At 62.8% G+C, this 47,988-nt stretch carries 35 protein-coding genes; 9 read left to right on the top strand and 26 right to left on the bottom strand.

Features of this window, described 5'->3' with window-relative positions:
* Positions 1-74: 74 nt before the first annotated feature.
* Positions 75-1,343 (bottom strand): Hsp70 family protein, encoded by a 1,269-nt coding sequence (locus ACW9IN_RS25430; RefSeq protein ID WP_457368424.1) that lies wholly within the window; start codon positions 1,341-1,343, stop codon positions 75-77.
* 238 nt (positions 1,344-1,581) lie between these two features.
* On the opposite strand from ACW9IN_RS25430, the gene ACW9IN_RS25425 reads away from it, so the two are divergent.
* A complete protein-coding gene (locus tag ACW9IN_RS25425) occupies positions 1,582-2,517 on the top strand; it encodes a DnaJ C-terminal domain-containing protein (protein WP_457368423.1) in 936 nt (311 codons plus the stop codon).
* Between the two features lie 81 nt (positions 2,518-2,598).
* The gene (locus tag ACW9IN_RS25420; RefSeq protein ID WP_457368422.1) at positions 2,599-9,531 is read left to right on the top strand and encodes an NEL-type E3 ubiquitin ligase domain-containing protein; all 6,933 of its coding nucleotides are present in this window, start codon (positions 2,599-2,601) and stop codon (positions 9,529-9,531) included.
* A gap of 138 nt (positions 9,532-9,669) precedes the next feature.
* Here the strand turns inward: ACW9IN_RS25420 and ureC are convergent, their stop codons facing one another.
* From ureC to urtA, 11 genes are all read right to left on the bottom strand, one after another.
* Positions 9,670-11,370, bottom strand: a complete 1,701-nt coding sequence (gene ureC, locus ACW9IN_RS25415; RefSeq protein ID WP_457368421.1) for an urease subunit alpha — start codon at positions 11,368-11,370, stop codon at positions 9,670-9,672.
* Between the two features lie 133 nt (positions 11,371-11,503).
* A complete protein-coding gene (locus ACW9IN_RS25410; protein WP_457368420.1) occupies positions 11,504-11,809 on the bottom strand; it encodes an urease subunit beta in 306 nt (101 codons plus the stop codon).
* Complete coding sequence (locus tag ACW9IN_RS25405; protein ID WP_457368419.1) at positions 11,806-12,339, bottom strand: GNAT family N-acetyltransferase; 534 nt, start codon at positions 12,337-12,339, stop codon at positions 11,806-11,808. Before ACW9IN_RS25405 ends, ACW9IN_RS25410 begins: the two co-directional genes overlap by 4 nt.
* A gap of 5 nt (positions 12,340-12,344) precedes the next feature.
* Entirely contained in the window at positions 12,345-12,857 is a 513-nt protein-coding gene (locus tag ACW9IN_RS25400; protein WP_457368418.1) for an N-acetyltransferase family protein, read from the bottom strand.
* 9 nt (positions 12,858-12,866) lie between these two features.
* A complete protein-coding gene (gene ureA, locus ACW9IN_RS25395) occupies positions 12,867-13,169 on the bottom strand; it encodes an urease subunit gamma (RefSeq protein WP_003171437.1) in 303 nt (100 codons plus the stop codon).
* 180 nt (positions 13,170-13,349) lie between these two features.
* Positions 13,350-14,189 carry an urease accessory protein UreD gene (locus tag ACW9IN_RS25390; protein ID WP_457368417.1) on the bottom strand — a complete coding sequence of 280 codons (840 nt, stop codon included), beginning with the start codon at positions 14,187-14,189 and terminating at the stop codon, positions 13,350-13,352.
* Between the two features lie 31 nt (positions 14,190-14,220).
* Positions 14,221-14,919, bottom strand: a complete 699-nt coding sequence (urtE, locus tag ACW9IN_RS25385) for an urea ABC transporter ATP-binding subunit UrtE (protein WP_457368416.1) — start codon at positions 14,917-14,919, stop codon at positions 14,221-14,223.
* Positions 14,920-14,983: 64 nt separating this feature from the next.
* Positions 14,984-15,805, bottom strand: coding sequence for an urea ABC transporter ATP-binding protein UrtD (urtD, locus tag ACW9IN_RS25380; RefSeq protein WP_457368415.1), 822 nt, complete (start codon positions 15,803-15,805; stop codon positions 14,984-14,986).
* An 8-nt stretch (positions 15,806-15,813) separates the two neighbouring features.
* Positions 15,814-16,827 (bottom strand): urea ABC transporter permease subunit UrtC, encoded by a 1,014-nt coding sequence (urtC, locus tag ACW9IN_RS25375; RefSeq protein ID WP_457368425.1) that lies wholly within the window; start codon positions 16,825-16,827, stop codon positions 15,814-15,816.
* A gap of 53 nt (positions 16,828-16,880) precedes the next feature.
* The gene (gene urtB, locus ACW9IN_RS25370) at positions 16,881-18,383 is read right to left on the bottom strand and encodes an urea ABC transporter permease subunit UrtB (protein WP_457368414.1); all 1,503 of its coding nucleotides are present in this window, start codon (positions 18,381-18,383) and stop codon (positions 16,881-16,883) included.
* 140 nt (positions 18,384-18,523) lie between these two features.
* Positions 18,524-19,789 carry an urea ABC transporter substrate-binding protein gene (gene urtA, locus ACW9IN_RS25365; protein ID WP_457368413.1) on the bottom strand — a complete coding sequence of 422 codons (1,266 nt, stop codon included), beginning with the start codon at positions 19,787-19,789 and terminating at the stop codon, positions 18,524-18,526.
* Positions 19,790-20,051: 262 nt separating this feature from the next.
* On the opposite strand from urtA, the gene ACW9IN_RS25360 reads away from it, so the two are divergent.
* Positions 20,052-24,581 carry a hypothetical protein gene (locus ACW9IN_RS25360; protein WP_457368412.1) on the top strand — a complete coding sequence of 1,510 codons (4,530 nt, stop codon included), beginning with the start codon at positions 20,052-20,054 and terminating at the stop codon, positions 24,579-24,581.
* Between the two features lie 10 nt (positions 24,582-24,591).
* On the opposite strand, the gene ACW9IN_RS25355 is transcribed toward ACW9IN_RS25360, so the two are convergent.
* The 9 genes from ACW9IN_RS25355 to ACW9IN_RS25315 all read right to left on the bottom strand — a co-directional run bounded on the left by ACW9IN_RS25355 (position 24,592) and on the right by ACW9IN_RS25315 (position 34,668).
* A complete protein-coding gene (locus ACW9IN_RS25355) occupies positions 24,592-25,602 on the bottom strand; it encodes a FecCD family ABC transporter permease (protein WP_457368411.1) in 1,011 nt (336 codons plus the stop codon).
* Positions 25,599-26,546, bottom strand: coding sequence for an ABC transporter substrate-binding protein (locus ACW9IN_RS25350; RefSeq protein WP_457368410.1), 948 nt, complete (start codon positions 26,544-26,546; stop codon positions 25,599-25,601). Before ACW9IN_RS25350 ends, ACW9IN_RS25355 begins: the two co-directional genes overlap by 4 nt.
* Positions 26,543-27,331, bottom strand: a complete 789-nt coding sequence (locus ACW9IN_RS25345; protein ID WP_457368409.1) for an ABC transporter ATP-binding protein — start codon at positions 27,329-27,331, stop codon at positions 26,543-26,545. The genes ACW9IN_RS25350 and ACW9IN_RS25345 overlap by 4 nt, the downstream gene beginning before the upstream one ends.
* A 78-nt stretch (positions 27,332-27,409) precedes the next feature.
* Positions 27,410-29,518: a TonB-dependent receptor gene (locus tag ACW9IN_RS25340; RefSeq protein ID WP_457368408.1), complete on the bottom strand. Its 2,109-nt coding sequence runs from the start codon at positions 29,516-29,518 to the stop codon at positions 27,410-27,412.
* A gap of 149 nt (positions 29,519-29,667) precedes the next feature.
* Positions 29,668-31,050, bottom strand: a complete 1,383-nt coding sequence (locus tag ACW9IN_RS25335) for a PepSY-associated TM helix domain-containing protein (RefSeq protein WP_457368407.1) — start codon at positions 31,048-31,050, stop codon at positions 29,668-29,670.
* A gap of 117 nt (positions 31,051-31,167) precedes the next feature.
* Positions 31,168-33,237: a TonB-dependent copper receptor gene (locus ACW9IN_RS25330; RefSeq protein WP_457368406.1), complete on the bottom strand. Its 2,070-nt coding sequence runs from the start codon at positions 33,235-33,237 to the stop codon at positions 31,168-31,170.
* A 93-nt stretch (positions 33,238-33,330) separates the two neighbouring features.
* Positions 33,331-33,732: a DUF2946 domain-containing protein gene (locus ACW9IN_RS25325; protein WP_457368405.1), complete on the bottom strand. Its 402-nt coding sequence runs from the start codon at positions 33,730-33,732 to the stop codon at positions 33,331-33,333.
* An 11-nt stretch (positions 33,733-33,743) separates the two neighbouring features.
* On the bottom strand, positions 33,744-34,226 hold the full coding sequence (locus ACW9IN_RS25320; protein ID WP_457368404.1) for a copper chaperone PCu(A)C: 483 nt from the start codon (positions 34,224-34,226) through the stop codon (positions 33,744-33,746).
* A 46-nt stretch (positions 34,227-34,272) separates the two neighbouring features.
* On the bottom strand, positions 34,273-34,668 hold the full coding sequence (locus ACW9IN_RS25315; RefSeq protein ID WP_457368403.1) for a DUF2946 domain-containing protein: 396 nt from the start codon (positions 34,666-34,668) through the stop codon (positions 34,273-34,275).
* A gap of 588 nt (positions 34,669-35,256) precedes the next feature.
* On the opposite strand from ACW9IN_RS25315, the gene ACW9IN_RS25310 reads away from it, so the two are divergent.
* Positions 35,257-35,505, top strand: coding sequence for a DUF6124 family protein (locus tag ACW9IN_RS25310; RefSeq protein ID WP_457368402.1), 249 nt, complete (start codon positions 35,257-35,259; stop codon positions 35,503-35,505).
* A gap of 133 nt (positions 35,506-35,638) precedes the next feature.
* Here the strand turns inward: ACW9IN_RS25310 and ACW9IN_RS25305 are convergent, their stop codons facing one another.
* Both ACW9IN_RS25305 and cbiE read right to left on the bottom strand, forming a co-directional pair.
* Positions 35,639-36,358, bottom strand: coding sequence for a cobalt-precorrin-6A reductase (locus ACW9IN_RS25305; protein WP_457368401.1), 720 nt, complete (start codon positions 36,356-36,358; stop codon positions 35,639-35,641).
* Complete coding sequence (cbiE, locus tag ACW9IN_RS25300) at positions 36,355-37,560, bottom strand: precorrin-6y C5,15-methyltransferase (decarboxylating) subunit CbiE (protein WP_457368400.1); 1,206 nt, start codon at positions 37,558-37,560, stop codon at positions 36,355-36,357. The genes ACW9IN_RS25305 and cbiE overlap by 4 nt, the downstream gene beginning before the upstream one ends.
* A gap of 38 nt (positions 37,561-37,598) precedes the next feature.
* Between cbiE and cobG the strand changes: the two genes are divergently transcribed.
* The 5 genes from cobG to ACW9IN_RS25275 all read left to right on the top strand — a co-directional run bounded on the left by cobG (position 37,599) and on the right by ACW9IN_RS25275 (position 42,944).
* Positions 37,599-38,945: a precorrin-3B synthase gene (gene cobG / locus ACW9IN_RS25295; RefSeq protein WP_457368399.1), complete on the top strand. Its 1,347-nt coding sequence runs from the start codon at positions 37,599-37,601 to the stop codon at positions 38,943-38,945.
* Positions 38,938-39,564 carry a precorrin-8X methylmutase gene (locus ACW9IN_RS25290; RefSeq protein WP_034126410.1) on the top strand — a complete coding sequence of 209 codons (627 nt, stop codon included), beginning with the start codon at positions 38,938-38,940 and terminating at the stop codon, positions 39,562-39,564. Before cobG ends, ACW9IN_RS25290 begins: the two co-directional genes overlap by 8 nt.
* Positions 39,561-40,295, top strand: a complete 735-nt coding sequence (locus ACW9IN_RS25285; RefSeq protein ID WP_457368398.1) for a precorrin-2 C(20)-methyltransferase — start codon at positions 39,561-39,563, stop codon at positions 40,293-40,295. The genes ACW9IN_RS25290 and ACW9IN_RS25285 overlap by 4 nt, the downstream gene beginning before the upstream one ends.
* Positions 40,295-41,932, top strand: a complete 1,638-nt coding sequence (gene cobJ, locus ACW9IN_RS25280; RefSeq protein WP_457368397.1) for a precorrin-3B C(17)-methyltransferase — start codon at positions 40,295-40,297, stop codon at positions 41,930-41,932. Before ACW9IN_RS25285 ends, cobJ begins: the two co-directional genes overlap by 1 nt.
* A gap of 235 nt (positions 41,933-42,167) precedes the next feature.
* On the top strand, positions 42,168-42,944 hold the full coding sequence (locus ACW9IN_RS25275) for a hypothetical protein (protein WP_457368396.1): 777 nt from the start codon (positions 42,168-42,170) through the stop codon (positions 42,942-42,944).
* Here the strand turns inward: ACW9IN_RS25275 and ACW9IN_RS25270 are convergent.
* The 3 genes from ACW9IN_RS25270 to purD all read right to left on the bottom strand — a co-directional run bounded on the left by ACW9IN_RS25270 (position 42,941) and on the right by purD (position 47,889).
* Positions 42,941-43,537, bottom strand: coding sequence for a MarC family protein (locus ACW9IN_RS25270; RefSeq protein ID WP_457368395.1), 597 nt, complete (start codon positions 43,535-43,537; stop codon positions 42,941-42,943). The two genes, ACW9IN_RS25275 and ACW9IN_RS25270, sit on opposite strands and share 4 nt — an antisense overlap.
* Positions 43,538-43,723: 186 nt before the next feature.
* Complete coding sequence (locus tag ACW9IN_RS25265) at positions 43,724-46,495, bottom strand: response regulator (protein WP_457368394.1); 2,772 nt, start codon at positions 46,493-46,495, stop codon at positions 43,724-43,726.
* A gap of 101 nt (positions 46,496-46,596) precedes the next feature.
* Complete coding sequence (purD, locus tag ACW9IN_RS25260) at positions 46,597-47,889, bottom strand: phosphoribosylamine--glycine ligase (RefSeq protein WP_457368393.1); 1,293 nt, start codon at positions 47,887-47,889, stop codon at positions 46,597-46,599.
* Positions 47,890-47,988 lie beyond the last annotated feature (99 nt).

The raw sequence follows: 47,988 nt of genomic DNA, 5'->3' as shown, positions 1-47,988 counted from the left end.
GATCAGATGTGGGAGCGGCGGTGCGACGATTCGACTTGCCCGCGATAGGGGCGCACCCGTTTTTCAGATAAAACTCAGTAGCCATACCGCTTACTGGCTTCGATCGCCAACCCGCTGCCGATACTGCCAAAGATATTGCCTTCCACATGCCGCGCCTGCGGCAGCATCGCCGCCACGCTCTGGCGCAGCGCCGGGATCCCGCTGGAACCGCCGGTAAAGAACACCGTGTCCACCTGCTCCACGCCGACCGAAGCGTCGGTGAGCAACTGCGCCACGCTGCCGCGCACACGCTCCAGCAAGCTGTCGATGGACGACTCGAACAGTGCCCGGCTCAGGTCCACGCTCAGGCCGGCTTCGATACGATCCAGCGCCACATGGCGGCTGTCTGCGTGGGTCAACTGGATCTTGGTTTCTTCCACTTCCATGGCCAGCCAGTGGCCGGCACGCTGCTCGATGAGCTTGAACAGCCGGTCGATACCGCCGGTGTCCTCGATGTCGTAGCGCATGCTGCCCAGGGCCAGCTGGGATTTCTGCGAGTACACCGAGTTGATGGTGTGCCAGGTGGCCAGGTTCATGTGGTGGCTAGTGGGCATGTAGGCGCCGCTTTTCATGCGGCTGCCGTAACCGAACAGCGGCATCAGGCCCGACAGCGACAGCTGTTTGTCGAAGTCGGTCCCGCCGATGTGCACGCCGCCGGTGGCGAGGATGTCTTCGTGGCGGTTGTCGTGCTGGCGACGCTCCGGAGACAGGCGTACCAGGGAGAAGTCGGAGGTGCCCCCGCCGATGTCGACGATCAGTACCAGTTCCTCCTTGTCGATGGTGGACTCGTAGTCGAACGCCGCAGCAATCGGCTCGTACTGGAACGACACTTCCTTGAAGCCCAGTTTGCGTGCGACCTGGGCCAGGGTGTCTTCGGCTTCCTGGTCGGCCAAAGGGTCGTCGTCGACGAAAAATACCGGGCGGCCCAGCACCACTTCTTCGAACTCACGGCCGGCGGTGGCCTCGGCGCGGCTCTTGAGCTGGCCGATGAACAAGCCCAGCAAGTCCTTGAACGGCATCGCGGTGCCCAGCACGCTGGTGTCGTGCTTGATCAACTTGGAACCCAGCAGGCTCTTGAGCGAGCGCATCAGCCGGCCTTCGTAGCCTTCGAGGTATTCGTGCAGCGCCAGGCGACCGTACACCGGACGGCGCTCCTCGATATTGAAGAACACCACCGACGGCAGGGTGATCTTGTCGTCCTCCAACGCGATCAGCGTTTCCATGCCGGGGCGGATCCAGCCGACAGTGGAGTTGGACGTGCCAAAGTCGATACCGCAGGCACGGGCCGGGGATGGGTTGTTCATGTCTATCGGGTTCCGGTCGAAAAACGGCCGCGCAGTGTATGCCAGTCGAAGGCGGATGCGTAGGCCGACCATCCGTTAAATCACGCTTGAAAGTACAGAGTTCGCCCCCACATCAGGTGCATACGGCCAGTGCCGATAACAGGTTGACGTACCCCCAGGCCACAAGACTCAACAGGTGCAATCCAGCGCACGTTGTGCCTCGGGCTGTGCGATCTCGATTGAGGAAGGTGAACCACCGATGGATTTCAAAGACTACTACAAGATTCTGGGTGTCGAGCCGACGGCTGACGACAAGGCAATCAAGGCCGCGTACCGCAAGCTCGCGCGCAAATACCACCCGGACGTGAGCAAGGAAAAAGACGCGGAAGCCAAGTTCAAGGACGCGTCCGAAGCCTACGAGGCGCTCAAGAGCGCCGACAAGCGTGCCGAGTACGACGAACTGCGCAAGTACGGCCAGCATGGCCAACCGTTCCAGGGACCACCGGGCTGGCAGAGCCGTGGCGGTTTTGGCGGCGGCGGTGGCGAGGACTTTTCGGACTTCTTCAGCTCGATCTTCGGCTCCCGTGGCGACGGCTTCGGTGGCGGCCAGCGCCGTAGCGCCGCGCGCAAGGGCCAGGACGTGGAAATGCAACTGCTGGTGTCGCTCGAAGAGACGCTGTCCACCGAGTCCAAGCAGATCAGTTTCCAGGTGCCGCAATATGACGCCTCGGGCCGGCACGTCACCAACACCACCAAGAGCCTGAACGTGAAGATCCCCGCCGGCGTGGCCGATGGCGAGCGCATCCGCCTCAAGGCCCAGGGCGCGCCCGGCGTGGGCGGTGGCGCCAATGGCGATCTTTACCTGATCATCAAGTTCGCCGCCCATTCGAAGTTCGAAGTGGAAGGCGAAAACCTGGTGATCACCCTGCCGCTGGCCCCCTGGGAATTGGCGCTGGGCGCGGAAGTGGCGGTGCCGACCCTGACCGGCAAGATCAACCTCAAGGTGCCCGCCGGCAGCCAGAACGGCCAGCGCATGCGCGCCAAGGGCCATGGTTTGATGAACAAGGCCGGGGAGCGCGGTTTCCTCTACGTGCAACTCAAGGCCGTCATGCCCAAGCACGCCGATGACGCGACGATTGCGCTGTGGCAGGAACTGGCGAAAAAAGCTGCGTTCAATCCCCGGGAAAATTTCTGATCCCGCGTCCGGGTAACTAACTACCGCTGAACGCAATCACGGGCATGGTGTGCTGACTCTCCATTTCACAGGAGAGGCACCATGCCCGTTAACCCTGAACTCCCCCCCGCGTCCCTCGGCCAGCATGCTCCGCTGATCGAACAATCCCTGCCCGGCTGGGTCACCCAGGCCACGCCGCAACGACGTGAGGCGCTCAAGCAAAGTCCAGCATCCGTTCCCGACTGGTATCGCCAAGCCTCCCCGGCGCAACGTCAGGCCCTCAATGATGCCGCCGTCGCCAGTTTCACTGCCCAGACCCAACTGGATCAGGCCGTGGCGACCCTGCAAGACATCGACAGCTTCGCCGAGCCCCTGCTGGTCAAGGCATTGCAGGACCAGTTCAATGTGCGCCTGGACGTGCACAAGACCCTGTTGTTGCTGCAAAAAACCGTAGAGATGGGCGTGTTTCGGATCGAGCTCACCCACTTTGAAGTGCTGCGCCTACCGCTGCTGCAAGCGGCGCTGCACAACTTTGAAGCCTCGGAAGCAGAGTCCGGCGCCTTTCATGCGTCCTCGGGCTTTCTGCAGCAAACCTCGCTCGGTCAGGTCGAGCCCATCAGCACCACGCTGACGGTGACGCAATTTATCGGTTTGTGCCGTTCACTGGACATCGGCGCGCAGTACCAGACTTACCTGAAGGGCTTCTTCTACCCCACCGACAGCGCGATTCAATCGACGCTACGTAACACCTTCATCACGGCCCAAAAAAGCGCGTTGCTTGCGGCCGCGCATTTGGCGTTGCTGAAAAAAGACATCGAACCCGATGATCTGAGCATGATCCAGGCGGTGGTAAATGGCGATAACCACCCCATGCTGGGCGGCAGACCCGTGTGGTTTCACGACATGGGGTTGATGAAGCGTCGAATGACCGGCTGTGTAGCCTTCGTCATCTGTGAAAAGTATCGCTATACCGACGACTTGATCCTGTACGTCCCCAATGACCCACACGCTGCGCTCAAGCGCTACACGTTCGATGAAATGCGTGCAGTGTTCAAACAACGTCTTGGCGTGCGCGAGGCAAGCGACCCCAACGATGCAAGTCCCAGCGCCTACCAGCGGTTTTTCAGCCAGTTCGTGGCCTATGCCGACCGCCCGTATTATTTCAGCCAGTTCACGGAGGATGCCCCTGGCACGCTCAAAAGTTCGAAGCTGGCGCCGTTTGGTTCGTTGATCAATGACGTCAACAAAGGTCTCAGTCCGTTCAGTCTGTTCACCGGCATCAATGAGTTGCCACCCGGCCCAAGGCCGACCCGGGTGCCCAATACCGACCCTTACGTAGCCGCCGGTACCGTGTTGCGCCAGGGTGCCGGTATTTGGGAGGCCAACGTCGATTTATGGGACTACCTGTTCGACCGCCATCGCGATCAGCTGCTTGCCGATGCGCGCAGTCATGCGGTTCCGACTGCGGACGTGGATGCGCGCGTGCGTTCGGAAAAATTCTCGCGCCTGCTCAATATCGGCATGCTGCTGTTCAATGGCCTGTCCATGCTGGTGCCCGTGCTTGGCGAGGTGATGATGGTGGTGATGGCCGGCCAGTTGCTCTACGAAACGTTCGAAGGGGCCATCGAGTGGGCCGAAGGCGACCGCCGCGCCGCCAAGGCGCACTTGCTGGATGTGGCCGAAAATATCGCGCTGCTCGCGGTCATGGCGGGGGCGGGAAAAGGCCTGGCCAAACTGACGGCGGTCAAGCCCGAGCCGGTGATCGAAGCGCTGGAGCCCGTGGTGTCGGCAGACGGTAAAACCCGGTTGTGGAAACCCGACCTCAGCACCTATGAAAGCCCCGTTACGTTGCCTGAAGGTGCACGGCCCAATGCCTCGGGGCAATTTCAGGTCAATGGCAAAACCTACATACGCCAAGCCGGCAAAGTCTATGAAACAACCTTTGATGAAGCAGCGCAGCGTTGGCGTATCCAGCATCCCACCGATGGCCGCGCGTACGCACCGCCTCTCAGTCACAACGGTGCCGGTGCCTGGCGACACACACTTGAGCGTCCGCAAACCTGGGACCGTCTCACCTTGTTGCGGCGCATGGGGCACGTCACTGAGGCTTTTAACGACGAGCAATTGCTCAGCATCGCCGACATCAGCGGTGTCGGTGATGCGCAATTGCGCAAGATGCACCTGGACAACGCGCCGCCACCAGCGGTCCTCGCAGACACCCTGCGCCTGTTCGAAGCGGATCAGAGGGTGGCGCGGGTGATCGAACAGGTCGAGACCGGCCAGGCCGTGGACGAACATTACCTCTACGTATTGCCCTTGGTGACCGAGATGCCGCGCTGGCCCCGGGGCCGCGTGCTGCAAGTGTTTGAGGGGCCGCAGCTGACAGGGGCATCGATAAAGTATGGCGCTGAGCGGCTCTATCCGGGAGCCCCGTACAAACCGCCTATCCGCATAACCCGTGCAGACGTACTGGGCAGTCAATTGCCGGATCGGATCCTGGCGGCGCTGGATGAATCTGAAGTCACCCAACTGCTGGGCGGCGAGCCGGCCCGGGTGAGGGAAAATCGTGTCCAGGAATTCAGAAAGCAGATCACCGACCATGCGCGCACGCGTCAGCCCGCATTGTTTGAAAGTCTTTGCCGTGGCAATGCCAGCAAAGACCCGCAGGTGACAAAGCTGCAGCGGTTGTATCCAGGGCTTGGCGAGTCGGGCGCCGAGGCGGTGCTGGCCGACGCTGACGCGCAGCAACTGGCTGACCTGCGTGCCACCGGTCGCGTACCGCTGGGCCTGCAGGAGCAGGCACGCTGGCATGTGCAACAGAATCAGCTGGGGCATGCCATTGCCGGGTTACATATGGAAAATCTGGCCTCAGCCGCCAGCAAGCGCCTGGCCCTGCACACCCTGGCCAGGCTGCCGGGTTGGTCCGACGCTGTGCGTCTGGAGCTGCGCGAGGGGCACATCGGTGGGCCGTTGCTGGAGGCCATCGGCAGCAACTCCGCCACCCAGCGCAAATATGTGGTCAAGAGTGGCCCGATGTTCCAGGCATTCAACGAGCGTGGCGAGGCGCTCAACAGCCTGCCCCGCCAGGGTGACAACTTCTACGCGTCGATCATGCACGCGTTGCCCGATGGTTCACGCCAGGCCCTCGGTGTTCCGCAGGTGGCGCAGAGCGCGCAATTGCGCCGGGCAATCATTGACCAGGCGGTACGCCAGCGGCCCGAATCCCGAGCCATTGTCGACGGCGGTACGAGGAAAACCCGCTGGTTCAAGCCCCCGCAACGCATTTCTGCACAGTTGATCGGTTACCCCGCCAGTGGCGGCGGCCAATTGCGCGCACCTCTGCTGGAAAGCCGGGTGCGTGACGTTTACCCGCAACTCACCGACGGTCAGGTCAATGGTTTTATCTTGCGGCGGATGGTGGCCGGTGACAGCGAGCAGCAGATTTTCAATCTGCTTGGCAATCGCCTGCGCGAGTGGCAAAACCTTGAGGGAGTCCTTGATCAGTGGGTGGCTGAACAGGCGCCTCAGCCGCGTGATGAGGTGTTTTCCCAATGGAATGGGCGACGGCAAGCGGCGCAGGCCATCAAAGACTGCTGGAGGGCATCGCCCCTGGCGGAATTGCCACGCTTTGGGGGCCTGAATCTGTTCCTGGACGAGCCACTGCCGTCCCTGGACGCGGACTTTTCCCATGTGCGCAGCCTGAGTATCGGCGGGCGCGGCATCAGCGACATCAATATCGAGCGGGTGCTCGGGTATTTCGCCGAGGTGCAGGAGCTGACAGTCATCGTCACCCACCCGCAGTTGCGCACCGTGCCTGCGGCGCTTGCCAAGGTGCCGAAGGTGTCACGGCTGCATATCGCTTCGAACTTCGCCTTCGACGCCGAGCAAACTGCACGACTGTCAACGCTCACTGGGCTGACTGAGCTGCACTTGGATGGCGCCGTGCCCCCTGGGCATGTATTGGATGTCAGCCAGATGCAGCAACTGCGTGATTTGAAGATAAGCCGAAGCTATCAGGCAGGACTGCCCGCCGGGGTTCTGGACCTGCCGCTGCTGGAGCGTTTGGACCTTAAAGGTACCGCCATCAGCAGTTTGCCAGCGCGTCTATACGAACCGGGGCACGAGCGCCTGTGGTCAGGCTTGTCCCTGGATTGGTCATGGTTTGCACGGGAAGACTTCCGCCAAGCCTATGACTATGTCCGCAGTCAGCCTATGCATCTGCTGGACCAGGAAGAAATGGTCAGTGGCTATTGCAAGGGCCAGTTGCAGCGCCTGGCCCGGCTGGACAGCGGTGGTACTTATTTCCCGCCGCTGCTCGGCCAGGCCGGAGAGTTGCAGCCGCTGTTCCTCCAGCTTTGGCCCGATGCCGCGGCGCGCTGGTCGGCTATTGAGGCGTTGACGGCGCAGCACGATCTTTTTGTGCAACCCCTGGAAGCCTGGGTTACCAACGGCGTATCCATGGAAGTCATACAGCGCAATAACATGGCAGGCGATCTCAAACGCAGTTGGTACCAGGGTTTGCTCAAGCGCTATGGCGCGCGGCAGTATTCGACGGACTTGGAGCTGCCGCGGGTGCGAATCAGCGAGTTCCCCCCGATGCCCCAACAGGGTTTCGAGCATGTGCAATCGCTGAACTTCAAAGGTGCCCGTTTGCCCGCGCAGACTCTGCCGGGTTTTGTGAGTGGCTTCAGCGGCCTGCGCGCTCTGAACCTGGGGGATTGCAGTCTCGCCGACCTGCCTTTGGATGCAGGTGATTGGGCGGGGCTGGAACATCTGGACCTGAGCCACAATCCGCTTGAAGGTCTGGATGTCGGCGCGATGGTCCACCTGCGTACGCTGGGGTTGAGCCACACCAGCCTGTCGGCTTGGCCCTTGGGTTGGGAGAATTTGCCTGTACTGGAATGGCTTGATTTGCGCGGCAGCCACATCACCCAAGTGCCGCAGGGGGTGCTGGCCGATGACGCGGCCGTCCTGAGCACCAACCTGCTTGGCACACCGTTGACCAAGGCGGCCAGCTCGCACTGGGCTGCGGCCATGCAGCGGGTGGAACTGAACCAGGGGCTGTCGGCAGGCACCTTGGAGCGTTTTGGCCTGGAGCCCGTTCCCGAGCGGTTTCCACCTCAGGAAACCGGCGGTTCATTGACCCATCACTTATTGCCCTTGCCCCCTCCGCAAGCGGCGAGCAGCTCGCCGCAGCAACGCGTGTTGCGCCTATGGCCTGAACTTCAGGCTGACGAGCTGCAGCGCTGGGCCACACGGATGGCCGACGAAGGGGGGAGCGAGCAACAGTTGCATACCCGGCTCGATGGGTGGAGTGGCCAGTTCGAGGCACTGGTGCGCCAGCTCAATGGCTGGCTGTTCACCCGTGAAGCCCATGGTTCAACGTGGGTGGTGAACGCTCAGATCCGCCGGCAGGCGGCTCTGCGGATCGTTGACGCCTGGCGCGAGGGACTGTGCGTGCGCGCTGTCGAACCGCTACGAAGCCTCGAACTGGAAGGCTTGCAATTGGGCGATCTGCCCCGGCTTCCCGACGCATTCGGGCACATTGAAACCTTGAACGCCGCGGGTGTGCTGCTTTCCGAGACTGGCTCCGAAGGTTTCTTCGAAGCGTTTCCCCGTGTTCGGACGCTGGTACTCAATAACAATGCGTTGAGCGAACTGCCCCGTGGGATTGCAGGCATGGCGTACCTGGAACGCCTGGAGCTGGCGGGGAACCTGCTCGCCGAGGGTGACGGGTTGTGTGCCACCCTGGCGCGATACCCCAACCTGCAGTGGCTGGACGTGAGCCAGAATCAGCTGGATGTTTTCAGCGTCGACGGTCTACCGCGCCTGCAAACCCTGGATATCAGCAGCAACCGCTTGGAGGAGTGGCCCGACGCAGTGTTGCAGTCGAGCGCCCTGCGTACCCTGGACCTGCGCAACAACAACATCGAGTCCATACCCGCCGAGGCTCTCGACGGAACTCATGATCAATTGATGGAGGGCGTCGACCTGTCCGACAACATTGAATTGTCACGCGACAGCCTGGAGCGCTTACAGGCGTACGCTGCTGATACAGAGCGTCCTGCGACTCTAGGACTGAGCCGTCGTGAGATCGAGGAGTTGCTGGACGACAACCCGCAAAGCGACGCAGAGGCCGTGGAGTCCGATGAGGAACTACCCGAACCGCCGCCGGTGGATGAACAGGTGGGTGGTTGGTTGGGTAGCGTGCCGGTCGACGAGCAGAATCTTCGTCGTGAACGGTGGGCGCAATTGCTGAGAGAACCGGGCAATGCGGCATTCTTCCACCTGCTCGAACGCTTGCAAGACACCGAGGAATACCGACTGGCGCGTGCCGATCTGACTCACCGGGTTTGGAGGGTGATGGACGCCGTCAACGATGATGCCGAGTTGCGCGGCACCGTGTTTGCCATGTCCAGCACCCACGGCACCTGCGTTGACGGGCGCATGCTCACCTTCAGCAACCTGGAGATCAAGGTTTTCGAACATGATGCCTTACAACGCATAGACCCCACGCGCTTGGATCAGAAAGGCCCGGCCCTGTTGAAGCTGGCGCGTCAGTTATTCCGCCTCGACAAGGTTGAAGCCTTGGCCAGCCAGGAAGCCAGTCCGGGCATGGACGCGGCCGAAGTGCGCCTGGAATACCGTATCGGCCTGCGTGCTGCGCTGGACTTGCCGGGGCAGCCGGCGTACATGAGGTTCGGCAGGCCCCTGCGCGGCGCAGAGCAGAGCCAGGCGCTGGAGGCCGTGCGTGCGGCGGAAAGCTCCGAGGCGTTTTATGAGTACTTGATTAATGTCGATTACTGGGCTGCTTATCTTGAGGAAAAGTACCCCGCCGAGTTCGCCGAGCTGGAACGCGTCAAATCGCAAAAGCGTGAGGCGTTGGAAATCGCCCATCCGCAGATCGACCAGCAATACGCCGAAGCTGCAAACATGCTGGATATCGAGTTGTCCACGGCGCGCAATGAAAAACTGATCGCCCTGTCACGTCGGGAAGTCGCCGAGCAGCCCGGCACCTCAAGAGACCTCGCATGAAGTCAACGCGGTGTATTGAGCGACAGTCATAATTGTTCGGGCTGTCAAAAGGGGGGCTTCGATAGGTTGTTTTTTTTCAGTCTTGCGCAGCCCCCCAACGCCAGATGATCTTGTGCCCGTTTAATCGCCCCGCAGGGCTCAGAACAGGAAATACCGCTGGGCCATCGGCAACACCTCCGCCGGCTCGCACCACAGCAACACCCCGTCGGCCTTGACCTGATAGGTCTGCGGGTCAACCTCGATATCCGGCAGGTAATCGTTGTGGATCAAGTCGGTCTTCTGCACTGTGCGGCAGCCTTTGACCACGGCGATCTGCTTCTTCAGCCCCAGGGCTTCGGGCACTCCGGCGTCCTGGGCGGCCTGGCTGATAAAGGTCAGGCTGGTGGCGTGCAATGAACTGCCGAAGCTGGCGAACATGGGACGGTAGTGCACCGGTTGCGGCGTGGGGATCGAGCCGTTGATGTCGCCCATCAGGCTGGAGGCAATCGCGCCGCCCTTGAGGATCAGCGTCGGCTTGATACCAAAGAAGGCCGGGCGCCACAGCACCAGGTCGGCCCATTTGCCGACTTCGATGGAACCGACGATATGGCTCACGCCGTGGGTGATCGCCGGGTTGATGGTGTACTTGGCGATGTAGCGCTTGACGCGGAAGTTGTCGTTGCCTGCGCCGTCACCGGGCAGGGCGCCGCGCTGTTTTTTCATCTTGTCGGCGGTTTGCCAGGTGCGGGTGATCACTTCGCCTACGCGGCCCATGGCCTGGCTGTCGGAGCTGATCATGGAGAACGCGCCGAGATCGTGCAGGATATCTTCGGCGGCAATGGTCTCGCGGCGGATGCGGCTTTCGGCGAAGGCCACGTCTTCGGCGATGCTCGGGTCGAGGTGGTGGCAGACCATCAGCATGTCGAGGTGTTCGTCGATGGTGTTGCGGGTAAACGGGCGCGTCGGGTTGGTGGAACTCGGCAAGACGTTGGGGAAACCGCAGGCCTTGATGATGTCCGGCGCGTGACCGCCACCGGCCCCTTCGGTGTGGTAGGTGTGGATGGTACGACCCTTGAGCGCGGCCAGGGTGGCTTCGACAAAACCGGACTCGTTGAGGGTGTCGCTGTGGATCGCCACCTGCACGTCGTACTCGTCGGCCACGCCCAGGCAGTTGTCGATGCTGGCCGGCGTGGTGCCCCAGTCTTCGTGCAGCTTCAAACCGATGGCGCCGGCCTTGACCTGTTCGATCAGCGGCTCCGGCAAGCTGGCGTTGCCCTTGCCGGTGAAACCGATGTTCATCGGGAACGAATCGCTGGCCTGGAGCATGCGCGCCAGGTGCCAGGGCCCTGAGGTGCAGGTGGTGGCATTGGTACCGGTGGCCGGCCCGGTGCCGCCGCCGATCATGGTGGTGACGCCGCTGGTCAGCGCTTCTTCGATCTGTTGTGGGCAGATGAAATGCACATGGGTGTCGATACCGCCTGCGGTGAGGATCATGCCTTCGCCGGCAATTACCTCGGTGCTGGCGCCGATTGCCATGGTCACGCCGGGCTGCACATCCGGATTGCCGGCCTTGCCGATGGCGTGGATGCGGCCGTTCTTCAGGCCGACGTCGGCCTTGACGATGCCCCAGTGGTCGATGATCAGTGCGTTGGTGATCAGGGTGTCGACCACTTCATGGGCGAGTAACTGGCTTTGGCCCTGGCCATCGCGGATGACCTTGCCGCCGCCGAATTTCACTTCTTCGCCGTAGATCGTGAAGTCTTTTTCCACTTCGACGAACAGCTCGGTGTCGGCCAGGCGGACCTTGTCACCGACGGTGGGGCCGTACATGTCGGCGTAGGCTTGGCGGCTGATTTTCATGTGGTTGCCCTGAAGATGTTTGTTGAATGTGAGATCGCTATCGCGGGCAAGTCGAATCGTCGCACCGCCGCTCCCACAGGTTGAATTGTGAATACATTCCCAATGTGGGAGCTGGCTTGCCTGCGCAGAGGCCCTAAAGGTCGCCCATGATCCGCCCGGCAAAGCCGAACACCCGGCGCCCGCCGCTCAACTCCACCAACTCCACCTCGCGACTCTGCCCCGGCTCGAAGCGCACCGCCGTCCCCGCCGGGATATTCAGGCGCATGCCCCGGCTGGCTGTACGGTCAAAGGTCAGCGCGTCGTTGGTCTCGAAAAAATGATAATGCGAGCCCACCTGGATCGGCCGGTCGCCGCTGTTGGCCACGCTCAGGGTGACGGTGCGGCGGCCCGCGTTGAGTTCGATCTCGCCAGGCTGGATCTGATATTCGCCAGGAATCATGCAGGTTGCCCCAGGGTCTTGAAGTAGATGGCGGTCGGGCTGTAGCGCCCGTCCGGGCTTTGGCAGTAGTCGGGCAGTTCACCGACCTTGATATAGCGCAACGACTGGTAGAAGGCTTCGGCCGGTGAGCCGGCCTCGGTGTCCAGGTACAGCAGGCCGCGCTGGTGCTGGCGCGCGGCGAGTTCCAGGGTGTTCATCAATTGCTGGCCCAGCCCATGACGACGTGCGCTGCTGTGCACCAGCAGCTTTTGCACCTCGGCGCGGTTGAGGCCATTGGCTTTCTGGCACAGCGCCAATTGCACGCTGGCGATCACCTGTTCATCGCGCACCACCACCCATAGCAACAGGCTGGCGTCTTCGATGCTTGCCTGTACGCCGTGCAAATACTCGCGGGCCTGGGCGTCGTCGAAGTCGGCCATGAAACCGACGGATGCGCCGTGCCTGACTGCGTCCAGCAGCAGCTCGATCAAGCCCGACCGATAGTGGGCAAAGCTTTCAGCATTGACCCGACGCAGTTGCGCAGCACTCATCGACGTCACTCCTTGGGCGGTTCGGCGCCCGGGTTCAAGGCCAATTGCATAAAGGTCAGGTCCAGCCAGCGGCCGAACTTGATACCCACTTGGGGCATTTGCCCGGTGGTGATGAACCCCAGGCGCTCGTGCAGGCGGATCGAGGCCAGGTTGCCGCTTTCGATGGCGGCGACCATCACATGTTTACCGCCGCTGCGCGCGCGTTCGATCAACGCCTCCATCAGGCGCGGGCCCAAGCCCTTGCCGCGCTGGTTGCTGCGCACGTACACCGAGTGTTCGACGCTGTAGCGAAAACCTTCGAAAGGCCGCCAGTCACCGAAAGAGGCGTAGCCGGTGACTTCATCGTTTTCCACCGAGACCAGGATCGGATAGCCCTGGGCATGGCGCGCACTGAACCAGGCCTGGCGGTTGCCCAGGTCGACGGGTTGTTCGTTCCAGATCGCCGTGGTGTTGAGCACCGCGTCGTTGTAGATGTCGCGGATCGCCGGCAGATCGCTTTGGGTTGCGTCACGAATCATGCTCGGGCCTCACGCGATCGGTTGGTGGACGGTGACCAGCTTGGTGCCATCGGGAAACGTGGCTTCCACCTGGATGTCCGGGATCATTTCCGGAATGCCTTCCATCACCTGCTCGCGACTGAGCAGGGTGGTGCCGTAGTGCATCAGGTCGGCCACGGTGCGGCCATCGCGTGCGCCTTCCATCAAGGCCGCGGAGATGTAGGCGATGGTTTCCGGGTAGTTGAGCTTCACACCGCGTGCCAGGCGGCGTTCGGCGACGAGGCCGGCGGTGAAGATCAGCAGTTTGTCTTTTTCCCGTGGGGTCAGGTCCATGGTTCAAGGTCCTTCATAAATACATTCGCAAATACACCAGAGATTCAATGTGAAAGCCGCTTTGTGTGGGAGCTGGCTTGCCTGCGATGGCATAACCTCGGTCAACCAGAAACACCGAGTCGCCTGCATCGCAGGCAAGCCAGCTCCCACAGGGGGGGGGCAGATTCCACATTTAGATCTTCATGTGCTCCAGATTCGGGGTGGAACAGCTTCTCGGCCCAGTACGGCAGGGCGTAGCAACTTCCATAAATCAATCAACCAGGCCCGTGCATGCAGCGCTTCACTGGCCAGGCAACGGGCAACCAGCAGGCCGGGCAGTTGGGTCAGGTCACCGCGCACTCCATGGGGCAGGGCGCGGCAGTCTTCCAGTAATTCAGGGGCAATCTCGGCGGTCAGCAGCAGCGTGGCAAACACCGGGCGCCCGTCCAGGCCGATGGGCGAGTCGAGCAAACCGTCGGCACCTGCAATGCGCTGGCGCTCATGCCAGAGCAACTGGCCGTCACGGCGAATATCCAGATGCGATTGGAAGTGGCCAAGGTCGAAGCGTTCGTCACTGGCGGGCCGACCCAGGGCGACGACATCCCAGTAGAACAGGCGCGCATCCCCCTTGAGCTCGATGCGCGTGGTGAGCTCGGCCTGGGCGGCACTGAACACGATGGTTTCCTGGGGCAGCCATTCCAGGGTGGCACCGGCTTCAACGGTGAGCTCCACCTGTTGGAACGCAGGGCTCTTGGCGCGGTACCACTTGGCCGCGCCGGGGCTGGTCAATTGCGCCCAGGCACCTTCGGCAACATGGGCGCTGATGTCCAGGCGGTCCCCGCCGGCAATCCCGCCAGGCGGGTGCACGATGATGTGCTGACACACCTCGGGGCCTTCGGCGTACAGGTGTTTTTGCACCCGCAGGGGGCCGAGGTGGCGACGCATGACCGGGCGTGTGGTGTCGCCGAAGCGCGCATAACCCAGTTCCAGCTCGGCATGCCAGCTGGGGGTGAACAGGGCAGGGGTAACGGGCAGGTTCATGGCAAGGTGCTTATCGTCAGGACGCTACAGATTAGATGGTAACGAGGCCTCTGACACCCTCGCTTTCCATATTTTCACCTTTGCCCTGCTGCACGATTTCACCCCGTGACATCACCAGGTACTGGTCCGCCAGTTCGGCGGCGAAATCATAGAATTGCTCCACCAGCAAAATGGCCATATCGCCCCGGGCAGCGAGCTTCTTGATCACTGCGCCGATCTCCTTGATCACAGACGGTTGGATCCCTTCGGTGGGCTCATCGAGAATCAACAGCCGCGGGCGGCTGGCCAGGGCGCGGCCAATTGCCAACTGCTGTTGCTGGCCGCCGGACAGGTCGCCGCCACGGCGATGTTTCATTTGCAGCAACACCGGGAACAGCTCGTAGATAAACGCCGGCACTTCTTTGGCCTCGGAACCGGGGAAGCGTGAAAGGCCCATCAGCAGGTTTTCTTCCACCGTCAGCCGCCCGAAAATCTCCCGGCCCTGGGGCACGTAGGCGATGCCGGCGTGCACGCGCTGGTGCGGCTTGAGCGCGGTGATGGTCTTGCCTTCCCAGTTCACCGCGCCTTCTTTGGCCGGCAGCAAACCCATCAAGCACTTGAGCAGGGTAGTCTTGCCCACGCCATTACGGCCAAGCAAACAGGTGACTTCGCCGACCTTCACGTCAAAGCTCAGCCCGCGCAGGATGTGGCTCCCGCCGTAGTACTGGTGCAGTTTGTCGACTTGCAGCATGTTCAAATTCTCCTCAATTCCCTGACTGGAACCGGATCAACTGTGGGAGCTGGCTGTGGCTGGGTTAGCGACCGAGGTACACCTCGATCACCCGCTCGTTTTCCTGCACCTGTTCCAGCGAACCCTCCGCCAGCACGCTGCCCTGGTGCAACACGGTCACGTGGTCGGCAATCGAGCCGACAAAGCCCATGTCGTGTTCCACCACCATCAGCGAATGCTTGCCCGCCAGGCGCTTGAACAGTTCAGCGGTGAACTCGGTTTCGGCGTCTGTCATGCCCGCCACCGGTTCGTCCAGCAGCAACAGTTGCGGGTCCTGCATCAGCAGCATGCCGATCTCCAGGAACTGCTTCTGGCCGTGGGACAGCAAACCCGCCTGGCGCTGTACCGACGTGGTCAGGCGGATGGTGTCGAGCACTTCGTCGATGCGGTCTTTCTGTTCGCCACTCAAGCGCGCACGCAGGCTGGCCCACACGGATTTGTCGGTTTTCTGCGCCAGCTCCAGGTTTTCGAACACGCTCAGCGCTTCGAACACCGTTGGCTTCTGGAACTTGCGGCCGATGCCGGCCTGGGCGATCTGCACTTCGCTCATGCTCGTCAAGTCGAGGGTTTCGCCAAACCAGGCCTTGCCGTGGCTGGGGCGGGTCTTGCCGGTGATCACGTCCATCAGCGTGGTCTTGCCTGCGCCGTTGGGGCCGATGATGCAACGCAGCTCGCCGACGCCGATATACAGGTTCAAGTCGTTGAGCGCCTTGAAACCGTCGAAGCTGACGCTGATGTCTTCCAGGGTCAAAATCGTGCCGTGACGGGTATTGAGGCCCTTGCCGGCGGCCTGGCCGATGCCGATGGCATCGCGGCCGCTGCCGGCGTCGAAAAGGGGTTCAAGCATGACGTTCCTCACTTCTTCAGCAGCCCGATGATGCCCTTGGGCAGGTACAGGGTGACGATGATGAACAGCGCTCCCAGGAAGAACAGCCAGTATTCCGGGAAGGCCACGGTGAACCAGCTCTTCATGCCGTTCACCACCCCCGCGCCGAGCAACGGGCCGATCAGCGTGCCGCGCCCGCCCAGGGCCACCCATACGGCGGCTTCGATGGAGTTGGTCGGGGACATTTCGCTGGGGTTGATGATGCCCACCTGCGGCACATACAACGCCCCGGCCAAGCCGCACAGCACCGCGCTCAATACCCACACGAACAACTTGAAACCGCGCGGATCGTAGCCGCAGAACATCAGGCGGTTCTCGGCATCGCGCAATGCGGTCAGCACGCGACCGAACTTGCTCTTCGCCAGGCGCCAGCCGATATACAGGCTGGCCACCAGCAACAGCACCGTGGCCACGAACAACACCGCCCGCGTGCCGGGCTCGGTGATGCCGAAGCCGAGGATGCTGCGAAAGTTGGTGAAGCCGTTGTTGCCGCCAAACCCCGTCTCGTTGCGAAAGAACAGCAACATTCCGGCGAAGGTCAGCGCCTGGGTCATGATCGAGAAATACACGCCCTTGATCCGCGAGCGAAACGCGAAGAAGCCGAACACCAGCGCCAGCACACCCGGGGCCAATACCACCAGGCACAGGGCCCAGAGGAAATGCTCGGTGCCCGCCCAATACCACGGCAATTCAGTCCATGAGAGGAAGGTCATGAACGCCGGCAGCTCATCGCCGGAAGCCTGGCGCATCAGGTACATGCCCATCGCATAACCGCCCAGCGCGAAGAACAGGCCGTGGCCGAGGGACAACATGCCCGCATAACCCCACACCAGGTCCAGGGCCAGGGCGACGATGGCGTAGCAGAGGATCTTGCCCACCAGTGTCAGGGTGTAGGCCGAAACATGCAGGGCGCTGTCCGTCGGCAGCAGCGAAAGCAACGGCAACGCGAGCAGCACGACGAGGACCGCCACGCCCACGGCCATCGTTACCTTGGGGCCGGCCTTTTGCGTGGCCGTCAGCATCAATGGTTGGTTCATCAGTCGATCACCCGTCCTTTCAGTGCGAAGAGTCCTTGCGGGCGTTTCTGGATAAACAGAATGATCAGCGCGAGGATCAGGATCTTGCCGAGCACGGCACCGATCTGCGGTTCGAGAATCTTGTTGGCGATGCCCAGGCCGAACGCCGCCATGACGCTACCGGCCAACTGGCCGACACCGCCGAGCACCACCACCAGGAACGAGTCGATGATGTAGCTCTGGCCGAGGTCCGGGCCGACGTTGCCGATCTGGCTCAGCGCTACGCCGCCCAGTCCTGCGATGCCGGAGCCGAGGCCGAAGGCGAGCATGTCCACGCGCCCGGTGGGCACGCCGCAGCAGGCGGCCATGTTGCGGTTCTGGGTGACGGCACGCACGTTGAGGCCCAGGCGGGTCTTGTTCAGCAGCAGCCAGGTCAGCACCACCACGCACAGCGCAAACGCGATGATCACGATGCGGTTGTACGGCAGCACCAGGTTGGGCAGCACCTGGATGCCGCCGGAAAGCCACGCGGGGTTCGACACTTCGACGTTCTGCGCACCGAACACCAGGCGCACCAACTGGATCAGCATCAGGCTGATGCCCCAGGTGGCCAACAGGGTTTCCAGGGGGCGGCCATACAGATGGCGAATCACCGTGCGCTCCAGTGTCATGCCGATGGCGGCGGTCACGAAGAACGCGACCGGCAGTGCGATCAACGGGTAGAACTCGATGGCCGCGGGCATGTAGCGCTGCATCAGCAACTGCACCGCATAGGTGGAATAGGCGCCGAGCATCAGCATCTCGCCGTGGGCCATGTTGATCACCCCGAGCAAGCCGAAGGTGATCGCCAGGCCCAGGGCCGCTAGCAGCAGGATCGAGCCCAGGGACATGCCGCTGAAGGCCTGGCCGAGGATCTCGCCGAATATCAGTTTGCGCTTGACCTGGGCCAGGCTGGTTTCGGCGGCGGTGTGCACGGCGGTATCGGTCTCAACGCCAGGGGCCAGCAGCGCTTCAAGGCGCGTGCGGGCCAGCGGGTCGCCGGTATTGCCGAGCAGGCGCACGGCGGCGAGGCGCACCACGGGGTCGGGGTCGACCAGTTGCAGGTTGGCCAGGGCCAGGCTGAGGGCGGTGTACACGTCCTCGTTGGTTTCGCTGGCGACCTGCTGGTCGAGGAATTTGAGCTGCGCAGGTTGTGCGCTTTTTTGCAGAACTTGTGCAGCGGCCAGGCGAACTTTCGGGTCGGCGGCGAGCAGTTGCTGGCTGGCCCGTACGTTGTCGATCAGGCCGCGCAGGCGGTTGTTCAGGCGCACGGTTTTGGTTTCACCGTTGACCGTGAGTTGGCCTTGTTGCAGGGCGTCCACCAACTCGATGCGCGCAGGATCCGGCTGGGCGGCCCAGTCCTGGAGCAGCTTGGCTTGTTGGGCGGGGTTGGCGGACAGGAAGTCGTCGGCGTCGCTGGCGTGTGCGGCGAAGGGCAGCACAAGCAGGGCCGTGAGGATGAAGCGGTACAGGGCAGTGGGCATATTCTTGGGCCTTGCTCGAACTAATGTGGGAGCTGGCTTGCCTGCGATAGCGGTGTATCAGATACACCGAGTCGTCTGCATCGCAGGCAAGCCAGCTCCCACAGGGATTGTGCCGGCCTCAAGTGCCGGCACCCCTCGGATCAGTTGCTCTTGACGGCGTAATCCGGCTTCTTGTCGTTACCCGGAATGTACGGGCTCCACGGCTGGGCACGGATCGGCTCCTGGGTCTGCCACACCACCGAGAACTGCCCGTCGGCCTGGATCTCGCCGATCATCACCGGCTTGTGCAGGTGGTGGTTGGTCTTGTCCATGGTCAGGGTGAAGCCCGACGGCGCGGCGAAGGTCTGGCCGGCCAGGGCTTCACGTACTTTGTCGACGTCGGTGGACTTGGCTTTCTCCGCCGCCTGCGCCCACATGTGGATGCCCACGTAGGTGGCTTCCATCGGGTCGTTGGTCACGGCCTTGTCCGCGCCCGGCAGGTTGTGGGCCTTGGCATAGGCCTTCCAGTCGGCGACGAATTTCTTGTTCACCGGGTTCTCCACCGACTGGAAGTAGTTCCAGGCGGCGAGGTTGCCCACCAGCGGTTTGGTGTCGATACCGCGCAGTTCTTCTTCACCCACCGAGAACGCCACCACGGGTACTTCGGTCGCCTTCAGCCCCTGGTTGGACAGCTCTTTGTAGAACGGCACGTTGGAGTCGCCGTTCACGGTGGAAATCACCGCGGTTTTGCCGCCGGCGGAGAATTTCTTGATGTTGGCGACGATGGTCTGGTAGTCGGAATGGCCGAACGGGGTGTAGACCTCTTCGATGTCTTTATCGGCGACGCCTTTGGAGTGCAGGAACGAACGCAGGATCTTGTTGGTGGTGCGCGGGTACACATAGTCGGTCCCCAGCAGGAAGAAGCGCTTGGCGCTGCCGCCTTCTTCGCTCATCAGGTATTCCACCGCCGGGATCGCTTGCTGGTTGGGCGCCGCGCCGGTGTAGAACACGTTTGGCGACATCTCTTCACCTTCGTACTGCACCGGGTAGAACAGCAGGCCGTTGAGCTCTTCGAACACCGGCAACACCGATTTGCGCGACACCGAGGTCCAGCAGCCGAACACCACGGCCACCTTGTCCTGGGTCAGCAGCTGGCGGCCCTTTTCAGCGAACAACGGCCAGTTGGACGCCGGGTCCACCACCACAGGTTCCAGCATCTTGCCGTTCACGCCGCCCTTGGCGTTGATCTCGTCGATGGTCATCAGCGCCATGTCTTTGAGCGACGTTTCGGAGATGGCCATGGTGCCGGACAGCGAGTGCAGGATGCCGACCTTGATGGTCTCGGCGGCCTGGACGGTCCAGGTCATGCCCATGGCGGCAATGGATGCCGAAAGAGTGAAAGCCTTGATCAAGCTGCGACGCTTCATGGTGCGATCTCCGAGAACCCAAGTGTTGTTGTTGGACAGATGGGAGGGCGATTGCAAGGGCTGTGCCTGCTTTGCCGAGGGCCGTATTCAAGGCGCGCACAGACCGTGGATGCCGTCGGCGCGCACTGAATCGGCGCCGGATCGGTGGGCTGAAAAGGGTGGGGCACTGTCTTGGTGCGAGGGGCGGTTAACTATGTAGCGCCCTCTGAATCAGAGGGTGTTCAGGATGATGGAACATTCAAACTTGTTCCAAGGAGTCATCATGGACGATCAACCCCTGCGCGAAAAACGCGCAACCCTGGCGCGCGGTCACGCCAAACTCGGCACGCTGAGTCCCGCCTTCAAAAGCGCGGATGAAGTGGCGCGCTACCTCCATGGTCGGGTAGGCCAGAATCTGCAGGTGGAGTACGGCAGCGTGATTCTGCGGCGTTCAGTCGACGGGCTTTTCGTCGGCACTGAGCCGATTTCGGACCGGCCGACCGTGTTCAACTTCAACCTTTTGCTCGACGACAACGCAGGCAACTCGGCCTATCTTGAGCCGGAGGGTTATCAGATCGTTGCCAGCTGGCATACGCACCCCAATAGCGCTGCGCAGACTGCCCGCCGTAATCCCAAATGGACCGCGCACCAGGTCACGGCCTTCCTGGATTTTTACTCCTCAGAAGACGTGCTGTTCAATTATCAGAACCGCCGGCAGTTCAGCACGGCTTACCTGTCAGGCCCTGCCGGTACGCTGCTCGCGTTTCAGTTCGATGAGTCGCCTGCGGCCGCTAACTATTACCGATGGCTGGCGACCAATGGCAGCTTCGACTCCCCGGATGCCCACGATGGAACGCTGGAGGGTTTTTACAAGAAGCTGGCGTCGGTAGGGCGTCTGGTCTTTTTACTGAGCAGCCCTTACTGGGGCGGATCCGTGGGCAAGGTTCCGGCTGATTGGGAACCCTACAAACCATGGCCGGTGTTCCCGGACGTACCGCGTGCACTGGCGCAGGCTGCGTCGCAGGTCCAGCGAACACCCAATGTGCGCCAGCAGGTATTGATTTTGGAGGCCGATACAGAGGTGGCTTATTTCGCGCGTGACCCCGACCCGCTCGATGACGCGGTGAAAGACTTGCCCAGGTTTCCCGTTGGCTACCACCTTTACGGTATTTACGTTCACTCTCGGCCACTGCCTGTTCAATACCCCACGCTGGAAAACTGGCTGTATAAAAACTTCATCAGCCCGCTGGAGCTTGCTCAGCACATCGTGCGGTTTCGTCAGTACGGTCAGGGACCGCAATCCATTCTGGGCGCGTCGTTGTATATCCGCCTGCGGGACGAGGCGGTGTTGCGCTATCGCTTCTCCGGCTCGGCGCTTGAGTCCCAGCTCTTCACCCAGGCGCAAGATGGCCAGGTGTCCGACAACGGCCAACAAGCCGCGTTGCTCGATGGCTCGATGCTGACGCGCGACTTCGTGCGACAGGTAGCAGCTGCCGGCGAGCTGACGGTCGAAAAGACCAGTGCACTGTGGGACCGCATGGGCGTGGTCGATGAACATTGGTTGCCCTATTCCCGGTTTACCCTGCCGTCCTTGAGCGGTACGTTCTTGTCGGCCGACGACGCGGCACGTTTTGTTCATGGGAATATCGGTAAGCGACGCGAGCAGGTACTCGGCGGGATGATCCTCAAGCGTGCCGACGGGCGCTTTGTCGTGACCGAGCCGGTCCTCGCCGGGCCTCGGCCCTTTGCTTTCAACGGGCTCTACCCGGTCGACCGCCAGGGCAACCCGATTATCCTGCACCCCGGTCATAGCCTGCATGCTCGCTATGCATCGCGGGTGGCGCTGTCGCTGACCGACCCGGCCTACATTGCTCGGTTCAAATGGACCCGACAGGAGGCAGAGCTGGGGGCGCAGATGTTTCATCCGCAGGATGTGGAGGACCTGTTGCGCTCGGGTCAGGTGGGTTATCTGTCCGGTGCCGAGGACAGCCTGATTGCGTGCGACCCGTCGTTCACCTCCTCGGATTGGCGAAAACAGTGGATGGTCGAGCCCACCCATGAGGTGAGTGCCCAGGCAAAAAGCTTGCGTGACGGTACGACCAAACCCGCCGATATCGTCAGGACGCTGGCCGAGTCGGGCAAATTAAGAGTGGTCATCGGCAACGCGCTGTGGGGGCCTGCCGACTTTGTCGAAATGGACTGGGGGCCCTGGGTGCGCGCACTTGAGTTCCAGCGCCCAACGACGGTCAGCCATGGACCCATTTTCAAGCGTGCGGACGACGCCGCCAACGACCTGCATCGACGCGACCCGTTGGATCACGCGCAGCATTTTGTCAGCCGTTACTTTGCTTTCATCCTCAAGCACGAAAGCCGGGAGGAATACGTTGCCAGTGAGCTGATCCCGGTGACGGCCAAATCGCCCCTGCTGTCCCTCAAGAGCCTGTATGGCGCCCAATTGCCCGAAGGCTTCGAGTGCCACAGCCTGTATTACGCCAACCAGTTTGTCGGAAATGGCTCGGCCACTTGGTTGAAGCAGGTGTTCATCGAGCCTGAGGACTTGAGTGAGGCGATTACCCAGGCGCGGGTCGAAACCCAGCAGCCGCCGCGCGGTGCACCGGTGTACATTGCCCCACCGGAAGGGGCCCTGTTGTGTTATCAGTCGCCGTCCATACAAGGGATCTTTGAGCGAAGTACAGAGGCCGATGCACTAGACAGCATTCGGGCCAAGCTGGATATCGGCACATTGCAGCCCCTTCAGTTCGTGCGCAGGGTGGCTTCCGGCGGGCATTTGCGAGTGGTTCAGGCCAGCCGTTGCTGGGGCCTCACAGGCAACGTTGGGGGATTGTGGGTACCCTATGAAAACTTGCAGCGAGGTCGACTCAGCCCGGTGTTCCTGTCTGTGGATGATGCGGCGCAGTACATCCGTCGCCGTGTCTCGCCTGACCTTGAGCAATCCTATGGTGGCGTGATTTTGCGCAGGGACGACGGGGGGTTTATCGCCAGCGAACCTGTGCGCGTGCCGGATGAAGTGTTCGATATCAAACGCATCTTTCCGGATGAAATGGTGACGCGTGGGCTTTATCCGACGCGCACAACGGTGGTAGCCACCTATCACTCCAGGCCTGCGATGCAATGGCCATTTCTGCTCTCACCGGTTCAATCGGCGGTGTACGGCAATATGTTTTCCACTCGCCTGTTGGCCCAGGCGCTCTCCGTTGATCATTCACGTTACGCCCACTACCTGTTGGCGCCCGACGGTGCATTGGTGCGGCTGAAGGCTCGCCCGAATTTGAAGCTCCCGCAGATTTCAACCGCTGAGCTCATCATGCGGCCTAGCAATCGTCATGATTGGCTCAACGGGACGCTTGAGCGCCAGATACGCAAGGGGGAGCTGGCACCCGACGAGTATGTCCGGCGGGCAAGCAACACCTTTGAATTGCACGTGGTCGCGGGCAGTAAGATGTGGGGCGCGCCTGGTCCTGTCGCGGGGTGGCGACCCTTTGCCACGCTCGCATTGAGGGGGCGACGCTACCTCCAGGCCACTGTCGACCCGGCGCTCAGCCCCTTCCATGCCCAGGCAGACGACGCCGCGCGTTATGCCCATGAGCTGGCGGGGGCAAGGGAGCAGGCTCAGTTTGGCTATGTGCTCCAGTCGACCGGTAACGGACGTTTTGTGGCGACGCTGCCGGTGACCGAGGGTGGATCAGCACTGGAGCATCGGCGGGTGTTTGCCGATGACGGCTACCCCCATCGTTATCAAATGGCGGGTATGTATTTGTGCGGGCTGCAATGGGGCGATATCCAACCTGGTGGCCATATCGTGACCCAGGACTCCATTTATCGCGGGCTGATTCTCCCGTCGCGCGTGATACAGGCGATGTATCAGGTGCATGCCACGGCGAACCGTGCGGCGATGCCACTTTATCTGTCGTGTGCCGACGGCGCGTTGCTGAAGTTCGTTGTGCGCAATAGCCGCTTTATCGAGTACAGGGATGACAACCGATTAAAGAGGTTTGAGCTCAGCCCGATGGATTACATTCGGCGTATGGCGGCAGCCGGTGAATTGAGCATCCTGGTGCCCAGCGAGAATTGGGCGGGCATCGGCGTGGTGGATACGCAGTGGCAGCCGAGGCGGTCTCGCGGCACATTGCCTGCGGGGCATAACCAATGGGCACTGGGGCCCGTGTTCGCGCATCGCGATGATGCCGCGGGATTCGTCCATGACCGAGCGGGCGTGTTTACAGGCCAACAGTCGATCAGTGCGCTGCTTGAAAAAAACCTGGATAACAGTCATGTGCCCGTCTTGGCGTTTGCCGACGAAGGTTTCCCGTCGAGTGCCGCCGCACGCCTGTTTACCGCCGTATCGACGCAATGGCCGGCGGGCTATCAGGTCAGTGCTGCCCACCTGTTGTTTCACGCGGGGCTGGACCAGACGCAGAACGGTGTTGAGCGCTCCTATGCGGAGTATTTCGTGTCATGGCGCGAGTTGGGTTTTTACCTTTACACGCTGAGAGACCAGAAACTACCCATTACTGGTTTTTACCTGACGGCGCGGGACGGCGCCTTGTTGAGCTATACCCCGACCTTTGGCCAAGACGAGGCCAACCTGTTGACGGGCAGCGGCAGATGGACCGCCGAGGGGGGGTATACGCTCTTCGCACCGACGCCTTCGCATGTTCTCTCTGAGCTGGCGCGACTCGGTCAGTTCCGGGTACTGCGCCATGGAGCGTTCTGGACGATCCGTACACTGGTGAACAGCGATCTGAAACTGCCAGGTCACACCACCTATCGGCCGGACAGAGATGAGCTGTGACCTATTAGCTCTAGCGCTTGCGCATCAACCCGATAAAAAACAGCCCGCCAATCGCCGCCGTCGCCACGCCAATCGGCAAATCCTCAGGGGCGATCAGGGTGCGGGCGGCCACGTCCACCCACACCAGAAACAGGCTGCCGAGCAGCGCGCACACCGGCAATAAGCGCCGATGCTCGGCGCCCACAAGGCGCCGGGCAATGTGCGGCACCATCAGCCCGACAAAGCCGATGGAGCCGCTGATGGACACCAGCACGCCGGTCATCAAGGAGGCCACCAGGAATACCTTCAGGCGCACATTGCGCGCGTTCAGGCCAAGCGTCACGGCGGTCTGTTCGCCGGCCATCAGCGCATTCAACGGCCGCGCCATGCCCACCAGCACCAGCAAACCCAGCAGCACGGTGGCGCCGGGAATGGCCAGCAGTTCCCAGCGGGCCAGACCGAGGCCGCCGAGCATCCAGAACATCACCGCCGACGCGGCGCGATGGTCGCCCATGAACAGCAAGAGGTTGGCTGCCGCCATCATCACGAACGATACCGCCACGCCGCACAGCAGCAGGCGGTCACTCTCCAGCCGCCCGTTGCGACTGGCTACCGCCAGTACCACCAGCATGCTCAGCAGCGCGCCGATAAAGGCGGCGATGGGCAGGGTCAGCAGGCCGACGATTTCACCCACATGCAGCACCACGATCACCGCGCCCAGGGTGGCGCCGGAGGTGACGCCCAGCAGGTGCGGGTCGGCCAGCGGGTTGCGTGTGACGGCCTGCAATACGGCGCCGATCAACGCCAGCCCGGCGCCGACCAGTGCGCCGAGCAACATGCGCGGCACGCGAATCAGCCACACGATATGTTCCTGCCCGGCCGACCCATTCACCTCACCCACGCCAAAGGCTTTGAACAGCACGATGCGCCACACCACCTCCACCGGCACCCGCGCCGGGCCAAAGCCCAGGGAGATCACGCAAGAGACCAGCAGCACCGCCGCGAGGGTGGCGAGTAAAAAGGCGTAGCGCCGGGTGATCATTCGCCGTGGAACCCCTTGGCCAGGGTTTCCACCGCCAGCACGTTGTCGATCCCCGGTGTGGCCTGCACATAAGGGACCACGATAAAGCGCTGGTTGCGGATGGCGTCCACCGCTTGCAGCGCCGGGTTGTTGAGCAGGAACTGTTGTTTCTGCTCGGCGGTGATTTCGCTGTAGTCGACGATCACGATCACTTGCGGGTTGCGCTCCACCACGGTCTCCCAGTTGACCCGGGTCCAGCTGGCGTCCACATCCTCCAGAATGTTGCGCCCGCCAGCCGCGTCGATCAGTGCCTGGGGCATGCCCAGGCGGCCGGAGGTCATGGCACGGTCTTCACCGCTGTCATACAGGAACACCCGTGGCTTGTCGGCTGGCAGGTCCTGGCGCACGTTGGCCACCTGCGCCTGCATCTGGGCGATCAAGGCATTGGCGCGGTCCTGCACGTCGAAGATCTTGCCCAGGTTGCGCAGGTCGTTATAGGTGTCGTCCAGCGTGGCGGCCGGGCGTTTCATCACGAACGCGCAAGACTCGGTCAGCTCGTACACGTTGATGCCCAGCGGTTGCAGGGTGGCGGGTGTGAGGTCACCGCCCACGCGCATGCCGTAGTCCCAGCCGGCGAAGAAGAAGTCCACATTGGCATTGAGCAGGGTTTCTACCGATGGGTACTTGCTGGCCAACTCCGGCAGGCCGTCGAGGATTTCGGCCATTTCCGGGGTCACCGACTTCCAGCCGGTCACGCCGCTGTAGCCGGCCATGTGCGACTTGAGCCCCAGGGCGAGCATCATCTGGGTCATGTTGATGTCGTGGCTGACCGCGTGTTTCGGCGCTTCCTGAAAGGTCACGTTGCGGTTGCAGCTTTTGACGGTCACCGGGTAATGGGTGGCTTCGGCGAAGGCTTCGGCGCTGCCTGACAGCAGAGCGACAGCCAGGAGGGTGCGCAGGATCATGGTTGGATTATCCAGGTGATTCGAGGGTGGCCGGACAGGGGGTGGGTGTCGATCAGGGCTTCGACGCCGAACACCGTGCGCAGCAAGTCGACGGTGAGTGCTTCCTGGGGCGTGCCGCTGGCGACGATGCGTCCGTGGTCGATCACGTACAGGCGGTCGCAAAAGGCGGAGGCGAGGTTCAGGTCATGGATGCTCGCCAGGGTGCCGATGTTCAGGCGCTTGACCTGGCGCAGCAACTCCAGCTGATAGCGCGGGTCGAGGTGGTTGGTGGGTTCGTCGAGGATCAGCAGTTGTGGCTGCTGGGCCAGGGCGCGAGCCAGGATCACGCGTTGTTTTTCACCGCCCGAGAGCGTCGCGAAGGCGTGGTCTTCGAAGCCCTGCATGCCGACGGTTTCCAGCGCCTGCCGGATCAGTTGCTGGTCCTGGGGCGTGTCACTGTCGAACAGGCCTTTGTGCGGCGTGCGGCCCATGGCGACCACTTCATCCACCCGCAGGCCGAACGCATCCGGAAACTCCTGCAACACCACGGCAACGCGTTGCGCGCACCACTTGGCGCTTTGCTTCCACACGTTCTGGTGGGCGAGCGCCACGTCGCCCTGGTCAGGCCTGGTGAACCGATAGGCGCAGCGCAACAGGCTGGTCTTGCCGCTGCCATTGGGCCCGATCAACCCGACGAACTCACCTTCACCGACCTGCAGGCTGGCCTCACACAGGTGAAACGAGTGACGGCAGTGGCCGTGAACCCGGGGCGTCCAGGTGAGGCGGGTGAGGGTGAGTGCGGTCATCGTGTCTCTCGACTTAAACATCGATCAAAATGTGGGAGCAGGCAAGCCAGCTCCCACAGGTGTCTATGTAATGTTCAGTTAGAAGGTGTAATCCGCCGTGACGAAGAACGAGCGTGGCTCGCCCAGGATCCACTGTTGACCGTCGTTGTACTGGCTCACGGCGTAGGTGCGGTCGAACAGGTTGTTCAGTTGCAGGCCCAGGGTGGTGTTGCGCAGGGCTTTCCACGACAGGGTGGCGTCCACCACGGTGTAGCTCGGCAGTTCGTTCTGGTTGGCCATGTCGGCATAACGCGCGTCGACATAACGTACGCCGGCACCGGCGCGGATATCGTCGGTCACCGCCTTGCTCAGCCACAGGTTGGCGGTGCGGCGCGGCACGTCCACCGGGCGGTTGCCGTCGCGGGACACGGGAGTGCCGTCGACTACCTGGGTGAAATCGTCGTATTGCGCATGCACGATCGCTGCGTTGGCTTGCAGTTGCCAGGCATCCGCCAGTTGCAGGTCGAGGCTGGCCTCCAGGCCGCGGGAAGATTGCTGGCCGACTTGCTGCTGATGGTCCGGGTCGCCCGGTGTGTCGGTGAGCAGTTTCTTTTTGACGATGTGATACGCCGCCAGCGTCCATTCGCCACGGTTGTTCCAGAACGCCTGTTTGATGCCGATCTCGGTCTGCTTGGCGGTGGACAGGTCGAACTGCTGCTGGCCCGGGCTCAGAGAAATCAAACCGCCGACCCCGTCGGTGCTGGTGGCGTACTGGCCGTAGACCGAGGTGTCCGGGGTGATTGCGTAAACCAGGCCGGCCTTCCAGTTATTGCCGGTGAGGGTCTTGTCGGCCTGGCTGCCGTCACGCAGGTTGTCACGGTCGATGTGGGCATAATCGCGACGGATGCCGGTGATCAGTGAGAGCTGGTCGGTGAGCTGCAAGCGGTTTTCGGCAAAGCCCGCGAGGGTTTTGGTGGTGGACGCGAACAGCGGCTTGAACGGGTCCCGGCTTTCGAACGGCGCAGGTTGTGGAGAGTTCACATCGATCGGCTGGCCGCCGCTCAACACGTCGTTGAACGGCGAGTTGCTGGCGAGGCGGAAGCGGATGCGGTTGTATTCCACGCCGGTCACGGTCTGGCTGTCGAGGCCGAACAGCGTGTGCTTGAAGGTGAAGGTCTGGCGGTCGCCGACCTGTTCCTGATTGTGCTTGATGCCGAAGTAGCCGCTGCGGGTGAGCTGGCCATCGGTGAAGTTGTAGTTTTCGGCGTTTTGCCAGCGGCGCTGGTTTTTCAGGTAGTACAGCTCGTTGGTGGCGCTGACGCTGTCATTGATCTGCCATTCGCTGGTCAGGCGTGTCCACTGGTCGTTGTAGTGCTGGGTATCGTCGCTGACGTTGTAGTTCTTGTCCCGCAGGCCTTTATGCAACTGGCCGTTGATCAGCGGGGTGCCGAAGTAGTTTTGCGGGCGTTGGTCGCCATAGTCGCTGGCCAGGGTGAAGCTCAGGTTGTCGGCTGCTTGCCAGCGCAGGGCGCCGCTGACGAAGTCGCTGGCCGAATCGCCTCGGTCGACGAAGCCGTTGCTGCGCAGGCGATTGAGGTTCAGGCGGTAGCTCAAGGTGTCGGTCAGCGAGCCGCCGCTGTCGAGGGCTTGCTGTTGACGATCATAGGAGCCATAGCCCAGGCGGATATGGTTTTCGATTTCGCCTTCGAACGGCTTTTTCGGCACCGTGTTGATCACCGCACCGGTGGCGCCTTCGCCGTACAGCACAGAGGCCGGGCCGCGCAGCACGTCCACGCGTTCCACCGACCAGGTGTCCACCGGGAAGGTCGAGGTGCCCATGCCCATGTACATGCGGTTGCCGTCGTACAGCTGCATCACCGAGCCCTGGCCGGTAAAGCCTCGGGCCGACAACGAGGTGCCGCCGTCGCCTGGCGAGCCGGTGCGGCTGATGCCGGTGGCGCGGGAAATCGCGTCCTGCACGCTGGCGTCGCCTCGTTCGCGGATCTGCGTGCCGGTCTGGCTTTCCACGCTGCCCGGAGTTTGCAGGGCCGTGAGGTTCAGGCGCGAACCGGCGGTGGTGGGGGTGTTCAGGTCGACGTGTTCGTCGTCCACGGCGGGTGCGGTCACGGGGCTGGCGGGCAGGGTCAACGCGTGGGCGCTGCTGTGCAGGGCGAGCAGGCAGAGGCCGGACGCAAGGTACTTGTTCATCGGTCGATCAGTCTTCTTGAAAGGGGCTCGCCGCCTGGGCGCGGCGAGCAACGATAACGCAGAAAGTGTTATAAGTTAACACTTATTGGCTGCGGGACAAAAGTCGCGCAAGGCTACAGAAGCCCTCTGCCATGGGCATCTCGCTGGGTTCATGCTGAACCTGAGGCAGATTCATGTTGGCCAAAAAAGCGCGACAGCACCAGCCGATCCAGTGCCCACACCGCGATCAATGAGGCACCCACCAGCGGGAAAATGATCGCCAGCGCCAGCATGATCGCCATCGCGGTTTTCCACTTCGGCAGGTCGTGTCGCAACGGCGGAACGCCCAATCCGCCTTGCGGGCGACGCTTCCACCAGATCACCACACCGCTGACGGCGCTGAGCAGAATCATCAGGCAGATCAGCAGCACGATCAGTTGATTGACCCAGCCGAACATCTTGCCTTCGTGCAGCATCACGCCGGCCTCCGTTGCGCGGGCGACGGTGTTGTAATGTTCCCAGCGCACATCGGCGAGCACCTTGCCGGTGTACTGGTCCACGTGCAGGGTGGCGTCATTGCGCGGGTCGTTGGCGAACACCGCGATGGTGAACACGCCTTCGGCGGTGGTGGGCAGGGTGATGCTGTAGCCGGGCTCGACCTTGCGTGTATTGGCCAGGTCGACGACCTGTTGCAGACCCAGCGCCGGCGCGGCAGGCCCTGAATGCGCGGCGCCGTGGTTCATGTGTTCGGCGTGGTCGCCGGACATCGGCATCGGTGTGTTTTCCATCGCCCAGGGTACGGTCTGCTGGCTGGCGGTATTGAGGACGCGGGCCTGCTGGTCGGACTGCGGCACGTTGTTCCACATCGCCGCCGGGAACCTGTTCCACAGGTCGGCGTACTGCTTGCCCCAGAAACCGGTCCAGGTCATGCCGCTGAGCAGCATCACCAGCAACAGCGCCGCGCCCCAGAAACCGGTGACCGCGTGCATGTCGCGCCAGAACACCCGGCCCCGCGTGCTGAACCGCGGCCACAGCACCCCCGCCGACGTCTTGCCGCGCGGCCACCACAGGTACAGGCCCGACACCACCAGCATCACGCCCCAACCGGCGGCAAGCTCCACCAGACGATCGCCGACGGTGCCGATCATCAACTCACCGTGCAATGCGCGGGCGATGGCTTGCAGGTTGTATTTCGAGTCCTGCTCGCCGAGGACGGTGCCGCGATAGGGATCGACGAACAGCGTGACCTCACGCCCGTCCTTGCGCATGACGAATTGCGCGCTGCCGTTGGCGTCGGCGGGCGGCAGGTATTTGCTGATCGCGGCTTGAGGGTAGGCCGTCCGTGCGCGTTGCAGTTGTTCGTCGGCACTCAACATGTGCCCGGCGGGTTGGACCTTGAGCAGGTCGCCGTACATCAGCGGATCGAGCTGGGGCTTGAACAGGTAGATGATGCCGGTCAGGGCCAGCAGCACCATGAAGGGGGCGACGAAGAGCCCGGCGTAGAAATGCCAGCGCCAGGCCAGGTTGTAGAAGGAAACTTTTTGGGTGGTCATCAGGGATGCTCCGCAAAGGCTTGAGATTTTTTTGTCAGTTATGCAGCCATCGCGGGCAAGCCCGCTCCCACAGGGGAATGCATTTCAAGTGTGGGAGCGGGCTTGCCTGCGATGCTTTTAGAAGCTCATGTCCACCTTGGTCCAGAGCGTTCGCCCCGGTTCCTTGATGGCCTGTGGGTCACTGGCCGGGTAGCCGAACCCGGCGTTGCCGGCCAGGTTCAGGTGCTCGGCGTAGGCCTTGCCGAACAGGTTGTCGACGCCGGTGCTGACCTTGAAGTGTTTGTTGATGCGGTACGCCGCGTTCAGCGAGAACACGCCAAACCCCGCACTCTTGTCGAAGTCCTTGCCGACCACGTTGCCCTTGTTCGGGTCGATGCGGTTTTGTGCGGCGACTACACGCCATAGCGCACCGGCGCTCCAGTCGTCCTCGCTGTAGGTGAGGCCCAGACGCGCATCCAGCGGCGGGATCTGCGGCAGGGCCTTGCCGTCGCTGCTGTTCTTGCCCCAGGCGTAGGCGAGGGTGGCGTCGGCTTTCCAGTGGCGTGTCAGCTTGTACGCCGTGCCCAGTTCGCCGCCCATGATGCGCGCGTCGACGTTGCGGGCCTGGGAGGTGGTGCCCATCATCCCCGGCTGGTAATCGAAGAGGATGAAATCGCGCACCTGGCCCAGATAAGCCGAGGCCCAGGCTTCCAGTTCAGCGGTTTTGTATTGGGCACCCACGTCGAGCTGGGTGGTTTTCTCGGGCTTCACGCCGTCGAAGGCATTCACCGAACCGACCGCGCCCGTGTTGGGCGAGAACAGCTCCCAGTAGTCCGGGAAGCGCTCCGAGTGGCCCAGGCCGGCATAGACGGTGGTGGGGCTGTCGGCCAGGTCGTGTTCATAGCGCATGAAGCCCGAGGGCAAGGTATCGGCACGGGTGTCGTCGGCGGTGGGGTTGACGCGGGTGCTCATGCCCGAACCCAGGGTCTGGCGAAAGTCCTTGGCCGAGGCGCGGTCCAGGCGCGCGCCGGTGATCAGGCGGTCACGGTCGGCGGCGTACCAGGTGAGTTCGCCGAACACGCCGTAGTTGTGGAAGTTGGCGTCCTTTTCCCGGGGCAGGTCCTTGTAGGTGTCGATGCCCATGCTGCTGCGCTGGCGGTGTTCGTTGGTCTGTGCATCCAGGCCGCCGATCAGTTGCATATCAGCCCAGCGCCAGGTGGCCTTGATGCGCGCGCCGAGGGTGCGGCGGTCGACGTTGGACGCCATGGGCCCGGCCATCATGCCGGTGCCGGACGGGACGCGCAGGCTGTAGTTGTCCATCACATGGTCGGCGTAGTTGTAGTAGACCTGGGCTTCGACTTTATCCAGCACCTCGCCGATGTTCGACTTCTCAAAGCGCAACCCCAGGCTTTCGCGCAGGAATTGCGAACCATCCATGCCGCGCCCGGCGTAGCGCGCTTCACCATCGCCACGGCCTGCGGTGAGTTCCAGCAACGTATCGGCATCGGGGGTGAAACCCACGGCCACATCGCCGTTCCATTTGTCATAGCGCGAGGCGACGGTGTCATTGTTGCCGTCCTTGTAGTCGTCGGCGTGGGCCTGGTTGCCGATCACGCGCACGTAGCCCAGCGGCCCGCCGGCAGCGGCGTCGATGACCTTGTCGAAGCGCCCATTGGAACCGGCCAGCACACTGGCGTTGAGGCGCGTACCCAGCTCGCCGAACTGCTCCGGCTCGCGCTCGAACAGGATCGTGCCGGCTGACGCGCCAGGGCCCCACAGCACGGTTTGCGGGCCTTTGATCACGGTGAGCTTGTCGTAGGTTTCCGGGGAAATGTACGAGGTGGGCGCGTCCATCCGGCCCGGGCAGGCGCCCAGCATCATGCTGCCGTTGGTGAGGATGTTCAGGCGCGAGCCGAACATGCCGCGCAGCACCGGGTCACCATTGGTGCCGCCGTTGCGTACCAATGCGAAGCCGGGGATGGTCTTGAGGTAGTCGCCGCCATCGCTGGCGGGCACCGGTTGGCGTGGGTCCTTGGGGTTGGTGACCACGGTGAGCGGTGAGCTGGGGGCGATCGCGGTGATCACGGTGGGGCTCAGTTCGTGTTCAGCGTGCTCGTCGGCGTGGGCCTGTGGAACCATAAGCGCGCCGCAGAGAACGGCGAGCACGGGAGAACTTCCCAAACGGGTGTCAGCAGAAAACCTGGACATGACAAATTCCATCAATCAATCGTAAACAACACGGCCAGCAGCCTGAGGCGGTCTGTCTGAAGTCGGCCGGGATGGAGTAACGCTGTGAAGCGCTTACGCGTCGATGGGCGGCGCGCGGCTGCGGGCGCCGGGGAAGATGCTCTGCCGGGCATGGCCCAGGCGTGTGGCGGGGGTGAGGGCGTTGGCGGGCGGTGGGCTGCCCAGGGTGAATATTGACGTGCCGCCGGGCAGGGCGGGGCAACTGTAGAGCAGGTCGCAATAGCCGCACTTGGACCAGAGGGCGTGGTGTTCGTCAGGTGCCTTTTTGTGATGGGAATCGCCGTGGTCCATCGGCATGTCCATGGGCATGCTCATCGACATACCGGCGTGATGGTCCATCGGCATCGCCTGGGAAATCAGCGGTCCGATAAAGATCATCAGCATGGCGAACAGGCTGATCCAACTGCCGCGTCTTACGCGGGCGTGTGGAGAAAACCTGGCGCGAGGGGCGCCCATCGACTGTCAGCCTATTGCGGGTGCTTGTGCCCGTGGCCGGCCATCGGCGGGACTTTCTGTACCGACACTTGCACCTCGATCTTGCCGGCGTTTTTGAAGTTGAGCGTAAGCGGGAATTGCTTGCCGTCGGTCAACAGGCTGCGGTCTTTGATGCCCAGCAGCATTACGTGATAGGCCATGGGGGCGAAGGTCAGGTCACCCTTGGCCGGCACCGCCACGCTGGGCACCAGTTGCATCTTCATCAGGTCGCCCTGCATCACATGCTCATGCAACTCGGCCTTGTCTGCCACCGGCGTCTCGACGCTATCCAGACGGTCCGGGGTTTCGCCCTGGTTATGAATCACGAAGTAGGCCGCGACCGTCGGGGCGTTCGGCGGCAACTCCTGTGACCAGGGTTCACTGACTACCAGTTCGCCGACCTTGTAGTCATCGGCATTGGCAGCGACACACACCGGCAGCAACAACGCCGCCAGAAGCAGGGAAGATTTGAGCATGGCAGTTCTCCAGAACGGTTCTAAACGCAGTTCACTTGCGAAGAAATCAGACCGTTGGAGAGGCGCGCGGGTTGAGGCTCGGCCATTGCTGGCGCGGGGTCGGGCCTTGCAGCCGGGGCGGCGGCAAGCGCTGTGAGGTATTGAATTGGGTGAGGTACAACTGCGGGACATGCCCCGGCAGCGCCACCAGCGGCGCCGAGCCTGAGCAGCACCAGCAATGCTGCATGGTGGAATGATCGTCCTGCTGCGGCGCCGGAATCTCCAGCTTGCCCAGGGCAATCGTCTTGAAACTCGCCCCGTTGGAGGAGCAGAAACTGCCCCACAGCAATTGTTGCACCGGGTCCTGGGACTGCTGCATCGCCCCGGCCATCGGCATGGCAAAGGCGTTGAACAGCACTGCAAAGCAGGCGATCCACACAATTGCAAAGCGTTGACGGGCCATGGCGGACAATCCGTAGGGTTAAACGATCAGGCGGGTATTTAGCCTGATCGTAGGGGATAAGTAAAAAGGGGCGGTGTGGTTTGGTGTCGCAGTGCCAGTGGTTGAGGATAGACGGGAACTGAGATGTTGCCGATATCAAGGACAACGCGGTGCTAAATGTGGGAGCGGGCTTGCTCGCGAATGCGGAGTGTCAGCCAATACATCGGGTGACTGACACGCCGTCTTCGCGGGCAAGCCCGCTCCCACATTTTGGATTGCGCTCGGCTCGAATATGGAGTCATTCGACAGAAATATCCGACAAGCCTTTAAGGTTGCCCCTAGGAAACTCGATCTCTAGTCTCCGTGCACCGCTGCAAACTCAGCGGCCGGGCGTCGCGGCCCGGGTTCCTATGGACGCTAAGCGTCATCGTCTGCTTTCAGTTGGCGCTTTTTTAGCGTCTACTGTGCGGCGCTATGGCGGCTGTGCGCGGGATACCTTCGGGTATGCCGGGTTTCCTTAGGACCGGTCCGCGAACCTGCGTACAGCTGCCACCCTCTATCGCGTCGCGGCGAATCAGTGGCAGCTCCACTTTCCTAAGGAGCTTCACAATGATCAAACCCACCCCCAATCCCCCCATCCGGCTATTCACCGTAGCCGACGGCATCAGCACCGAAGACCTGCTGGTCAACCTCAGCGAAACCCTCGCCTCGGCCAATGCGCTGAGCTGCGATCTTGCGTTTAACCTGGAAGGCTCGAAGCGAGAGGAGTTGTTGGGCGTTGCGCAGTTGATTGAGCTGGCGCAGTTGCTGGCTGATCGTGTGCACAAGGGCTGCGGCCCAGCGACAACTGCAGCCTGACAACACCGTCCAAATGTGGGAGCGGGCTTGCCCGCGATTGCGGTACACCGGTTATAGATGAGTTGGCTGACAGGACGCTATCGCGGGCAAGTCGAATCGTCGCACCGCCGCTCCCACAGGGGATCGGTGGTGTTTAGAGCGTGGTGATTGCCTGCAGCACCGCAGCCACGTTGGTGAACTCCCGATCCACCGCCGCCAACACCGGTCGCTTCAATACCAGCACCGGCACCCCACGCTCGCGCGCCACTTCCAGCTTCGGCTCGGTGGCCGTACTGCCGCTGTTCTTGCTGATCAGCACATCAATGCCACGTCGCTCAAACAACACACGCTCGTCCTCGATCAAAAACGGCCCGCGCGCGCCGATCACTTCACACCGCTCGTTCCCCGGGTACGCATCCAGCGCGCGCAGCGTCCAAAACTGTTCGGCGGGGATTTCGTCGAGGTGCTGCAACGGCTCACGGCCCAGCGTGAACAGCGGACGTTTGAAGGGTTTGAGCGCTTCGATCAAAGAGGCCCAATCGCTGACCTCACGCCAATCATCTCCCGCTTGCGGCTGCCACGCCGGTCGTCGCAATGCCCAGCAAGGAACGCCACATACCTGCGCAGCCTCGGCAGCATTGCGGCTGATCTGCGCCGCATACGGATGGGTCGCGTCGAGAATCAGGCCAATCCCCTCATCGCGAACAAACTGCGCCAACCCCTCGGCGCCGCCGTAACCACCGACTCGCACCTGGCAGGTCAGGTCATTCGGCACACGACCAACACCGGCCAGACTGTAGATATGTTCCGGCCCCAAGGTGCGAGCAATGGCCAGCGCCTCAGTCACGCCGCCCAGCAGCAGGACGCGCTTCATAACGGCTTGACCACGTCCAGCAAGGTGATCGGCAACGCCTGGCGCCACGTATCGAATTCCCCCAGCGGCTGCGCCTGGGCCACATGAATGCGCGTCAGCTCGCCGCCATGTCGCGCACGCCAATCCATCAAGGTCATTTCACTTTGCAGGGTTACAGCGTTGGCGACCAGGCGCCCGCCTGGTCGCAGCTGTTGCCAGCAGGTGTCGAGCACGCCGTCGCGAGTGACGCCGCCGCCGATGAAGATGGCGTCCGGCGCTTCCAGGCCGCTTAACGCCTCGGGCGCCTTGCCGCGAATCAGTTGCAGGCCGGGCACTCCGAGGGCGTCGCGGTTGTGTTCGATCAAACCCTGGCGGCCTTCATCCGCTTCAATTGCCAGCGCGCGACAGCTCGGATGGGCGCGCATCCATTCAATGCCGATAGAGCCGCAGCCCGCGCCCACGTCCCACAGCAATTCGCCGGGCATCGGTGCGAGGCGGGCGAGGGTCATGGCGCGGACATCGCGTTTGGTCAGTTGGCCGTCGTGCTTGAAGGCTGAATCCGGCAGGCCCGCCAGACGCGACAGGCGCACAGCCTTCGGGTCAGATGCGCAGTCGATGGCAACCAGATTCAAATCGGCGACCGAAGCGTGTTGCCAATCCGCAGCCAGCCCGTCGATGCGCCGCTCATCGGCGCCGCCGAGGTGTTCAAACACAGAGATGCGGCTCGGCCCAAACCCGCACGAAGCCAACAACGAGGCAATCAGCGCCGGGCTGCGACCATCATTGCTCAACACCAACAACCGCACGCCACTGGCCAGATGCGCATTCAGCGCCGCCAACGGCCGGGCCACTACAGACAACGTCACCACGTCCTGCAACGGCCAGCCCAACCGCGCCGCTGCCAGGGACACCGACGACGGTGCGGGCAAGATCAGCAACTCATCCGCCGCCACCTGCCGCGCCAGACTCGCGCCCACGCCATAAAACATCGGATCGCCGCTGGCCAGCACGCACACCGGTTCGCCGCGCCGCGCCAGCACCGGGTCCAACGAGAACGGGCTCGGCCACAACTCACGCTCGCCGCGAATACACACCGGCAACAGGTCCAACTGGCGCCGAGCACCTATAATCCGCGTGGCGCGCAACAGGGCATGTCGGGCATTCCTGCCCAGCCCCTTGAAGCCGTCTTCACCGATGCCTACAACCGTCAGCCAGGGCGACATATGAATTCCTTGAACGACATCCGACGGGCAGGCTTTTCATGCCGTCGGACAAAGCAGGCATAATACCGCGCCTTTACCCGTCAACCGGTAGCCCCGTGAAACCAACGCCCGCTGTGAATACCTTGCGCCCCTCGGCTTGTCCGGGGTTGCTGCGTATTGTCCAGGCGCTGGACGGCGGCATTTGTCGGGTCAAACTGGCCGGTGGCTGCATCACCGCAGAACAGGCCCACGCGGTGGCGGATGCAGCGCAGACCTATGCGGGTGGGGTGATCGAGGCCACCAACCGCGCCAACCTGCAGATACGCGGGATCGGCGCCGAAGAGGGCGCCCTGATCGACAGGCTGCTGGCCGCAGGACTGGGCCCCAGCAACGCCGCCGGCGACGACGTGCGCAACCTGATGCTCAGCCCCAGCGCCGGCATCGACCCGCAGATGCTGTTCGACACGCGCCCGCTGGCCGGAGCGATCCTGAATACCCTGCAACACCATCCGCGTTTCCATGAGCTGTCGGCCAAGTTCGCCGTGCAACTGGATGGCGGTGAGGCGCTGGCGATGCTCGAACATCACCATGACCTGTGGCTGTCGGCGTTCGTGCGCGATGGCCAGACGCTGCTCGCGTTCGGTCTGGCGGGTTGCCCGGGGCTGGATGCGCCGGTGGCCGCCGTGCCATTGGAGCAGGGCCATGCGTTGGTGGTGGCCGTGCTGGAAGCGTTTCTCGACCTCGCCACGCCCGCGCAAACCCGCATGCGTCATCTGGCTGTGGATAAGTTATTGAGCCGCCTCAGCCTGCCATTACTGGCGCCGGACGGCTTCAAACGCCCGCCCAGCAGCGCTTTGCTGCACCTCGGCACTTATCCACAAGCGCAAAAAAATCTGTTCTACGTTGCGGCCATTGCGCCTTTGGGGCGCCTGGATTCGGCGATGCTCAAAGGCGCGGCACAACTGGCCAGCGAGTACGGCGACGGCACCCTGCGCTTCACCCCTTGGCAAGGCTTGCTGCTGCCCAACGTCGAGAAACCGCAGGCCGTGACCGAGCGCCTGGCGCAGCTTGGCTTTCTTTGTTCGGTCGACCAGCCCCTGTCCCACATGACCGCCTGCACCGGCTCCAGCGGTTGTGGCAAAGCACTGGCCGATACCAAGGCTGACGCGGTGCAACTGGCTGAGCTGCAATCTGACCACGATGTGCACCTGTCCGGCTGCCCCCGTTCCTGCGCCGCGGCGCACACCGCGCCGGTGACCTTGCTGGCGGTGAGCCCCGGTCGCTATGACCTCTATTTTCGCGATGCCGCCTACCCAGGCTTTGGCCGGCTGCACGCGCGCAACCTTTCCATAGAAGCGACGGGCGCCCTGCTGCGCGCCCGCCCACGGAGCAACACCGATGATTGATTACATCCGCGACGGTCAGGAGATCTATCGCAACTCCTTCGCCATTATTCGCGCGGAAGCCAAATTGGACCGTATCCCGGCTGATCTGGAAAAGCTCGCGGTGCGCGTGATCCATGCCTGCGGCATGGTCGAGGCCATCGACGGCCTGCAGTTCTCCGAAGGCGCAGGCAAGGCCGGGCGCGATGCGCTGGCGGCCGGCGCGCCGATCCTGTGCGATGCGCGGATGGTCTCCGAAGGCGTGACCCGTGCGCGCCTGCCGGCCAACAATCCAGTGATCTGCACCCTGCGCGACGACAGCGTGCCGGAGCTGGCGCGTGAGCTGGGTAATACCCGCTCCGCTGCCGCGCTGGAGTTGTGGCGCCCGCACCTGGAAGGCAGTGTGGTGGTGATCGGCAACGCGCCGACCGCGTTGTTCTACCTGCTGGAAATGCTCGACGCCGGCGCCCCTAAACCGGCGTTGATCCTGGGCTTTCCGGTCGGGTTTGTCGGCGCCGCCGAATCCAAGGCCATGCTCGCTGCCGACAGCCGGGGCGTGCCGTTTGTGATCATGCAGGGTCGCCTGGGCGGTAGCGCCATGGCCGCCGCAGCGGTGAATGCCTTGGCCACGGAGGTCGAATGATGCAGGTACGCGGACGTTTGATCGGCCTGGGCGTGGGCCCCGGCGACCCGGAACTGATCACCCTCAAGGCTTTGCGCCTGCTGCGCGAGTCGCCGGTGGTGGCGTACTTCGTGGCCAAGGGCAAGAAGGGCAACGCCTTCGGCATCATTGAGCAGCACCTGGTGCCCCAGCAGACCCTGATGCCGCTGGTGTACCCGGTGACCACCGAGGTGCTGCCGGCGCCGATGTCCTATGAGCAGGTGATCAGCGATTTCTACGACCTGGCCAGCCTCGACGTGGCCGCGCACCTGGACGCGGGCCGCGATGTGGCGGTGATCTGCGAGGGCGACCCGTTCTTCTACGGTTCCTACATGTACCTGCACGACCGCCTCGCCGAGCGCTACGAAGCGCAGGTCATCCCCGGTGTCTGCTCCATGCTCGGCGGCGCCTCGGTGCTGGGCGCGCCGCTGGTGTACCGCAATCAGAGCCTGTCGGTGCTTTCGGGTGTGCTGCCCCATGACGATCTCAAACGCCGCCTGGCGGACGCCGACGCGGCGGTGATCATGAAGCTGGGCCGCAACTTTCCCAAGGTGCGTCAGGTGCTGGAGGAACTCGGTCTGGCCGGGCGGGCGCTGTATGTGGAGCGCGCCACCATGGCCAACCAGAAGATTGTGCCGCTGGACGAGGTGGAGCCGATGTCGTCGCCGTATTTTTCGCTGATCATCGTGCCCGGTGAACGGTGGCAAGGTTGATGCGCCCGGCGATTGTGATTCTGGGCCAGGGCAGCCTGGCCACTGCGCGCAAGATCCAGCAGGTGTATCCCGGCGCGGTGATCCACGGCCTGACCGGGCGTGTCGAGGGCGCGGACCAGCGCTACAGCGAATTCGGCGCCACGCTGCGGCAGCTGTATCAGCAAGGCACGCCATTGATTGTGCTGTGCGCGGCGGGCATCGTGATCCGTACTCTGGCGCCGCTGTTGCTGGAAAAAGGCGAGGAGCCTGCGGTGCTGGCCGTGGCCGAAGACGGCAGTGCGGTGGTGCCGTTGCTCGGTGGCCTGGGCGGTGTGAATGTCATGGCGCGGGAAATCGCTGCTGCGTTGGAGGTCGCCGCTGCGATTACCACCAGTGGCGAGCTGCGCTTCGGCACCTGCCTGCTCAACCCGCCGCGCGGCTATGAATTGGCCGACCTGGAGCTGGGCAAGCGCTTCGTCTCGGATTTGCTGGCCGGCGAAAGCGTGCGTATCGAAGGCGCGGCGCCCTGGCTGGATCAAGCCCACTTGCCGCAGGACCAACAGGCGCGCCTGGCGATCCATGTAAGCAGTGCCGAGCGCCCGCCCGCGCCCCATGAATTGCGGATCTACCCGAAGAATGTGAGCGTCACCTGCAAGCCTGGCGCGCAACTGGCCGAGCGTGTGCGCACCGCATTGCATGAAGCGGGTATCGCCGTGCAATCCCTGGCGTGCCTGTTGGCCAGTGACACGCAGATGGCCGAGGCGTCGCTGCATGAAGCGGCACTGGCGCTGAACGTGCCGCTGCGTTTCACCAACATCGGCCAGGAGGCCGATATCGTGGTCAGCGTTGCCGAGCAGCCGCTGGATCTCTCGCAAGTCGGTCGCGTGCGTGGCCGTCTTGCGGTGATCGGCCTGGGACCCGGCGCCGCCGAGTTGATGGTGCCAGCGGTCAAGGCTGAACTGGCGCGTTGCACCGATGTGCTGGGCTATGAAACCTATGTGCGCATGGCCGGGCCGTTCCGCGAGGATCAGGTGCAGCACTGCACCGATAACCGTGAAGAAATGCAGCGCGCGCGCCATGCCTTCGAATTGGCGGCGCAAGGCCGTTCGGTGGTGGTGGTGTCGTCCGGTGACCCGGGCGTCTTCGCCATGGCCGCGGCGGTGATCGAGGCATTGCACGAGTCCAGCGACCCGGCATGGCATCAGGTCGACCTGGAAATTCTGCCGGGTGTTTCGGCCAGCCTGGCCACGGCCGCCCAGGCCGGTGCGCCGCTGGGCCATGACTTTTGCGTGATGTCGCTGTCGGACAACCTCAAGCCGTGGTCGATCATCGAAAAGCGCCTAGACCTGGCTTCCCAGGCCGACCTGGCGCTGGCGTTCTACAACCCGATCTCGCGTTCGCGTCCCTGGCAGTTGGGACGCGCGCTGGAAATCGTCGCGCTGCATCGCGCGCCCGAGACGCCGGTGGTGCTGGGCCGTGATATCGGCCGCCCGGGGCAGACCTTGCGTGTGACCACGCTGGGCCGGTTGACCCCGGACCAGGTCGACATGCGCACCATGGTGCTGATCGGTTCGTCCACCACCTGCGTGTTCCCACGGGCCGGTGGCGGAGAATGGGTGTATACGCCGCGCTGGTATGGCGAAAAACCAGCCTCCTGAAAACGCACCGCCGTACGCCGGAAAGCTCCGAATACCCCAGGGATTCTCCTGCGGTCGTTCGGGGCTTTTTCTTTTTTACCCGACGAAAACCGGAAGGCCCACGGGTGTCCCGCAGGAATGCTGGACGCCGGGTTTGGAGCGTGGGCACTGAGGGATGTTTGTCGTCTGGAAAGCCTGTCAATCACTGGACTAGTGTGAGGGCAAGCCCCGTGTGGGGTGTTTGTGGAGAAGGTAAATGGAGCGACATCACAAAAGGATCAACAGTACAAAGCGGCGCAAGCTGATTGCGGCCTACAAGCTGCCGGGGGCGCCCGGTGCCATTGCGCCGCTGCCGGTCAACGTCGAGGACGACAGCAACGCGGCAGTGGTCAACAACGGGGTGATTTCGTTTGTCGAGGGGGTGTCCGGGCTGAACCGTGAGTACATCCGCAAGAGCTACCTGCTGGCCAGCAGTTACGTCAGCGACGTACTGAAGGTGCAGCGGGGTACGGAGGCGTGGTACGACGAATTCATCAAGGTGATGATCAGTCTGGGTTGGCTGCCGGTGCGCAGCTGCTTCGAGCGGGTCTCAAGCGCCGGCAAGGGGCTGAGTGTGCAGTTGGCGGCACTGAACATGATTGCGGCATTGACCGCCACATCACTGGCAGGTCCCTTGCTGGCGGCACTGCCGAAGCTGGCGGCGGATGCGTTGGAGGCAATGAAACAGCAGCCGGCGTCGTTCGAATTGTTCAAGCGCAACAGCAGCGTGCATCAGGGCGGCGATTTTGGCCTGGCGTCCTGCGCGCAAACGGAGGGCGAACTGATGATGATGCTGGTGACCTACAGCACACGCGGTGTGAGCAAACAGGTGGGGTTGCCCTTCCTGGAATGGGACAGTTCCTCGTTCGAGGCTTTCAGCGGCCAGACTTGCCTGGTGCTGAACACGTCGGTGGTCAACGAAAAAACGATCCAGTTGATGCGCGAAAGCGCGGGCGACAAGGTGCAACTGGCGATTGCCAAGTACCGGATCTAGGGCACCAGGTAGCCACGTACCCCGGTAAAGATGATTTGTGCGGCCAGGGCGCAGACGAACAACCCCATCAGGCGGCTGACGATCTGCAAACCCTGGTCGCCGAGGATGCGTTCGATACGGTTGGACAAATACAGCACCACGCCCACCGTGAGGCTGGCCAGGGCAATGCTGACGATGGCGGTGAGTTTGTCATCCCAGTGCGGCTGGCTGACGCCCATGACCAGCAACGCACCGATGGTGCCAGGGCCGACGGTGAGGGGGATGGTCAACGGTACGATGGTCACGTCCTGCTGCACGTTGTCGGTCTGCACCGCCGACTTGCCCTGGGCCATGCCCAGGGCCGAGATGAACAGCACACTGCCGGCGCCGATGCGGAAGGCATCCACGGTGATGCCGAATACGTTGAAGATGACGCGGCCGAACAGGTAGAGCAACACGCTCGAGACCAGGGTGGCCAGTGCCACTTTCCACGCCAGGCGCCGCCGTTCCTTGCTCGAATAGCCTCGCGTCAGGCTGATGAAGCAGGACAGCACGAAGAAGGGGCTGTAGAGCACCAGCATTTTCAGGTAGACGCTGAATAACACGTGGAGCATGGGGGCGGCTCGCGGCAGGAAGGTCCGAGGGAGTCTATCAGGCGTACCCACTTTGGAGGAGTCAGCTTCTGTGGTGAGCAGGCTTGTCCTGCGCTGGGCTGCGAAGCGGCCCTGATCGGTCAATGTGGGAGCTGGCAAGCCAGCTCCCACAATGGGCTGTATTTCAGGTCGGGCGGGAACGATCGGTCAGGAAGGCGCATGTTCAGGGCGCTGTTGGCGCTGCGCGACCCAGAATTCCACCAACTCGCGCAATTGCGACAGCTCCACCGGCTTGGCCATGTGCCCGTCCATCCCGGCCTGGCGCGCGCGCTCCTTGTGTTCCGACAGAATGTGCGCCGTGAGGGCCACGATCGGTGTACGGATCCGTTGGTGGCTCACCTCCCACGCCCGCAGTTGCTGGGTGGCGGAGAAACCATCGAGGATCGGCATTTCGCAGTCCATCAGCACCAGGTCGTAGCGCTGGGCCTTCATCGCTTCCAGCGCTTCTTCGCCGTTGCTGGCGGTGTCCGGGTTGAGGTTGAGCTTGCCGAGCATGCCGCGAATCACTTTGGTGGAGATGCTGTTGTCTTCGGCCACCAAAATGCGGAAGTCAGTGGGCACGGTCACGGCTGCCGGGGCGCTGAGGGCCGGGCGTGTGTGCGTGCCGCCTTTGCTGCGCTGGGTCAGCTCGTCGGCCAGGGTGGTCTTGAGCGTGTAGCCGGCCACCGGTTTGGCGAGGATGCGCTTGATCCCGCAATTGCGCGCGATGATCTTGCTCGGCGCGTTGCTGATGCCGGTGAGCATGATCAGCAGGATGTCGTGGTTCAGGCTCGGGTCTTCCTTGATCTTCGCTGCCAGTTGCATGCCGGTCATGCCGGGCATGTTCTGGTCCAGCAGCACCACGTCGAAGTAATCGCGCAGGTGCGCCTTGGTGCGCAACAGGGCCAGGGCTTCCTTGCCCGATGGCACGGCGCTGACGTTGAGGCCCCACGCCGTGCATTGCTGCACCAGCACCTTGCGGCAGGTGTCGTTGTCGTCCACCACCAGCACGCGCGCGCCCTTGAGCGGGCCGTCGAGGTCGGAGGTCGGATGCTCCAGGCGCTCCGGGTCCAGCGGCAGGGTCAGCCACAGGGTGCTGCCCTGGTGGCTGCCGCTCTTGATGCCGAACTCGCCGTTCATCAACAGGATGAGCTGGCGGGCGATGACCAGACCCAGGTGGCCGCTCAAGCGAGTGGCCGAGAGGAAGTTCTTGCTGTGCAATTCGCTGTGCAGCAGGGCGTCGCGCTCGGCGGCTTCCATCGGTACGCCACTGTCCTGCACAGCGATGCGCAGGCGTGGCTTGGTGCTGCGTTCGTCGAGGGCGACGACGATCAGCACTTCGCCCTCATCGGTTTTCTGCAAGGCATTTTCCAGCAGGCTCAACAGCGCCTGGCGCAGGCGCGTCGGGTCGCCACTGATCACGCGGGGCACCTGGGGCTGGATAAAGCTGATCAGCTCGACGTTCTGCTGTTCGGCCTTGGCGCGGAAGATGCTCAGGCAGTCTTCGATCAGCGCATTGAGGTCGAATTGCACGTCGTCCAGCTCGATCTGCCCTGACTCGAGCTTGGAGATATCGAGAATTTCGTTGATCAGCGTGAGCAGTTCATTGCCGGCGCTGTGGATGGTCTGCACGTAGTCGCGCTGTTTCACCGACAGGGGGGTGCCCAGCAGCAGTTCGGTCATGCCCAGCACGCCGTTCATCGGCGTACGGATTTCGTGGCTGATCTTCGCCAGGAATTCGGCCTTGGCCGCGATTTCGGCGTTGCTGGCGGCCAAGTCGCGGCTGAGGCTGAAACGTGTCTCGACAATGGCGCGCTGGCGCTCGCCCAGGGCCAGGCTCATCAGCAGGCCGCTGAGGCAGATGAAACCGAGCAGGGTCACGATCAAGCCTTGCGGCGCCACCAAAGTGAGGCCGAGCAGGGCCGGCAGGATGATCAGCGTGCCGATGTTGAACACCACCATCGCCGCCACGAACAGGCGCGCGGGCCGGTAGCCTTTCTGCCAGTGGTAGGCCGAGACGAACAACATGCTCAGGCCCGCCAGGGCCACCCGGGCGTAGGTGATGATGTTCAGCGGCAGCGTGTTGACGAACAGCAGCAAGAGGCCGCACAGCACGATGAGCAGGATGTCGGCCATCAGCAGCTTGTTCAGCGGGTGCGGACCCAGGGGCATGAAGAAGCGATAGGCATACATCAGCCCGCAGGGCGCGGTCAGCAGCAGGGCGAGGTAGGCGCCCGGAGTCTGTACGGCGTGCCAGTTGGGCAACCACGGGCCCACCAGGTTGAGCAGCAGCGCCAGGCTGAGCATCAACAGCAGTTCGCAGGCCGCCAGCCACAGGCTGCTGCGGGAACGGTGGTAGGCGAAGCGGGTGAGGTTGTGCAGGATCAGCATCAGCAGACAGCCGAACAGCAGGCCGTAGATCAGCGTCTGGTTCTGGTCGGCGGCGGCGAAGACTGCCGGTTCCAGGGTGATATAAGGACGCAGCTCGTGTTCCGACACCAGGCGCAGATAGACCTCGAGGGGCTTCTGGCTCTGGGGCATCGGCAGCATGAAGTCGCTGCTGGGCAGCGGGCGCTCGGCCTGGGGCTGTCGGGTGCCGGTGCTTTGTTGCTCCACCAGGGTGTCGCCGTCGAGGACGTAGAGGCTCAGGTGGGACAGGTCGGGCGCGAAGACCCGCAGCAGTTGTTCGTGCTTGCCGGGTTGCAGCTTGAAGCGTACCCACAACGCGCCGTCCGGCGCCGCGGCGGTAATGCGGTCCAGTTCGATGGGGCTGAATTGGTTGGTGTAGCGGGCGGAACGGATGTCGCTCAGTTGCAGGTCGGCCTGTTCATCAAACAATACTGCCCAGCCACTGCCTTGCGCGGCGGCCTGGGCCGGGAACAAGCAGAGCAGCGTCAGCAGACTGACTGTGAAACCTATGGCGATCCTGAGCCAGCGCACGGCGAAATCCCTTCGTAGGTTGATGCACGGGTTAACTATGCGCGGGGTGGCCTGCAAACGGCAAGGGCCTGGGGCCCTTGCCTGACCGAACGAATAGCTACTTACTGGTTCTCGCCACGTTCACGGGCAATGGCGCGATAGCCGATGTCCTTGCGGTAGAAACAGCCTTTCCAATCGATCTTCGCCGTCAGCGCGTACGCCTGTTGTTGCGCGGCGTCGACGCTGGCTCCCATCGCGGTGGCGCAGAGTACGCGGCCACCGGCGGTGACGACCTTGCCATCCTTGAGCGCGGTGCCGGCATGGAACACCTTGCCTTCCAGCGTAGCAGCCGCGTCCAGACCTTCAATCACGTCGCCCTTGGCGTAATCGGCCGGGTAGCCGCCGGCGGCCAGCACGATGCCGACGCTCGGACGTGGGTCCCATTGTGCTTCAACCTTGTCCAGGGCCTGGGCGAGGGCGGCCTCCACCAGCAGCACCAGGCTCGATTGCAGGCGCAGCATGACCGGCTGGGTTTCCGGGTCGCCGAAGCGGCAGTTGAACTCGATGACTTTCGGGTTGCCGGCCTTGTCGATCATCAGGCCGGCGTACAGGAAGCCGGTGTATACGTTGCCTTCATCGGCCATGCCGCGCACGGTCGGCCAGATCACCTGGTCCATCACGCGCTGGTGCACGTCGGCGGTGACCACCGGGGCAGGGGAGTAGGCACCCATGCCGCCGGTGTTCGGGCCGGTGTCGCCGTCGCCGACGCGTTTGTGGTCCTGGCTGGTGGCCATCGGCAGTACGTTCTTGCCGTCGACCATCACGATGAAGCTGGCTTCTTCGCCGTCGAGGAATTCCTCGATGACCACCCGCGAACCGGCGTCGCCAAAGGCGTTACCGGCGAGCATGTCGCGCACGGCGTCTTCGGCTTCCTGCAGGGTCATCGCCACGATCACGCCTTTGCCGGCGGCCAGGCCATCGGCCTTGATCACGATCGGTGCACCTTTTTCACGCAGGTAGGCCAGGGCCGGCTCGATCTCGGTAAAGTTCTGGTAGTCGGCGGTCGGGATCTTGTGACGCGCCAGGAAGTCCTTGGTGAACGCCTTGGAGCCTTCCAGCTGGGCAGCGCCAGCGGTCGGGCCGAAGCAGTCCAGGCCACGGCTGCGGAACAGGTCCACCACGCCGGCTACCAGCGGCACTTCCGGGCCGACGATGGTCAGGGACACGTTCTTTTCAGCGAAGTCGGCCAGTTGCTCAAGCGCCAGTACGTCGATGGCAACGTTCTCGCACTTGGCTTCGATGGCGGTGCCGGCGTTGCCGGGGGCGACAAAAACTTTCTGAACGCGTGGGTCCTGGGCAACTTTCCAGGCCAGGGCGTGTTCACGGCCACCGCTGCCAATGATCAAAACATTCATTTCAAAAACCTCGGATGACGCAAATTCTAGGGTACACCGTGGGCTGCTTTTCTGTGGGAGCTGGCTTGCCTGCGATACGGGCGACTCGGTGTATCGGAT

Source organism: Pseudomonas sp. SDO5271_S396, from assembly GCF_054071795.1.
This window is presented reverse-complemented; position numbering and strand designations above follow the sequence as displayed.

Bases quoted from the DNA above. Each gene is read 5' to 3' on its own strand.
- urtC (WP_457368425.1), bottom strand. From the start codon at position 16,827: ATGGCCGTGGGCGTGGCGGTCCTCGTCGTGCTGCTCGCGTTGCCGTTG.
- cobJ (WP_457368397.1), top strand. From the start codon at position 40,295: ATGCGCCCGGCGATTGTGATTCTGGGCCAGGGCAGCCTGGCCACTGCG.
- ACW9IN_RS25290 (WP_034126410.1), top strand. From the start codon at position 38,938: ATGATTGATTACATCCGCGACGGTCAGGAGATCTATCGCAACTCCTTC.
- ACW9IN_RS25350 (WP_457368410.1), bottom strand. From the start codon at position 26,546: ATGATCCTGCGCACCCTCCTGGCTGTCGCTCTGCTGTCAGGCAGCGCC.
- ACW9IN_RS25400 (WP_457368418.1), bottom strand. From the start codon at position 12,857: ATGATTCGTGACGCAACCCAAAGCGATCTGCCGGCGATCCGCGACATC.
- ACW9IN_RS25410 (WP_457368420.1), bottom strand. From the start codon at position 11,809: ATGATTCCTGGCGAATATCAGATCCAGCCTGGCGAGATCGAACTCAAC.
- ACW9IN_RS25345 (WP_457368409.1), bottom strand. From the start codon at position 27,331: ATGACCGCACTCACCCTCACCCGCCTCACCTGGACGCCCCGGGTTCAC.
- ureA (WP_003171437.1), bottom strand. From the start codon at position 13,169: ATGGACCTGACCCCACGGGAAAAAGACAAACTGCTGATCTTCACCGCC.
- ACW9IN_RS25275 (WP_457368396.1), top strand. From the start codon at position 42,168: ATGGAGCGACATCACAAAAGGATCAACAGTACAAAGCGGCGCAAGCTG.
- ACW9IN_RS25340 (WP_457368408.1), bottom strand. From the start codon at position 29,518: ATGAACAAGTACCTTGCGTCCGGCCTCTGCCTGCTCGCCCTGCACAGC.
- ACW9IN_RS25320 (WP_457368404.1), bottom strand. From the start codon at position 34,226: ATGCTCAAATCTTCCCTGCTTCTGGCGGCGTTGTTGCTGCCGGTGTGT.
- ACW9IN_RS25425 (WP_457368423.1), top strand. From the start codon at position 1,582: ATGGATTTCAAAGACTACTACAAGATTCTGGGTGTCGAGCCGACGGCT.
- ACW9IN_RS25390 (WP_457368417.1), bottom strand. From the start codon at position 14,189: ATGAACCTGCCCGTTACCCCTGCCCTGTTCACCCCCAGCTGGCATGCC.
- ACW9IN_RS25310 (WP_457368402.1), top strand. From the start codon at position 35,257: ATGATCAAACCCACCCCCAATCCCCCCATCCGGCTATTCACCGTAGCC.
- ACW9IN_RS25315 (WP_457368403.1), bottom strand. From the start codon at position 34,668: ATGGCCCGTCAACGCTTTGCAATTGTGTGGATCGCCTGCTTTGCAGTG.
- ACW9IN_RS25430 (WP_457368424.1), bottom strand. From the start codon at position 1,343: ATGAACAACCCATCCCCGGCCCGTGCCTGCGGTATCGACTTTGGCACG.
- ACW9IN_RS25360 (WP_457368412.1), top strand. From the start codon at position 20,052: ATGGACGATCAACCCCTGCGCGAAAAACGCGCAACCCTGGCGCGCGGT.
- cbiE (WP_457368400.1), bottom strand. From the start codon at position 37,560: ATGTCGCCCTGGCTGACGGTTGTAGGCATCGGTGAAGACGGCTTCAAG.
- ACW9IN_RS25285 (WP_457368398.1), top strand. From the start codon at position 39,561: ATGATGCAGGTACGCGGACGTTTGATCGGCCTGGGCGTGGGCCCCGGC.
- ACW9IN_RS25325 (WP_457368405.1), bottom strand. From the start codon at position 33,732: ATGGGCGCCCCTCGCGCCAGGTTTTCTCCACACGCCCGCGTAAGACGC.
- ACW9IN_RS25330 (WP_457368406.1), bottom strand. From the start codon at position 33,237: ATGTCCAGGTTTTCTGCTGACACCCGTTTGGGAAGTTCTCCCGTGCTC.
- urtA (WP_457368413.1), bottom strand. From the start codon at position 19,789: ATGAAGCGTCGCAGCTTGATCAAGGCTTTCACTCTTTCGGCATCCATT.
- ACW9IN_RS25355 (WP_457368411.1), bottom strand. From the start codon at position 25,602: ATGATCACCCGGCGCTACGCCTTTTTACTCGCCACCCTCGCGGCGGTG.
- purD (WP_457368393.1), bottom strand. From the start codon at position 47,889: ATGAATGTTTTGATCATTGGCAGCGGTGGCCGTGAACACGCCCTGGCC.
- ACW9IN_RS25270 (WP_457368395.1), bottom strand. From the start codon at position 43,537: ATGCTCCACGTGTTATTCAGCGTCTACCTGAAAATGCTGGTGCTCTAC.
- ACW9IN_RS25420 (WP_457368422.1), top strand. From the start codon at position 2,599: ATGCCCGTTAACCCTGAACTCCCCCCCGCGTCCCTCGGCCAGCATGCT.
- urtB (WP_457368414.1), bottom strand. From the start codon at position 18,383: ATGCCCACTGCCCTGTACCGCTTCATCCTCACGGCCCTGCTTGTGCTG.
- urtD (WP_457368415.1), bottom strand. From the start codon at position 15,805: ATGCTTGAACCCCTTTTCGACGCCGGCAGCGGCCGCGATGCCATCGGC.
- ACW9IN_RS25405 (WP_457368419.1), bottom strand. From the start codon at position 12,339: ATGAGTGCTGCGCAACTGCGTCGGGTCAATGCTGAAAGCTTTGCCCAC.
- ACW9IN_RS25305 (WP_457368401.1), bottom strand. From the start codon at position 36,358: ATGAAGCGCGTCCTGCTGCTGGGCGGCGTGACTGAGGCGCTGGCCATT.
- cobG (WP_457368399.1), top strand. From the start codon at position 37,599: ATGCCGTCGGACAAAGCAGGCATAATACCGCGCCTTTACCCGTCAACC.
- ureC (WP_457368421.1), bottom strand. From the start codon at position 11,370: ATGAAAATCAGCCGCCAAGCCTACGCCGACATGTACGGCCCCACCGTC.
- ACW9IN_RS25335 (WP_457368407.1), bottom strand. From the start codon at position 31,050: ATGACCACCCAAAAAGTTTCCTTCTACAACCTGGCCTGGCGCTGGCAT.
- urtE (WP_457368416.1), bottom strand. From the start codon at position 14,919: ATGCTGCAAGTCGACAAACTGCACCAGTACTACGGCGGGAGCCACATC.